This is a genomic window from Pseudomonas sp. NPDC087639 (assembly GCF_044743385.1).
Classification (GTDB): domain Bacteria; phylum Pseudomonadota; class Gammaproteobacteria; order Pseudomonadales; family Pseudomonadaceae; genus Aquipseudomonas.
Genome location: NZ_JBIUWI010000025.1, coordinates 1 through 56078 on the forward strand (window position 1 = coordinate 1; position 56078 = coordinate 56078).

At 59.8% G+C, this 56078-nt stretch carries 53 protein-coding genes (1 of these 53 running past the window's edge); 29 read left to right on the plus strand and 24 right to left on the minus strand.

What is annotated here, in order from left to right; translation table 11 throughout:
* Window positions 1-41: 41 nt before the first annotated feature.
* From ACIOVB_RS12950 to ACIOVB_RS12960, 3 genes are all read left to right on the plus strand, one after another.
* Window positions 42-599, plus strand: coding sequence for a DNA-3-methyladenine glycosylase I (locus ACIOVB_RS12950; protein WP_034152197.1), 558 nt, complete (start codon window positions 42-44; stop codon window positions 597-599).
* 41 nt (window positions 600-640) lie between these two features.
* Window positions 641-1528 (plus strand): lysophospholipid acyltransferase, encoded by an 888-nt coding sequence (locus ACIOVB_RS12955; protein ID WP_401268218.1) that lies wholly within the window; start codon window positions 641-643, stop codon window positions 1526-1528.
* A gap of 83 nt (window positions 1529-1611) precedes the next feature.
* Entirely contained in the window at window positions 1612-1851 is a 240-nt protein-coding gene (locus ACIOVB_RS12960) for a PilZ domain-containing protein (RefSeq protein WP_401268220.1), read from the plus strand.
* Window position 1852: 1 nt separating this feature from the next.
* On the opposite strand, the gene ACIOVB_RS12965 is transcribed toward ACIOVB_RS12960, so the two are convergent.
* The 5 genes from ACIOVB_RS12965 to def form a co-directional block, all read right to left on the minus strand.
* Window positions 1853-2167, minus strand: a complete 315-nt coding sequence (locus ACIOVB_RS12965) for a tetratricopeptide repeat protein (RefSeq protein ID WP_401268222.1) — start codon at window positions 2165-2167, stop codon at window positions 1853-1855.
* 146 nt (window positions 2168-2313) lie between these two features.
* Window positions 2314-3690, minus strand: a complete 1377-nt coding sequence (gene trkA / locus ACIOVB_RS12970; RefSeq protein ID WP_187677246.1) for a Trk system potassium transporter TrkA — start codon at window positions 3688-3690, stop codon at window positions 2314-2316.
* A 22-nt stretch (window positions 3691-3712) separates the two neighbouring features.
* Window positions 3713-5023, minus strand: coding sequence for a 16S rRNA (cytosine(967)-C(5))-methyltransferase RsmB (gene rsmB, locus ACIOVB_RS12975; protein ID WP_401268223.1), 1311 nt, complete (start codon window positions 5021-5023; stop codon window positions 3713-3715).
* Complete coding sequence (gene fmt / locus ACIOVB_RS12980) at window positions 5020-5979, minus strand: methionyl-tRNA formyltransferase (protein WP_401268225.1); 960 nt, start codon at window positions 5977-5979, stop codon at window positions 5020-5022. Before fmt ends, rsmB begins: the two co-directional genes overlap by 4 nt.
* Before the next feature lie 56 nt (window positions 5980-6035).
* Window positions 6036-6542: a peptide deformylase gene (gene def, locus ACIOVB_RS12985; RefSeq protein ID WP_187677249.1), complete on the minus strand. Its 507-nt coding sequence runs from the start codon at window positions 6540-6542 to the stop codon at window positions 6036-6038.
* A gap of 159 nt (window positions 6543-6701) precedes the next feature.
* Here def and ACIOVB_RS12990 point away from each other — a divergent pair, with 159 nt between their 5' ends.
* The 8 genes from ACIOVB_RS12990 to ACIOVB_RS13025 all read left to right on the plus strand — a co-directional run bounded on the left by ACIOVB_RS12990 (window position 6702) and on the right by ACIOVB_RS13025 (window position 14864).
* Complete coding sequence (locus ACIOVB_RS12990) at window positions 6702-7727, plus strand: LysM peptidoglycan-binding domain-containing protein (protein ID WP_187677250.1); 1026 nt, start codon at window positions 6702-6704, stop codon at window positions 7725-7727.
* 80 nt (window positions 7728-7807) lie between these two features.
* Window positions 7808-8908 carry a DNA-processing protein DprA gene (gene dprA / locus ACIOVB_RS12995; protein WP_401268229.1) on the plus strand — a complete coding sequence of 367 codons (1101 nt, stop codon included), beginning with the start codon at window positions 7808-7810 and terminating at the stop codon, window positions 8906-8908.
* Between the two features lie 55 nt (window positions 8909-8963).
* Window positions 8964-9521: an L-threonylcarbamoyladenylate synthase gene (locus tag ACIOVB_RS13000; RefSeq protein WP_187677252.1), complete on the plus strand. Its 558-nt coding sequence runs from the start codon at window positions 8964-8966 to the stop codon at window positions 9519-9521.
* Between the two features lie 272 nt (window positions 9522-9793).
* Entirely contained in the window at window positions 9794-10462 is a 669-nt protein-coding gene (locus tag ACIOVB_RS13005; RefSeq protein ID WP_401268232.1) for a hypothetical protein, read from the plus strand.
* On the plus strand, window positions 10440-11174 hold the full coding sequence (locus ACIOVB_RS13010) for an iron-containing redox enzyme family protein (protein ID WP_401268234.1): 735 nt from the start codon (window positions 10440-10442) through the stop codon (window positions 11172-11174). Before ACIOVB_RS13005 ends, ACIOVB_RS13010 begins: the two co-directional genes overlap by 23 nt.
* A gap of 42 nt (window positions 11175-11216) precedes the next feature.
* Window positions 11217-12311: a DUF3419 family protein gene (locus ACIOVB_RS13015; RefSeq protein WP_401268236.1), complete on the plus strand. Its 1095-nt coding sequence runs from the start codon at window positions 11217-11219 to the stop codon at window positions 12309-12311.
* Window positions 12308-13576: an aminotransferase class I/II-fold pyridoxal phosphate-dependent enzyme gene (locus ACIOVB_RS13020; protein WP_401268237.1), complete on the plus strand. Its 1269-nt coding sequence runs from the start codon at window positions 12308-12310 to the stop codon at window positions 13574-13576. The genes ACIOVB_RS13015 and ACIOVB_RS13020 overlap by 4 nt, the downstream gene beginning before the upstream one ends.
* Window positions 13533-14864, plus strand: coding sequence for a phenylacetate--CoA ligase family protein (locus ACIOVB_RS13025; RefSeq protein WP_401268238.1), 1332 nt, complete (start codon window positions 13533-13535; stop codon window positions 14862-14864). Before ACIOVB_RS13020 ends, ACIOVB_RS13025 begins: the two co-directional genes overlap by 44 nt.
* A gap of 7 nt (window positions 14865-14871) precedes the next feature.
* Here ACIOVB_RS13025 and ACIOVB_RS13030 read toward each other — a convergent pair whose 3' ends face one another.
* Complete coding sequence (locus ACIOVB_RS13030; RefSeq protein WP_187677257.1) at window positions 14872-15849, minus strand: NADPH:quinone reductase; 978 nt, start codon at window positions 15847-15849, stop codon at window positions 14872-14874.
* A 162-nt stretch (window positions 15850-16011) separates the two neighbouring features.
* Here ACIOVB_RS13030 and hemF point away from each other — a divergent pair, with 162 nt between their 5' ends.
* Both hemF and aroE read left to right on the plus strand, forming a co-directional pair.
* Complete coding sequence (gene hemF / locus ACIOVB_RS13035) at window positions 16012-16926, plus strand: oxygen-dependent coproporphyrinogen oxidase (protein WP_401268241.1); 915 nt, start codon at window positions 16012-16014, stop codon at window positions 16924-16926.
* Window positions 16927-16939: 13 nt separating this feature from the next.
* Window positions 16940-17758, plus strand: a complete 819-nt coding sequence (gene aroE / locus ACIOVB_RS13040) for a shikimate dehydrogenase (RefSeq protein WP_401268244.1) — start codon at window positions 16940-16942, stop codon at window positions 17756-17758.
* An 81-nt stretch (window positions 17759-17839) separates the two neighbouring features.
* On the opposite strand, the gene ACIOVB_RS13045 is transcribed toward aroE, so the two are convergent.
* The 3 genes from ACIOVB_RS13045 to betC all read right to left on the minus strand — a co-directional run bounded on the left by ACIOVB_RS13045 (window position 17840) and on the right by betC (window position 22058).
* Complete coding sequence (locus ACIOVB_RS13045) at window positions 17840-19408, minus strand: SulP family inorganic anion transporter (protein WP_187677260.1); 1569 nt, start codon at window positions 19406-19408, stop codon at window positions 17840-17842.
* Between the two features lie 198 nt (window positions 19409-19606).
* Window positions 19607-20527, minus strand: coding sequence for a choline ABC transporter substrate-binding protein (gene choX / locus ACIOVB_RS13050; protein ID WP_401268247.1), 921 nt, complete (start codon window positions 20525-20527; stop codon window positions 19607-19609).
* Between the two features lie 16 nt (window positions 20528-20543).
* Window positions 20544-22058 carry a choline-sulfatase gene (betC, locus tag ACIOVB_RS13055; protein ID WP_401268250.1) on the minus strand — a complete coding sequence of 505 codons (1515 nt, stop codon included), beginning with the start codon at window positions 22056-22058 and terminating at the stop codon, window positions 20544-20546.
* Window positions 22059-22172: 114 nt separating this feature from the next.
* Between betC and ACIOVB_RS13060 the strand changes: the two genes are divergently transcribed.
* Window positions 22173-23123 (plus strand): choline sulfate utilization transcriptional regulator, encoded by a 951-nt coding sequence (locus ACIOVB_RS13060; RefSeq protein WP_401268251.1) that lies wholly within the window; start codon window positions 22173-22175, stop codon window positions 23121-23123.
* Window positions 23124-23127: 4 nt separating this feature from the next.
* Here ACIOVB_RS13060 and ACIOVB_RS13065 read toward each other — a convergent pair whose 3' ends face one another.
* Window positions 23128-23790, minus strand: a complete 663-nt coding sequence (locus ACIOVB_RS13065) for an NAD(P)-dependent oxidoreductase (RefSeq protein ID WP_187677264.1) — start codon at window positions 23788-23790, stop codon at window positions 23128-23130.
* A gap of 83 nt (window positions 23791-23873) precedes the next feature.
* Here ACIOVB_RS13065 and ACIOVB_RS13070 point away from each other — a divergent pair, with 83 nt between their 5' ends.
* From ACIOVB_RS13070 to ACIOVB_RS13115, 10 genes are all read left to right on the plus strand, one after another.
* Window positions 23874-24200, plus strand: coding sequence for a DOPA 4,5-dioxygenase family protein (locus ACIOVB_RS13070; RefSeq protein WP_401268253.1), 327 nt, complete (start codon window positions 23874-23876; stop codon window positions 24198-24200).
* 402 nt (window positions 24201-24602) lie between these two features.
* Window positions 24603-25910 (plus strand): CitMHS family transporter, encoded by a 1308-nt coding sequence (locus tag ACIOVB_RS13075; RefSeq protein ID WP_401268255.1) that lies wholly within the window; start codon window positions 24603-24605, stop codon window positions 25908-25910.
* Window positions 25911-25995: 85 nt separating this feature from the next.
* Window positions 25996-26763 carry a TerC family protein gene (locus ACIOVB_RS13080; protein ID WP_187677270.1) on the plus strand — a complete coding sequence of 256 codons (768 nt, stop codon included), beginning with the start codon at window positions 25996-25998 and terminating at the stop codon, window positions 26761-26763.
* 327 nt (window positions 26764-27090) lie between these two features.
* Window positions 27091-28749: a Na/Pi cotransporter family protein gene (locus tag ACIOVB_RS13085; RefSeq protein ID WP_187677271.1), complete on the plus strand. Its 1659-nt coding sequence runs from the start codon at window positions 27091-27093 to the stop codon at window positions 28747-28749.
* Between the two features lie 181 nt (window positions 28750-28930).
* Entirely contained in the window at window positions 28931-30325 is a 1395-nt protein-coding gene (locus tag ACIOVB_RS13090) for a M16 family metallopeptidase (RefSeq protein ID WP_401268258.1), read from the plus strand.
* A 194-nt stretch (window positions 30326-30519) separates the two neighbouring features.
* Window positions 30520-31548 carry a DUF5924 family protein gene (locus ACIOVB_RS13095; RefSeq protein WP_401268261.1) on the plus strand — a complete coding sequence of 343 codons (1029 nt, stop codon included), beginning with the start codon at window positions 30520-30522 and terminating at the stop codon, window positions 31546-31548.
* Between the two features lie 54 nt (window positions 31549-31602).
* A complete protein-coding gene (locus tag ACIOVB_RS13100; RefSeq protein WP_187677274.1) occupies window positions 31603-32751 on the plus strand; it encodes an ABC transporter permease in 1149 nt (382 codons plus the stop codon).
* A complete protein-coding gene (locus ACIOVB_RS13105; protein WP_187677275.1) occupies window positions 32748-33551 on the plus strand; it encodes an ABC transporter ATP-binding protein in 804 nt (267 codons plus the stop codon). The genes ACIOVB_RS13100 and ACIOVB_RS13105 overlap by 4 nt, the downstream gene beginning before the upstream one ends.
* A 1-nt stretch (window position 33552) precedes the next feature.
* Window positions 33553-34491, plus strand: coding sequence for an MlaD family protein (locus ACIOVB_RS13110; protein ID WP_401268263.1), 939 nt, complete (start codon window positions 33553-33555; stop codon window positions 34489-34491).
* Window positions 34488-35117, plus strand: a complete 630-nt coding sequence (locus ACIOVB_RS13115; protein ID WP_401268265.1) for an ABC-type transport auxiliary lipoprotein family protein — start codon at window positions 34488-34490, stop codon at window positions 35115-35117. The genes ACIOVB_RS13110 and ACIOVB_RS13115 overlap by 4 nt, the downstream gene beginning before the upstream one ends.
* A gap of 121 nt (window positions 35118-35238) precedes the next feature.
* On the opposite strand, the gene ACIOVB_RS13120 is transcribed toward ACIOVB_RS13115, so the two are convergent.
* The 5 genes from ACIOVB_RS13120 to ACIOVB_RS13140 all read right to left on the minus strand — a co-directional run bounded on the left by ACIOVB_RS13120 (window position 35239) and on the right by ACIOVB_RS13140 (window position 39700).
* Complete coding sequence (locus ACIOVB_RS13120; protein ID WP_401268267.1) at window positions 35239-36468, minus strand: nucleoside recognition domain-containing protein; 1230 nt, start codon at window positions 36466-36468, stop codon at window positions 35239-35241.
* 204 nt (window positions 36469-36672) lie between these two features.
* Window positions 36673-38004 (minus strand): glutamate/aspartate:proton symporter GltP, encoded by a 1332-nt coding sequence (gltP, locus tag ACIOVB_RS13125; protein ID WP_187677279.1) that lies wholly within the window; start codon window positions 38002-38004, stop codon window positions 36673-36675.
* A gap of 707 nt (window positions 38005-38711) precedes the next feature.
* Complete coding sequence (locus ACIOVB_RS13130) at window positions 38712-39176, minus strand: inhibitor of vertebrate lysozyme family protein (RefSeq protein WP_187677280.1); 465 nt, start codon at window positions 39174-39176, stop codon at window positions 38712-38714.
* A gap of 2 nt (window positions 39177-39178) precedes the next feature.
* Window positions 39179-39343 (minus strand): DUF1328 domain-containing protein, encoded by a 165-nt coding sequence (locus ACIOVB_RS13135; protein WP_003177151.1) that lies wholly within the window; start codon window positions 39341-39343, stop codon window positions 39179-39181.
* A gap of 72 nt (window positions 39344-39415) precedes the next feature.
* Entirely contained in the window at window positions 39416-39700 is a 285-nt protein-coding gene (locus tag ACIOVB_RS13140) for a hypothetical protein (RefSeq protein WP_401268269.1), read from the minus strand.
* A gap of 427 nt (window positions 39701-40127) precedes the next feature.
* Between ACIOVB_RS13140 and algB the strand changes: the two genes are divergently transcribed.
* A complete protein-coding gene (algB, locus tag ACIOVB_RS13145) occupies window positions 40128-41474 on the plus strand; it encodes a sigma-54-dependent response regulator transcription factor AlgB (protein WP_305440665.1) in 1347 nt (448 codons plus the stop codon).
* Between the two features lie 10 nt (window positions 41475-41484).
* The gene (locus tag ACIOVB_RS13150; protein WP_401268271.1) at window positions 41485-43275 is read left to right on the plus strand and encodes a KinB sensor domain-containing domain; all 1791 of its coding nucleotides are present in this window, start codon (window positions 41485-41487) and stop codon (window positions 43273-43275) included.
* On the opposite strand, the gene ACIOVB_RS13155 is transcribed toward ACIOVB_RS13150, so the two are convergent.
* The 7 genes from ACIOVB_RS13155 to ACIOVB_RS13185 form a co-directional block, all read right to left on the minus strand.
* Window positions 43272-44888 carry an EAL domain-containing protein gene (locus tag ACIOVB_RS13155; RefSeq protein WP_187677284.1) on the minus strand — a complete coding sequence of 539 codons (1617 nt, stop codon included), beginning with the start codon at window positions 44886-44888 and terminating at the stop codon, window positions 43272-43274. The two genes, ACIOVB_RS13150 and ACIOVB_RS13155, sit on opposite strands and share 4 nt — an antisense overlap.
* A 73-nt stretch (window positions 44889-44961) precedes the next feature.
* On the minus strand, window positions 44962-45744 hold the full coding sequence (locus ACIOVB_RS13160; RefSeq protein WP_401268273.1) for an N-acetylmuramoyl-L-alanine amidase: 783 nt from the start codon (window positions 45742-45744) through the stop codon (window positions 44962-44964).
* A 101-nt stretch (window positions 45745-45845) separates the two neighbouring features.
* The gene (locus tag ACIOVB_RS13165; protein ID WP_401268276.1) at window positions 45846-47918 is read right to left on the minus strand and encodes a GGDEF domain-containing protein; all 2073 of its coding nucleotides are present in this window, start codon (window positions 47916-47918) and stop codon (window positions 45846-45848) included.
* The gene (locus ACIOVB_RS13170) at window positions 47915-48793 is read right to left on the minus strand and encodes an endonuclease/exonuclease/phosphatase family protein (protein WP_187677287.1); all 879 of its coding nucleotides are present in this window, start codon (window positions 48791-48793) and stop codon (window positions 47915-47917) included. Before ACIOVB_RS13170 ends, ACIOVB_RS13165 begins: the two co-directional genes overlap by 4 nt.
* Window positions 48794-48807: 14 nt before the next feature.
* Entirely contained in the window at window positions 48808-49449 is a 642-nt protein-coding gene (locus ACIOVB_RS13175; RefSeq protein WP_401268280.1) for a thiol:disulfide interchange protein DsbA/DsbL, read from the minus strand.
* A 200-nt stretch (window positions 49450-49649) separates the two neighbouring features.
* A complete protein-coding gene (locus tag ACIOVB_RS13180) occupies window positions 49650-50261 on the minus strand; it encodes a cytochrome c (RefSeq protein WP_187677289.1) in 612 nt (203 codons plus the stop codon).
* A 32-nt stretch (window positions 50262-50293) separates the two neighbouring features.
* Entirely contained in the window at window positions 50294-50566 is a 273-nt protein-coding gene (locus ACIOVB_RS13185; RefSeq protein WP_187677290.1) for a cytochrome c5 family protein, read from the minus strand.
* Window positions 50567-50783: 217 nt separating this feature from the next.
* On the opposite strand from ACIOVB_RS13185, the gene yihA reads away from it, so the two are divergent.
* Entirely contained in the window at window positions 50784-51440 is a 657-nt protein-coding gene (gene yihA, locus ACIOVB_RS13190; RefSeq protein ID WP_401268283.1) for a ribosome biogenesis GTP-binding protein YihA/YsxC, read from the plus strand.
* A 284-nt stretch (window positions 51441-51724) separates the two neighbouring features.
* Here yihA and polA read toward each other — a convergent pair whose 3' ends face one another.
* The gene (gene polA, locus ACIOVB_RS13195) at window positions 51725-54529 is read right to left on the minus strand and encodes a DNA polymerase I (protein WP_401268285.1); all 2805 of its coding nucleotides are present in this window, start codon (window positions 54527-54529) and stop codon (window positions 51725-51727) included.
* A gap of 74 nt (window positions 54530-54603) precedes the next feature.
* Between polA and ACIOVB_RS13200 the strand changes: the two genes are divergently transcribed.
* Together ACIOVB_RS13200 and ACIOVB_RS13205 are read left to right on the plus strand one after the other, a co-directional pair.
* The gene (locus tag ACIOVB_RS13200; protein ID WP_187677293.1) at window positions 54604-54894 is read left to right on the plus strand and encodes a DUF2782 domain-containing protein; all 291 of its coding nucleotides are present in this window, start codon (window positions 54604-54606) and stop codon (window positions 54892-54894) included.
* Window positions 54895-54954: 60 nt separating this feature from the next.
* Window positions 54955-55908 carry a homoserine kinase gene (locus tag ACIOVB_RS13205; RefSeq protein ID WP_401268287.1) on the plus strand — a complete coding sequence of 318 codons (954 nt, stop codon included), beginning with the start codon at window positions 54955-54957 and terminating at the stop codon, window positions 55906-55908.
* Window positions 55909-55991: 83 nt separating this feature from the next.
* On the opposite strand, the gene ACIOVB_RS13210 is transcribed toward ACIOVB_RS13205, so the two are convergent.
* Window positions 55992-56078 carry the 3' end of a metal ABC transporter solute-binding protein, Zn/Mn family gene (locus tag ACIOVB_RS13210; RefSeq protein ID WP_187677295.1) on the minus strand. It continues 834 nt past the right edge of the window, so the window shows 87 of its 921 coding nt (coding positions 835-921); the start codon falls outside the window, past its right edge; its stop codon occupies window positions 55992-55994.

Consider the following 56078-nt stretch of genomic DNA (forward strand, 5'->3'; position numbering starts at 1 on the left):
AGTATACCCGATTCGTTGCTGCGCACGCCCCCTGGAGCCTTATGCCACGCTGCTTTTGGTGTACCGAAGATCCGTTGTACATGGCTTATCACGATCAGGAGTGGGGCACGCCGCTACGCGATGCGCAGGGTTTGTTCGAGTTGCTTTTGCTCGAAGGGTTCCAGGCCGGGCTGTCCTGGATCACCGTATTGCGCAAACGCGAGCGTTATCGCGAGGTGTTGTTCGGCTTCGACGTGCAGCGCGTGGCGCAGATGAGCGACGCCGAAATCGACGAATTGATGCTTGACCCCGGCATCATCCGTAACCGCCTCAAACTCAATGCCGCCCGGCGCAATGCCCAGGCCTGGCTGGCGCTGGAGGACCCGGTGGCGTTTCTTTGGTCGTTTGTCGGGGACCAACCGATCATCAATCATTTCAAGGATCGCAGCGAAGTCCCGGCGATCACCCCCGAAGCGCTGGCGATGAGCAAAGGCCTGAAAAAGGCCGGGTTTACGTTCGTCGGACCGACCATTTGCTACGCGTTGATGCAGGCCTCGGGCATGGTCATGGATCACACGCAGGATTGCGACCGCTACGCGCAGCTCGCCAACGGCGGTTAGAATGCCCGCCTCGCGCACAGCACAAAGATCAGGAGTGACCTGTGGAAAAGTTTAAAGGCGCCTTGCTGGTAGGCGCTCTGCGGCTGTTTGCCCTGTTGCCATGGCGGGCCGTGCAGGCCGTGGGTTCGGCGATTGGCTGGATCATGTGGAAAACCCCCAACCGTTCCCGCGACGTGGTGCGGATCAATCTCGCCAAATGTTTTCCACAGATGAACCCGGCCGAACGTGAGCGTCTGGTCGGTCAGAGTCTCAAAGACATCGGCAAGTCCCTGACCGAAAGCGCCTGCGCGTGGATCTGGCCGGCGCAGCGTTCCATCGATCTGGTGCGCGAAGTCGAAGGCCTCGACATCCTCAAGGACGCATTGGCTTCGGGCAAAGGCGTTGTCGGCATCACCAGCCACCTGGGCAACTGGGAAGTGCTCAACCACTTCTATTGCAGCCAGTGCAAACCGATCATTTTCTACCGTCCGCCAAAGTTGAAGGCTGTGGATGAATTGCTGCGCAAGCAACGCGTGCAACTGGGCAACAAAGTTGCCGCGTCGACCAAGGAAGGCATCCTCAGTGTCATCAAGGAAGTGCGCAAGGGTGGTGCAGTGGGTATTCCGGCTGACCCGGAACCGGCCGAATCCGCCGGAATCTTCGTGCCGTTCTTCGCCACGCAGGCGCTGACGAGCAAGTTCGTACCTAACATGCTGGCCGGTGGCAAAGCCGTCGGCGTGTTTCTGCATGCGCTGCGCCTGCCCGACGGTTCCGGCTATAAAGTCATCCTCGAAGCCGCGCCGGAAGCGATGTACAGCACCGATACCGAGACGTCCTGCGCCGCCATGAGCAAAGTCGTCGAGCGATATGTCGCGGCGTATCCGAGCCAGTACATGTGGAGCATGAAGCGCTTCAAGAAACGTCCGCCGGGTGAAGCTCGCTGGTACTGAGGCGTTAGAGATGTGATTGGCATGATCTGTGGATAACCTCATCGTCGAGGTTATCCACAACCGTTCATTCAAGGGCGCAGCAGATGTCCGAACACCGCAAATCGTTTCGCATCAAGATCACCCACGACAGCTTCGGCGAATGCCTCGGGCAGACGCGCAATTTGACGCCCACCGGTGTGTATGTGCAGCATCCGGGTCTGACGTCATTGCCCAAAGGCGCAGTGGTTTACGGGCAGGTGCAGGGTTTACCCACAGGCGCGCCGCGAGTGCGGATGGAAGTGGTGACGGTGGATGCCGAAGGTATCGGCCTGCGTTACCTGTAGATTATTGCGCCTGACGATCGAGCTTCTTCAGAAACACCGCCATTTCCTTTTCGGCCTGCTTGTCGCCATGGGCGCGGGCCGCTTCCAGACCCTGCTCCCATGCCTGCCGCGCAGCGGCGTGATCACCCTGCGCCAGTTGCGCCTTGCCCAACAGCTTCCACGCTGCCGAATACTTCGGATCGAAACCGACACAGCGCTGAAAATGCTCGGCCGCCTTGGCGTTTTCGCCCAAATCCAGATAACCCTTGCCGAGGCCGAAGCGCAGCAGGGAGTTATCCACACCCTTGGCGAGCATTTTTTCCAGGGATTCGAGCATCGGTGGATTCCTTTCTTGGAAGCGTCAGGTGTTGATGGGGTTTATTGAGACCGCCTTCGCGAGCAGGCTCGCTCCAACAGGGGAAACGCATTCCAAATGTGGGAGCGAGCCTGCTCGCGAAGGGGCCAGTGCCATCAGCGCAAACCTCAGAAGAAGCTCAACCCCACATGAAACAGCTTCTCCACATCACGAATATGCTTTTTATCCACAAGGAACAGAATCACATGGTCACCCGCTTCGATCACTGTGTCGTCGTGGGCGATGATCACCTGTTCATTGCGAATCACCGCGCCGATGGTGGTGCCCGGTGGCAGGCCGATCTTCTCGATGGGCTTGCCGATCACCTTGCTCGACTTCGCATCACCGTGGGCAATCGCCTCAATGGCTTCCGCCGCCCCGCGGCGCAGTGAGTGCACGCTGACGATATCGCCACGGCGCACGTGCGCCAGCAAGGTGCCGATGGTAGCCAGCTGCGGGCTGATGGCGATGTCGATGTCGCCGCCCTGAATCAGGTCGACGTAAGCCGGATTGTTGATGATGGTCATCACCTTCTTCGCCCCCAGCCGTTTGGCCAGCAGCGACGACATGATGTTGGCTTCGTCATCGTTGGTCAGCGCAAGGAAGATATCGGCGTCGGCGATGTTCTCTTCCAGCAGCAAGTCGCGGTCCGACGCACTGCCCTGCAACACCACGGTGCTGTCGAGGGTGTCGGAGAGATAGCGGCAGCGCGCCGGGTTCATCTCGATGATCTTCACCTGATAACGGCTTTCGATAGCCTCGGCCAGACGCTCGCCGATCTGCCCGCCGCCAGCGATGACGATGCGTTTGTAGGTTTCGTCGAGACGGCGCATTTCGCTCATCACCGCACGAATATCCTCACGGGCGGCGATGAAGAAGACTTCGTCATCGGCCTCGATCACCGTATCGCCCTGAGGCAGGATCGGCCGGTCACGGCGGAAAATCGCCGCGACGCGGGTTTCGACGTTCGGCATGTGCTCGCGCAACTGACGCAGTTGCTGGCCCACCAGCGGCCCGCCGTAATAGGCGCGCACGGCCACCAGTTGTGCCTTGCCTTCGGCGAAGTCGATCACCTGCAAGGCACCGGGATGCTGGATCAGGCGCTTGATGTAGTTGGTGACCACCTGCTCGGGGCTGATCAGCACGTCGACCGGAATCGCTTCGTTCTGGAACAGCTGCTCTTCGCGGTTGAGATAGGAGGCTTCGCGCACCCGGGCGATCTTGGTCGGGGTATGGAACAGCGTGTGCGCAACCTGACAGGCGACCATGTTGGTTTCGTCGCTGTTGGTCACCGCCACCAGCATGTCGGCGTCGTCGGCGCCGGCCTGACGCAGCACCGACGGCAGCGAGCCACGGCCCTGCACGGTGCGGATGTCGAGGCGGTCGCCGAGGTCGCGCAAGCGCTCGCTGTCAGTGTCGACCACCGTGATGTCGTTGGCTTCGCTGGCCAAGTGTTCGGCCAGCGAACCGCCGACCTGACCTGCACCGAGGATGATGATTTTCATCCAGTCACTCCGTTGAATCCGTTTAGCCGCGCGCGGCAGCGATCTTGATCAGCTTGGCGTAGTAGAACCCGTCGTGCCCGCCCTGCTGGGCCAGCAATTGGCGACCATGGGGCTGCTTGATCCCGGCGGTGATCGCCAAGTCCAGCTCCCGTGCGCCCGGCGTGCGCTCAAGGAACGCGGCAATCACTTCGGTGTTCTCGGTCGGCAAAGTCGAGCAAGTGGCGTAAAGCAGGATGCCGCCCACTTCGAGGGTTTTCCACATCGCGTCGAGCAACTCGCCTTGCAGCTGCGCGAGGGCGGCGATGTCGTCGGCCTGGCGGGTCAGCTTGATGTCCGGGTGGCGGCGGATTACGCCGGTGGCCGAGCATGGCGCGTCGAGCAGGATGCGCTGGAACGGCTTGCCGTCCCACCATTTGTCGATGTCACGACCGTCGGCGGCGATCAGTTCGGCGTTCAGGCCCAGACGCTCGAGGTTTTCTTTCACTCGCACCAGACGCTTGGCTTCCAGATCCACGGCAACCACGCCGGCCAGCGCCGGTTCGGCTTCGAGGATGTGGCAGGTCTTGCCGCCCGGTGCGCAGCAGGCGTCGAGCACCCGCTGCCCAGGTGCCAGATCCAGCAGATCGGCGGCCAGTTGCGCGGCTTCGTCCTGCACGCTGATCCAGCCCTCGGCGAACCCCGGCAGGCTGCGCACATCGGTGGCGGCTTCGAGGATGATGCCGTCGCGGCTATAGACGCACGGAGTTGCTGCGATGCCGGCCTCGGTCAGCAGACCGAGGTAGGCGTCGCGGCTGTGATGGCGGCGGTTGACCCGCAGGATCATCGGCGGATGCGCGTTGTTGGCTGCGCAGATGGCTTCCCATTGCTCAGGCCAGAAGGCCTTGAGGGATTTTTGCAGCCAGCGCGGGTGAGCGGTGCGTACCACCGGATCGCGTTCCAGCTCGGCGAAAATCGTTTCGCTTTCGCGCTGGGCATTGCGCAGCACGGCGTTGAGCAGACCCTTGGCCCAAGGCTTTTTCAGCTTGTCGGCGCAACCCACGGTTTCGCCGATGGCGGCGTGGGCCGGCACGCGGGTGTAGAGCAATTGGTAGAGTCCGACCAACAGCAGCGCCTCGACATCGGCGTCGGCTGCCTTGAACGGCTTCTGCAGGAGCTTTTCCGCTAGCGCCGACAGACGTGGCTGCCAGCGTGCGGTGCCGAACGCCAGATCCTGAGTGAAGCCGCGATCGCGATCCTCGACCTTGTCCAGTTGTGTCGGCAGAGAGCTGTTGAGCGAGGCTTTGCCGCTGAGTACGGCGGCGAGTGCCTTGGCGGCGGCCAGACGCGGGTTCATTGTGCGTCCACCACTGCGCCGAGCACGGTGCCGACGGCGAATTTCTCACGACGGCTGTTGAACAGGTCACTGAAGTTCAGCGCCTTGCCGCCGGGCAATTGCAGGCGTGTCAGGCACAGCGCCTGCTCGCCGCACGCTACGATCAGGCCGTCCTTGCTGGCGCTGAGGATGGTACCGGGTGCGCCGTTGCCTTCGGCGAGATTGGCCGCCAGCACTTTCAGCGCTTCGCCATTGAGCGTGCTGTGGGTGATCGGCCATGGATTGAAGGCGCGAACCAGACGTTCCAGCTCAACGGCTGGGCGGCTCCAGTCGATGCGCGCCTCATCCTTGTTCAGTTTGTGCGCGTAGGTGGCGAGTTCGTCGTTCTGCACTTCGCCCTCCAGCGTTCCGGCAGCCAGACCGGCAATCGCCTGCACCACGGCTGGCGGGCCCATTTCGGCGAGACGGTCGTGGAGACTGCCGCCGGTGTCGTCGGCGCTGATCGGCGTAACGACTTTGAGCAGCATCGGCCCGGTGTCGAGGCCCGCTTCCATGCGCATCACGGTCACGCCGCTTTCGGCATCGCCCGCTTCGACAGCACGCTGGATCGGCGCCGCACCGCGCCAGCGTGGCAGCAACGAGGCATGGCTGTTGATGCAGCCCAGACGCGGAATATCCAGCACCACTTGCGGCAGGATCAGGCCGTAGGCGACCACCACCATCAAGTCCGGCTTCAGTGCGGCGAGTTCAGCCTGAGCGTCAGCGTTGCGCAAAGTCGGCGGCTGCAACACCTGGATATTATTTTCCAGCGCCAGCTGTTTAACCGGGCTCGGCATCAGTTTTTGTCCGCGACCGGCCGGACGATCCGGTTGGGTGTAGACCGCAACGATCTCGTAAGGGCTGCTCAGCAGGGCCTTGAGGTGTTCGGCAGCGAATTCCGGGGTGCCGGCAAAAACGATGCGCAGTGGCTCAGTCATGAAGGAGTCTCATAAAAAGAAAAAGGCTTGCCGCGGCAAGCCTTTGAAGGAGGGCATCAAGCGTTCTGGCGATGCAGCTTTTCCAGTTTCTTCTTGATCCGGTCGCGTTTGAGCGTGGACAGGTAGTCGACGAACAATTTGCCGTTGAGGTGGTCGCATTCGTGCTGGATGCACACCGCGAGCAGGCCTTCGGCGATCAGTTCATAGGGCTTGCCGTCGCGGTCCAGCGCCTTGATCTTGACCTTTTGCGGGCGGTCGACGTTTTCGTAGAAACCCGGCACCGAGAGGCAACCTTCCTGGTACTGATCCATTTCGTCAGTCAGCGATTCGAACTCGGGGTTGATGAACACCCGTGGCTCGGTGCGGTCTTCGGAAAGGTCCATCACGACGATACGTTTGTGCACGTTGACCTGGGTCGCGGCGAGGCCGATGCCCGGCGCTTCATACATTGTTTCAAACATGTCATCGACCAACTGACGCACTTCGGCGTCCACTACAGCCACAGGCTTGGCGATAGTACGCAGACGCGGGTCCGGAAATTCGAGGATGTTTAAAATGGCCATAGGCTGATTGCTGCACGTATTGAGTAAAGTCGGATCGATGGCCTGGCAGGTCCGAAGATGCAGGCTACCGTTGTGAAGCGTAGCTTCTGCATTTGGCAGAAGCGAGCCACGGGGGCTCTGACGGTTCACGCGAACGCACATGATAAAGGGATTCACTGCATGAGGAAAACACTACTCGCCCTGCTGCTGTTGGCCTCGGCCGGCGCGGTGCAAGGGCAAGTGCAACTCAGGGATGGTTTTCCGCAGCAATACACGGTGGTTTCGGGGGATACACTCTGGGATATTTCCGGAAAATACCTGCGCGAGCCTTGGCAATGGCCACAACTGTGGCGGGCCAACCCGCAGATCGAAAACCCCAATCTGATCTATCCCGGCGACACGCTGACGCTCAGTTACGTCAACGGCCAGCCGCGCCTGACCCTCAATCGCGGCGAGTCGCGCGGCACCATCAAGCTCTCGCCACGCATTCGTACCAGCCCGGTGGCTGAGGCGATTCCGAGTATTCCGCTGAAATCGATCAACAGCTTTCTGCTGAGCAACCGCATCGTCGACAAGGTCGAGGATTTCGACAAGGCGCCCTACATCGTCGCTGGTGACGCGGAACGCGTGCTCAGCGGCACCGGCGACCGGATCTTTGCCCGTGGCCATTTCGATCCGAATCAACCGGTCTACGGGATCTTCCGTCAGGGCAAGGTCTATACCGATCCGCAAACCAAGGAATTTCTGGGGATCAACGCCGACGACATTGGCGGCGGTGAAATCGTTGCCACCGAAGACGACGTCGCCACCCTCGCCCTGCAGCGCACCACCCAGGAAGTGCGCCTCGGCGACCGCTTGTTCAGCGGCGAAGAGCGCTCGATCAATTCGACCTTCATGCCCAGTGCTCCGACCACCGACATCAATGGCCTGATCATCGATGTCCCACGCGGCGTCACGCAGATCGGTGCGATGGACGTGGTTACGTTGAACAAGGGCAAACGCGACGGCCTGGCCGAAGGCAATGTGTTGGTGGTGATGAAAACCGGTGAAACCGTGCGCGACCGGGTGACCGGTCAACCACTTAAAATCCCCGACGAACGGGCCGGGCTGCTGATGGTTTTTCGCACCTACGACAAACTCAGCTACGGCTTGGTCCTCAACGCTTCACGCTCGCTGGCGGTGCTCGACAAGGTGCGAAATCCGTAAGCGTGCTTAACAAGTTACCAACAGAGTTATCCACAGCTTGTTCCGAATGGTTCGGGGCTTATAACGATCAAGGATGATCCATGACGCTGTCTGTCTATACGCCGGTTTCCCCTGCGGAACTGGAAGCGCGCCTGCGCCTGCATCGCTTGCCGGACATCGGCCCGAAGCGGTTTCTGAAATTGCTCGAAGCCTTTGGCTCGGCATCCAAAGCCATCAGCGCGCCGGCCAGCGCCTGGCGCTCGCTGGGTTTACCAGCGGCGTGTGCCGAAGCACGGCGCTGTCCCGACGTTCGCGACGGCGCCAGCCACGCAATGCGCTGGCTAGAGCGTCCGGGTCAGCATTTGTTGATGTGGGATCAAGCGGACTATCCGGCATTGTTGGCGCAGATTCCCGACCCTCCGCCGCTGTTATTCGTGGCGGGTGACCCCCTGATTCTCGAGAGGCCGCAGCTGGCGATGGTCGGCAGCCGTCGTGCTTCACGTCCGGGAATGGACACCGCCGCCGCATTTTCTCGTAGCCTGGCCGGGGCCGGTTTTGTCATCAACAGTGGCTTGGCGCTGGGCATTGATGCGGCTGCGCATCAAGCGGCGCTGGATGTTGGCGGGCTGACGGTCGGAGTGCTGGGCACGGGCCTGGAAAACTTTTATCCACAGCGCAATCGGCGGCTGGCCGACGCGATGATTGCCTCCGGCAGTGCGGTGCTTTCGGAGTTTCCGCTGGATGCCGGCCCCAGCGCCAGCAACTTCCCGCGACGCAACCGGATCATCAGCGGTTTATCCCTTGGCGTGCTGGTGGTCGAGGCCAGCGTCGCCAGTGGTTCGCTGATCACTGCACGGCTGGCGGCGGAACAAGGGCGCGAGGTGTATGCAATCCCTGGCTCGATCCATCATCCCGGTGCGCGTGGTTGTCACCAGTTGATTCGCGACGGCGCGGTGTTGGTAGAAACCATCGAACACATTCTCGAAGCCCTGCGTGGCTGGCAGCAGGTGCCGTTATCCACAGGCACACCGCAAGCGGATCATCCCTTACTTGCCTTGCTCCACGCTGCGCCGCATACCAGTGAAGCCTTGGCCGACAGCTGCGGCTGGGCGTTGCCCAAAGTGCTGGCGGCGCTGACCGAACTGGAAATGGACGGCCGTGCGGTGTGCGAAAACGGCCGCTGGTTTGCGCGTGTGAGCTAGGTTTTACAAGGAAGATCGGTAAACTGCGCGAAACCTGTTTGCGGAGAGTTTTTTCATGGTCAACAGTTGGCGTGTGCAACAAGCCGCGCGAGAGATTCGCGCCGGGGCGGTGATTGCCTATCCAACCGAAGCCGTCTGGGGGCTGGGTTGCGACCCGTGGAATGAAGAAGCGGTGGATCGGTTGCTGGCGATCAAGAATCGCTCGGTCGACAAGGGCCTGATTCTGGTTGCCGACAACATTCGCCAGTTCGATTTCTTGTTCGAAGACTTCCCGCAAGAGTGGATCGACCGTATGGCCAGCACCTGGCCTGGGCCGAATACCTGGCTGGTGCCGCATCAGAATCTGCTGCCGGAGTGGGTCACTGGGGTGCATGACACGGTTGCGCTGCGCGTCAGCGATCATCCTCAGGTGCGTGACTTGTGCTCGATGGTCGGTCCGTTGATTTCGACCTCAGCCAATCCACAAGGCCGTCCGGCAGCGCGCACACGGTTGCGGGTCGAGCAGTATTTCCGCGGGCAGATCGATCTGGTGCTGGGTGGGGAGTTGGGTGGGCGCAAGAACCCCAGCGTCATCCGTGATCTGGCCTCCGGCAACGTTATTCGTCCCGACTGACGTCACACCTGACTTCATGTATTGAGTACTTCTCGGCTTTTATGGCGAGAAGTACTACTTTTGCCTGCGATTTGTCATTCAAACAACGATCAACTTACAACATTCAACTGTTTGTATTTTTCCTTCGCGTGTCAGACCAATCAGTAAGTACACAGATTCAGTAACTTTTCCCACGTAATTATCAGAAGTCGCGCAGTGGCGATATTTCCAAAAGCATCCATCATTTCAATGCGCTCAGAAAACTTCGATAAGTTAACGTCTGCGGAGAAAGAATGGATACTACGGATTTACAAATAACGGATTATCTGCAGGCACTTCAGGCAACGTTCAAAAGTCGCCATGAAGATTGCCGGGTCGTTATTCTTGAAGCGGGATCAGATACGCGGGAATTCGAACGGTTTATTGGTCGGCAGTTTCGTCTTCGACTGCAACATTACATGCTGACATCCAGAGCCAGATTGCTTGAAACGAGGCTGGCGGTGACGGCGCGAAGTACCCACTTTCTGCTGTATCAACACGAGCAGCTGGTGGCGGTATTAAGAGTGACGCCATCGCCGTTCGAATGGGCCTCACTGGCGCACCAGCATGTTTCTCCCACCGTGATGCTGTCGCGCCACGTCGAGTTCAGTCGGTTGATCACTCTCTCGCGAAGCCACCTGGCTGTTCCGATCAACAGCCTGCTGGCGGCGGCCACCGAGTGGGCGATCAGGCATGGATATCAAGGCGTCACCGCCCTCTGCCGATCGCCACAACGGCGACTGTTCCAGCGATTCGGCCTGACCCCTATCACCTCCGACGCCCTTCATATCGAACAACGCGCTCGCGGCGACTACTGGCTGCTGTCAGCGCAGTGGCAGCAAATCCTTGCCGCTGTTCAACACCCTGATCACACCCCCTTCAACACCCCGGAGAACCACGATGAATACGCTTATCAGCTTTGACCAACAGTTGATCCTGCTTGATAAACGCATCGAACAATTGTGGGCCGATATCCTGGATAACTCGCGATTGGTAAAAGCCATACGCGAGGGTAGTGTTACCAAGGCGTTATATGCGATCTACATGATAGAAACCTTTCACTACACTGCCCACAATGCGCGAAATCAGGGATTGGTGGGTGTGCGCCATGCCGATAATCCGGTTTATGCAAAGTTCTGTTTTGAACATGCGGCGCAAGAAGTTGGCCATGAGAAAATGGCACTGCATGATGTCATGAGTCTTGGCCTGAAAAATGAAAAGTTCGAGATCCCGTCTGCGCTTCCGGCAACAGAAGTACTGATTGCTTATTTGTATTGGATATCCTTTACCGGTAATCCACTACAGCGCCTGGGATACAGTTATTGGGCAGAAAATGCCTATCAATTCATCACCCCGTTGATCAATAACCTGAGCGAAATCCTGGCGCTAAAACCGGCTCAGTTGACGTTCTTCGTTGCGCATTCCGACATCGATGTCGAGCACTTCAATGAAATCAAACTCATCCTGCAGCGTACTTGCAAAAATCAGCACGACTGGGACGCCATTGCCACCGTAATGGAAACCAGCTTGCGGCTGACCGGCAACATGCTCGAAGCCGTTTATGAGCAGTATGAGGCCTGGCAAAACGGCCATGCGCCCCGTTATGACTTCCTCCATGCCCTGGATAACTCATGAAGACTTCACGTCGAGTGTCAGAACCGAGGGAAGGAGGCAGGCATGGCTGACTATTTCCAGCGGTTGAACTATGCGCTGGGGGATGAAGACACAGCGCTCGAATACGCAATCCTCCCCAAGCACGCCAGACATGTGGTGGGTATCGCCGGGAGTGGCGGGCGGCTTTTACCGTTGCTGGCCCGCAGTCCGGCGCGTATGACCTGCACCGATATCAGCGCGCCGCAACTGGCATTTACCCGGCTGCGATTCGCCTTGCTGGAACAGACCGATCACGCGTCGTTCATGGCATTCATGGGTTACCGGACAGACAGTTCGACCAAGCGACGCCAGTCCATATTTCGGCATCTGGATTTGCCGCAGGCCGATCGCCACTGGTTGACCGAGTTGTTCCAGTCCCGTCACTGGCAAGCGCCGATCTACATGGGAGCCTTCGAGCAGACCCTGCAGCGATTGGCGAAGGTCAACCGACTGTTTACCGGCAAGGCAGGTCGTGAAGTTTTCCACTGTCGCGACCTTGGCGAGCAAATCGAGTATTACCAGACCCGCTTTCCCCTCAAACGCTGGAAGGCTGTGATCGCGCTGTTGGGCAACGCAGCGGTACTCAATTCCCTGCTCTACAAAGGCTCGTTCCCGCCCAACAACCTGGGCATCAGTTCCCGCGCGGCGTACCTGGAGATTTTTCACGCCTTGTTCACCACTCAGGTGGTGCGCGAGAGCTTCTTTCTGCAAATGCTGTTTTTCGGTGAACTGCGCTACCCACAAGGTTTTCCGCTGGAGTGCGCCCCGAAGATTTTCAAGCGTGCCCGTGAGGCGCTTCAACAGTGCGAGCTGCGGGTGGTACAGGCCTACATTCTCGACTGTGTTGCCACGCTTTCGGAGGTCGACTTCGTCTCGCTCTCGGACGTCCCTTCTTTCATGCCCGAAGCTGACGGTGCGAGTGTCTTGCAGCGGTTACGCCCGTCCCTGGCCGAAGAGGCGCTGACGGTCATACGTGGCCATTTGCACGTCGTCCAGCCCGATTGTTCAGGCTTCGGCGATATCACCGCCGACTACCAGAAAGCGATTGCACGAGAAAGAACCCAGCTCTGGCGTGTGCAGGTCTATCGCCGGACATCACCTTTGCAGGTATCTCGATGAGCACTCAGCAACCCACCGTCAATTGGCTCAAAAACCGTATTCGGCAGGCGCGTGAAGATCAGCAACAGTTGTTCGATGCCGGGCTCAACGGCCTGAAGCTGGCACAACGCGAAGGCAAGGAGATCGAGTTGAGCAGCGGCGAGCGGCTCACCGAGTTTCTCTCATGCTCCTATCTGGGGCTTGAGTGCGATCCCCGCCTGATTCAAGGCGCCGTGGACGCCGTCGAAACCTTCGGCGTGCAGTTCGCCGCCGCACGAACCCGGGCACTGTTGCCGCCAATGCGTGAACTAGACGAACAGTTGAACCGGATATTCCAGGGGCACGCGGTCACCTTCAACTCGGTGGGCAGTGCACATCTGGGCTGTCTGCCCTTATTGGGATCCGGTGAGTTGCCGTCCTATCCGTTGCGCCGTGGCCCAAGCTGGATCGTCGACCGGGCGGCCCACGCTTCAATGCAAGTGCTGCAAGGGATTCTTTGGCAGTTTGGCCCCGTACAGCGGTGCGATTGCAGGGATATGGAGCAAGTCGAGCAGGCGTGTTCGGCGGCAGTAGCGGCTGGCAATACACCGATCATCCTGACCGACAGCATCGGTTCGATGCGCGGCGTGTATCCGATCAATCGACTGTTGCAACTGGCGGAGCGCTTTGAAGGGTATCTGTATGCGGATGACGCCCACGGCACTTCGATCTACGGTGTGGCGGGGGGTGGTTATGCCCTTGCCAGTGGCGATGAGCGCTTGCGCGGACGCTTGATCCTTCTGTCCTCGCTGTCCAAGGCGTTTGGGGCAACCGGTGGGGCGATCACCGTGCTTACGGCGGACGATGCCGAGATGATAAGGCGCCATGCGTCGACCTATACGTTCGGAGGGCCATTGTCGATGGGCGGGGTTGGTGCGGCAGTCGCCTCCGGAAAAATCCATCTTTCGCCAGAGCTGGGCGAGCTGCAAGCCGCCCTGTGGCGAAATGTTGCCCTGATCGACGATTTGCTCGGACCGGTTCTTGGCAACCATGAAGTCGCCTCGCCCATCCGTTTCGTGCGTGTCGGTGCCGAGCGTGACGCGATCAGTCTGGCGCTGTACCTGCGGCGGCAAGCGATTGCCGTCACCACCGCGTTGTTTCCGGTGGTGGCCAAGGGCGAGGCGATTCTGCGTCTGGCGATCAGTGCCAATCATAGTCAGGCCCAGTTGGCGTGCCTGGCCAATGCCGTTAATGGCGGTTTCGATGAGTTGGGTATTCGTCAAAGAGGAAGTGGCGATGGGCGATGATCCGATGAGCCATGCAAACCAGGCTTTTACACGCAAATTGGCCCATGCACGGTCACTGCCGTGGTTCTGTGCGCTGTGTCCGCAGATCCTGCACGTGCAGAGCCCGGAGGATTTGCATCGGCTGCCGATTCAAGCCGTCGAGGACGAGCACGGTGGTGTGCTGTTCTCCGTGCTTGGTGAGGCTTCGCATCGTGCACCGGGTGGCGGACTGACCCTGACGTCGGGAGGCAGCACCGGCAACCGCAAACACATCACCCATTCCTGGGCATTCAACGCCAGTATCGTGCTGCTGGGGGCGCGGATGTTTGGGGGCGCGAACGAACATCCAGCTGTTGTCGTTAACTGCCTGACTGCCGGTGAAATGCAAGGCGCTTTTCAGTACGCCGCGGCCATCGTCCAGCACATCGGTGCTCGGTTGTTGCCCGCCGGATCGCTGATGGGCGTTACGCGGATTGCCGGGCTGATTCAGTCACAAGCGGCCGATGCGCTGATTTGCACTCCCTCCTTCGCGGCGGCGCTGTTCGACCATGACGATATCGATGCCACACAGTTGGCCAGTCTGAGATGGCTCTATTACATCGGGGAACCCTGCAGCAAACCGCTGCGCGAGCAATTGGCTCGGGACTGGCCTGAAATCAGAGTGCGGTCGCTGGGCTACAGCTCTACAGAGACCGGCCCCATCGGCTTTCAGTGCGCACACCTGGAGCATGGTTTTTATCATCTGCACGCCGATGCGATGCTGACCGAAGTCGTTGACCCATTGACCCTGCAAGCAGTGGCCGAAGGCGAAAGCGGGGAGTTTCTGCTGACGTCGCTGCTGCCCGATCATGTGCCGCTGTTGCGTTATCGGATTGGTGATCGTGGGCGAATTCTGCTTCAGGAATCGAATTGCGCATGTGGTAGTAATTTGCCGGTGCTGGAGCTTGAGGGGCGGGTCGAGACGTCGATCAAACTGGGTGGCGCGATCATCACGCAGCGACAGGTCATGAGCGTACTCGCCCAAGCGTTGCCCGACCTGGACGCTAACGATGTTCAGGTACAAATCGATCGACAGGCCAACGGTGCCCGCATGCGTCTGGTCATTGCTCAGGACAAACTGCCAGCCAGTGCAGAAGCCGTCATCGAACAGGCGTTGCATAACGAAGCGCAAGCGAGCGCTTTGCTCAGGCTGCCCGGAGTACTGGGATTGAGGGGGCAGCGTCTTGCCCGCAGCGGCTTCGAAACAACCTCCGCCGGCAAGACGCTTTTTTTTTTTGATGTGGACGCTACCCCGGATTCACCGGAGTAGCGTGGTATCACGGCAGCAGGATGGTGGATCCGGTGGTGCGCCGTGCCGACAGCTCGGTTTGCGCCTTCGCCGCTTCAGCCAGCGGATAACGCTGGCTGATATCGACCTTGAGCTTGCCGCTGATGATCATCTCGAACAGCTCATCGGCCATGCGCTGCAGGTTTTCGGCGTTGTTGGCGTAGGTCGCCAGGGTCGGTCGGGTCACGTACAACGAGCCTTTGGCCGAGAGAATCCCCAGATTGACGCCATCCACGGCGCCGGAGGCATTGCCGAAACTCACCACCAGACCACGCGGCGACACGCTGTCGAGCGAAGTCAGCCAAGTGTCCTTGCCGACACCGTCATATACCACCGGGACCTTCTTGCCGTCGGTCAGCTCCAGTACGCGTTGCGCGACGTTTTCGTGGCTGTAATCGATGGTGGCCCAAGCACCGTTGGCTTTCGCCAACTCGGCTTTTTCCTTCGAGCTGACGGTGCCGATCAGCTTTACACCCAAGGCCTTGGCCCATTGGCAGGCCAGCGAACCGACGCCGCCGGCAGCGGCGTGGAACAGAATGGTTTCGCCACCCTTGAGCTCATAAGTCTGGCGCAGCAGGTACTGCACGGTCAGACCCTTGAGCATCACTCCGGCAGCGGTTTCGAAACTGATTTGGTCGGGCAAGTGCACCAGATTTGCCTCGGGCAAAACGTGCAGTTCACTGTAGGCGCCCAACGGGCCGCTACCGTAAGCGACGCGATCCCCGACCTTGAACCGGGTTACTTCGCTGCCAACGGCGTCAACGATGCCCGCGCCTTCTGCGCCCAAGCCGGACGGCAAGGCTGGCGGTGCATAGAGGCCGCTGCGGTAATAGGTGTCGATGAAATTCAAGCCGATCGCTTTGTTGCTCACCCGAACCTGCTGTGGGCCTGGCTCCGCAGGTTGGTAGTCAACATATTCGAGCACTTCGGGGCCGCCGTGGGCGCGGAACTGGATACGCTTTGCCATCTGCCTGCTCTCCTTGGGTCTTTTGTAAGCCCCCTATCCAACTCCCATGCTTGATCTTCGTCAACTGCGGCGCGCGGGTCTGCGGTGGTATGCTACGCGCCCATTTGCGCCGCCCCCCGCCTGCGGGGCGCCGCGTAGTGATGCCCCGATCAAGGTGAAGCCATGACGACCCGCACCGACGCCGTAAAGGCCTATCTGCTCGACCTGCAAGACCGCATCTGCACCGCGCTCGAAAACGAGGACGGCGGCACGCGCTTCGTCGAAGACGCCTGGGCCCGGCCGGCGGGCGGTGGCGGTCGCACCCGCGTGATCGAGAACGGCACGCTGATCGAAAAGGGCGGCGTCAACTTTTCCCACGTCTTCGGTAGCGGTCTGCCGCCGTCAGCCAGCGCCCATCGCCCGGAACTGGCGGGTCGCGGCTTCGAAGCCCTTGGCGTGTCGCTGGTGATCCACCCGCACAACCCGCATGTGCCGACGTCCCACGCCAACGTGCGCTTTTTCATCGCCGAGAAGGAAGGTGAAGAGCCGGTCTGGTGGTTCGGTGGTGGCTTCGACCTGACCCCGTATTACGGCAACGAAGAAGACTGCATCCATTGGCACCGCGTCGCCGAGCAGGCTTGTGCGCCGTTCGGGCCGGACGTCTACTCGCGCTACAAAGCCTGGTGCGACAACTATTTCCACATCAAACATCGGCACGAACCGCGCGGCATCGGCGGGCTGTTCTTCGACGACCTGAACGAGTGGGACTTCGACACCAGCTTCGCTTTCATGCGCGCCATTGGCGATGCGTACATCGACGCTTACCTGCCGATCGTGCAGCGGCGCAAGAACGATGCGTTCACCGCCAAACAGCGTGAGTTCCAGGAATTCCGCCGTGGCCGTTACGTCGAGTTCAACCTGGTTTACGATCGTGGCACGCTGTTCGGCCTGCAATCGGGCGGGCGTACCGAGTCGATCCTCATGTCGCTGCCGCCGCAAGTGCGCTGGGCCTACGACTGGAAAGCCGAGCCTGGCAGCGAAGAGGCACGCCTGACCGAGTACTTCCTGCAAGACCGCGACTGGCTGGCCCAGGCCTGAACGAGGAGTTGTGATGGATCGTTACGTTGTTTTCGGTAACCCGATCGGCCACAGCAAGTCGCCGATGATTCACAAACTTTTTGCCGAACAGACCGGGCAGAGTCTCGACTACAGCACCCTGCTGGCGCCGCTCGACGATTTCACCGATTGCGCCACGGCGTTTTTCCAGCAAGGTCGCGGCGCCAATGTCACCGTGCCGTTCAAAGAAGATGCCTATCGCCTGGCCAACAGCCTGACCGCCCGCGCACAGCGTGCCGGTGCAGTGAATACCTTGAGCAAACTGGCCGATGGTTTGCTGCTCGGTGACAACACCGACGGCGCCGGGCTGGTGCGCGATCTTACGGTGAATGCCGGGTTCAACCTGACCGGCAAGCGCATTCTGCTGCTCGGCGCCGGTGGCGCGGTGCGTGGGGTGTTGGAGCCTTTGCTGGCAGAGAAACCGGCATCGGTGATCATCGCCAACCGCACGGTGGAAAAAGCTGAGTTGCTGGCCGAATTGTTCTGCGATCTGGGGCCGGTGTCAGCCAGTGGTTTCGACTGGTTACGCGAGCCGGTGGACGTGATCATCAACGCCACTTCCGCCAGCCTTACCGGTGAAGTGCCGCCGATTGCGCCAAGCCTGATCGAGCCGGGCAAAACCCTGTGCTACGACATGATGTACGGCAAGGAGCCGACCGCGTTCTGCCGCTGGGCCACCGAGCATGGCGCGGCGGTGTCGATGGATGGCTTGGGGATGTTGGCGGAGCAGGCGGCCGAGGCGTTCTTTTTGTGGCGTGGGGTGCGCCCGGATACGGCGCCCGTCCTGGCTGAGTTGCGTCGGCAGTTAGCCTGAAAGCAAAAGATCGCAGCCTGCGGCAGCTCCTACAGAGTGAACACAAATCCCATGTAGGAGCTGCCGCAGGCTGCGATCTTTTCAATCCTCAAACCGGATCGGACACTTCTCCGGCCCCTCAAGCTTTCTCAACTCTTCTACCACTTGCGGCCGCGCCCCACGCAAGGTCAGGCTACGATCCTGGCGCAACAAGCGCCGCGCCTCCTGATGCAGCATCTCCACCCCTGAATAGTCGATGAAGTTGATCTGCTGCGCCTCGATCACCACCCGCGCGCCGTGCATGCGTTGCAAACGCACTTGCAGGTAATGGCTGGCGCCGAAGAAGATCGAGCCGCCGACCCGCAGCACATCGTCTTCGCCATCACGCCAATGCTGCACCCGCGGTTGCGAGGTGCGTTTGAGGTAGAAGAACAGCGACGCCAGCACCCCGGCGTAGATCGCCGTCTGTAATTCCAGTAATAGCGTGGCCAGACAGGTCAGCGCCATGACCACGAATTCGGCGCGGCTGACGCGCAGCAACGCGCGAATGCCGCGATGATCCACCAGCCCCCATGCGATCAGCAGAATGCTCCCAGCCATGGCCGGGATCGGAATGTGCGCAATCAGCCCGGCACCAAAAATCGCGAAAAGCGCGACCCAGATCGCCGAAAACACCCCAGCCAGCGGTGAACACGCGCCTGCCTCGTAACTCAGGCCCGAGCGGGTAAACGAGCCGGCGGACAACGATCCGGAAAAGAATGCCCCGACCATATTCGACAAGCCCTGCGCGCGGACTTCCTGATTGGCATCGAGCAACTGCTGCGAACGCGCGGCAATCGAACGGGCAATCGACAGGCTGGTGACCAGCCCGAGCATGCCCACCGCCACCGCACTGGGCAGTAGGCGCAGGATCAAATCCAGATCCAGTGGTAGTCCGCTGAACGGCGGCAAGCGCCCGACAAATGCACTGACCAGATGCACATGGCCGAACATTGCCGGCCACAGCCAAACCAGCAGACTCGCCAGCACGAGAGTTATCAACAGCGTCGGCCAGCGTGGCAGCAACTGTTTCAGCACCACGCCAACCACGACCGTGGCAACGCCGAGCAGCACGGAGGGTTTATCCACAGCCCCGAGGTGCTGCAACAGATCCATAAGACTGTCCAGCGCTGTGGCTTTTGCCGGCAGATCCAGGCCCAACAGATTGGGTAACTGCCCAATGGCAATGACCACCGCTGCGCCCAAGGTGAAACCGAGCACCACCGAATGCGAGACGAAATTCACCAGCGCGCCGAAGCGCAGCAAGCCCAGCAGCCACTGGAAAATCCCTGCAAGGAATGTCAGCAACAGAATCAGGGTGATGTAGTCCTGTGAAGCTGGAACGGCCAGCGGACTCACGCTGGCGTACAACACGATCGAAATCGCCGCCGTCGGCCCGCAGATCAGATGCCACGACGAGCCCCACAGGCAGGCGATCAATACCGGAATGATCGCGGCGTAGAGGCCGTATTCGGGCGGGAGACCGGCGATCAGCGCGTAGGCAATCGACTGGGGTAACGCGAGAATCGCACCGCTAAGCCCAACGATCAGATCCCGTCCGACGCTGGCGCGGGTTTGCCGAGGGAGCCAGTTCAGGAAAGGGAAAAGTGAGCGGCGACTGGGGAAAGCCATGGGGCCTCGCGGGTGATGAGTTTTTGCAAGGTTATCAGTACCATCCGACAATTGTGGCAAGGGGATTTATCCCCGACCGGCTGCGCAGCAGTCGTGAGACCGGTATTCACGATGGGATCTGACATACCGTGAGTTCGCGTTTTGGGCCGCTGCGCGACCCATCGGGGATAAATCCCCTCGCCACAGGTAAGTGGTGAGTCAGAGCTTGGCTTTCACGGCGGTCAGCGCTTCCTTCCCATCCACCGTTTTCACCCCATCCAGCCACTTGTCCAACACCGCCGGATTCGCCTTGATCCACGCCTTCGCCGCCTCGGCATTGCTGACCTTCTTGTTCACCACCTCGGCCATGATGCTGTTCTCCATCTCCTGAGTGAACGAAAGATTGGTCAACAATTTACCCACGTTCGGACACGCCTCGGCGTAGCCCTTGCGGGTCAAGGTGAAGACGCTACCGGTATCGCCAAAGTACTTCTCGCCGCCCTTGAGGTAATGCATTTTCAACTGCACGTTCATCGGGTGCGGCGTCCAGCCAAGGAAGGTGACGAATTTCTGCTTCTTCACCGCCCGCGAGACTTCGGCGAGCATCGCCTGTTCACTGGATTCGATCAGCTTCCACTGGCCGAGGTCGAAGTCGTTTTTCTTGATGATGTCTTGCAGCGAGATGTTCGCTGGCGCGCCGGAACCAATGCCGTAAATCTTCTTGTCGAATTTATCGGCGTATTTGTTCAGGTCGGCAAAGTTATGCACACCCGCGTCCCACACGTAATCCGGCACGGCGAGGGTGAACTCGGTGCCGTCGAGGTTTTTCGCCAATTGCGTGACATCGCCAGTGGCGACGAATTTATCGTAGAAGCCCTGCTGCGCCGGCATCCAGTTGCCGAGGAACACATCCACCTGGCCATCTTTCAGCCCGCCAAAGGTGATCGGCACCGCAAGGGTATCGACCTTGGCCTTGTAGCCCATGCCATCCAGCAGAAACCCGGTAATGGCGTTGGTCGCGGCGATGTCGCTCCAGCCGGGGTCGGCCATCTTCACCGTTTCGCAGCTTTGCTCGGCAAATACCGAGGCGCTGCCCAGAGCCAGCAGGCTGACCGTCAGTACTGTGGATAACTTGCGCATGGACTTCCCCTTAACATTATTGGTTTTGGCAGGGTTGTGGATAACGGGCCTTGCGTTCCAGATCGTCGAGATCGATGTGGTTGCGCATGTACTGCTGACTGGCGTCCACCAGCGGCTGGTGATCCCAGCTCTTCAGCTTGCCGATGGTCAACGCATCGGCAACAAAACGACGGCGGCGCTGGCTGGCGAGCACTTCCCGATGAATAGACGGGATGTCCCATTTGGCCCGCGCCTCGGCGAGAAAATCGTCGAACAGCTGGCGATGTTGCGGCGATTGGCTGAGTTCTTCCAGTTCTCGCGGGTCGTTGGCTACGTCAAAGAGTAGGCAAGGGTCGCTTTCACTGTAGATAAATTTGTACGCGCCACGACGGATCATCATCAACGGGCTGATCGTACCTTCGGCCATGTACTCGCCGAACACTTCGTCATGGCCGCCCTGCCCTTGCAGATGCGATACCAGTGACCGGCCGTCCAGCGGCAAACCCGGTTCCAGCGTGCCGCCGGCCAGTTCAACGAAGGTCGGCAACAGGTCGGCGGTGGATACGGCGGCGCTGACGCGGCCCGCACTGAACTGGCCCGGAGCACTTATCAACAGGGGCACGCGGGCAGCCATCTCGTACCAGTGCATTTTGTACCAGAGGCCTTTCTCGCCGAGCATGTCGCCGTGATCGCCGGAGAAAACGATGATGGTGTCATCGATGAGTCCGGTTTCTTCGAGGGTTTGCAGAAGTTTGCCGACGTTGGCATCGATATAGCTACACGCTCCGAAGTAGGCGCGGCGCGCATCGCGAATCTTATCCACAGGCAGCGGTTTATCCCACAGGTCGTAGACCTTGAGCAGGCGCTGGGAGTGTGGATCGAGTTCGTGTTGATCCGGCGTTGTAGGCAACGGGATATCACCATCGTCGTACAAATCCCAGAACGCCTTGGGAATCGTGTACGGGTCGTGTGGGTGAGTCATCGATACGGTCAGGCAGAACGGCTGGTCGCCGTCCTCGCGCATGTGGTCGAACAGGTATTGCTGCGCCTTGAACACCACTTCTTCATCGAAATCGAGTTGGTTGGTACGCACGCACGGCCCGGCTTGCAGCACCGAGGACATGTTGTGATACCAGGTCGGCCGCACGTCCGGCTCATCCCAGTTCACCGCCCAGCCATAGTCGGCCGGATAAATGTCGCTGGTTAGGCGTTCTTCATAGCCGTGCAACTGATCGGGGCCGCAGAAATGCATCTTCCCCGACAGCGCGGTGCGGTAGCCGAGACGGCGCAGGTAGTGGGCATAGGTCGGAACATCGGCAGGGAAATCGGCGGCGTTGTCGTAGGCGCCGATCTTGCTCGGCAACTGGCCACTGACCAGGGTGAAGCGCGACGGTGCACATAACGGGCTGTTGCAGTAAGCGGCATCGAACACCACGCCTTGGGCGGCGAGGCGCGAAAGATTCGGCAGTTTGATCGGCGACGGGCCATAGATAGGCAACATTGGCGCGGCCATCTGATCGGCCATGATGAAAAGAATATTCTTGCGCTTCATGTGATCGCGGCATTCCATAGTGAATATTTATGCGACATTGCTGCGACCGAGCATGGAGTCCATGCTCTAACCGGTAAAGCCCGCGCCGGGCAATGACTAGGATAAGCACAGCTTATGTATGAAGCCCTGGGTGATCTGTCGCTCGACCTGCTGCGTGCCTTTGAAGCGGCAGCCCGGCATCGCAGTTTCACCGCTGCTGCGGTAGAGCTTGGCACCACGCAACCGGCGATCAGTCAGCAGATCAAACGGCTGGAAGATCAACTCGGCACGCGGTTGTTTGACCGCATCTATCGCGGCATCGAATTGACCGAGGTCGGCACGATCCTGTTTGAGCAGGTTCAGCTCGGTTTGCAGAATATCGACGCCGGATTGAGCGCGATCAGCGCACAACAGCAACACGAAGTGCTGCAAGTCGCCACCGACTTCGCCTTCGCTGCCTACTGGCTGATGCCGCGTTTGCACCGCTTCCACGAAGCCAATCCGCAGGTCGACGTCAGCCTGGTCACCAGCGAGCGTAATCACAACATGCTGCGCACCGACATCGATGTGGCGATCCTGTTTGGCGACGGGCGTTTTAAACAGGGCGAAAGTCATTGGCTGTTCAGCGAGGAAGTGTTTCCGGTTTGCAGCCCGCAGTTGCTCAAGGAGCGGGCCCTGCCCTTGCCGGCTCAATCGCTGCTGGAGTTTCCGTTACTGCATCTGCGCGGTGAAAACAGCAGTAACTGGTTTGACTGGAGCGGGCTGTTCCGTGAACTTGGCATCAGTACACCGCCAGCGCCGGGGCAGTTGCGGTTCGACAATTACACATTGTTGATTCAAGCGGCGATTGGCGGCCAAGGTGTGGCTATCGGTTGGCGTCACCTTGTGGATAACTTGCTGACTCAGGGTTTGCTGTGCCGCCCGATTGCCGAAACCACCCTGTCGCGGCTGGGTTACTACGTGGTGCTGCCCCAGCGCAAACGTCGTGGTGCGTTGATTCAACAGTTTGTCGACTGGTTGATGGCGGAGCAGGCCGGCAGCGCTGAGTCGCTAGCCGGACTGACCCTCCCATCGATTGCCGTTTAAGTATTCATTCGGTCGTCGCGACAAAATTCACATGCTGGCCCACATGCAGATTCAGCCGCAGCTCATCGGCAATCCCCACCGCCACGCGATTCAAGCGTTCCAGCGGTTCGGCCAGACCGGGCTCGAGATTGCCGCCGACCTGGCTGAAATGCTCGATCGTCAATCCGGCCACGCCGTGGGGCGCATTGACCAGCGTCCAGTGCAGCGGGCTGCTTTGCAGGGCTTCGCGGATTTCTTCGGCGGCGTGACGTTGCAGGCGATCGTCCAGCTCCGGCTCGTCGAGGACGGCGAAATCACCCACCAGAAACAATCGCGCGACATTGGCCAATTGCAGCCCATCAACCAGTGCGTCGACGGCCAGCACCTGTTCAACCGGCCCCAATACAACGGACTTTTCCACGTGATCACTGCTGAACGGCAAACCCGGCGCATCCAGCAGGCAGATCACCGCTGAACTCCCCGCTACGCTTTGATTGACCCGTTCGATATCAAACAGATCACCGCTCTTGGTGCGCAAGCCCGGACGTGGCGCGAGCGCCGTGAGGTCGTCGAGAATGGCGATGACTTCGTGCTGGCGGCGCAGCAACTCAGCCATCAACGCGCCGCCCAGGCTACTCATGGCACCATAGAGCACCACTTTTACCACCGGGGTTTCGGCATTTTTCATGGCTGATCCCTTTTGTTTTCCCTTGTAAGGTGTGTGACATACGCGCAACGCCGAGGGTTCGAACCGATTTGCGAGGCTTTCCGATGCAAGCGATCAAGGGCTACCACGCCCACGTCTATTTCGACGCCGGCACGATTGATCAGGCGCGAGCCTTGTGCGAGCAAGCCGCGCAGTTGTTTCCATTGAAAATGGGCCGCGTCCACGAACGCCCGGTCGGCCCGCACCCGGACTGGAGCTGTCAGTTGGCCTTCGGCCCGGAGCTGATCAGCGACGTGCTGCCGTGGCTGGCACTCAATCGCAAGGGGTTGGTGGTGTTCCTGCACCCGGACACCGGTGATGACTTGCTCGACCACACCGAGCATGCGATCTGGATGGGCGCACTGCGACCGCTGAATCTGGCTGTTTTTTGATCAGTAGCTCTTGTTCGTGACCCTGGGCGGGGCCGCGCCGAACTGAAAGCGTATGTGTCTGCGATCACAGCGTCTTCGCCTGATTTTTCGTTCCGCTCCCCGTTTTCATTGACTCCAGCCGCTTCCGACGGCCGGTTGACCGTTCATTCAAAGCTTTCATCAGCGAAAGGTAGCTGAAAGGTTGCCCCATTAGGATCGCCTTACTTCCGGCAACAGACCGGTTGGCCAACGCGTGTGATTGCTCGCTCGCCCGGCCCAATTAACAACAACAATGGTGATTCTGATGTCCTCTGTAGCCCGCCTCCGCGCTGTCACTCCGCCCGTACGTCTCGTGCTTCCCGTTCTGCGCTGATCCCCACGATCCGCTCAATCAACTAGCCGCGCTACGCCTGGAGTATTCCCATGCTGACTTTCCTTGGCTTCGCCATGGTCATCACGTTCATGTTCCTGATCATGACCAAGCGCCTGTCCGCGCTGATCGCTTTGATCATCATCCCGATCCTGTTTGCCCTGTTCGGTGGTTTCGCGCCGAAGATCGGCCCGATGATGCTCGAAGGCATCACCAAGCTTGCGCCAACTGGCGTGATGCTGATGTTCGCCATTCTCTACTTCGCCCTGATGATCGACTCCGGCCTGTTCGACCCGGCCGTGCGCAAGATCCTCAAACTGGTCAAGGGCGATCCGCTGAAAGTTTCGGTCGGCACCGCCGTGCTGGCGCTCGTCGTTTCCCTCGATGGTGACGGCGCGACCACTTACATGATCTGCGTGGCCGCCATGCTGCCGCTATACAGCCGCATCGGCATGAGCCCGCGAATCATGGCCGGTCTGATCATCCTCGCCGGTGGCGTGATGAACATGACCCCGTGGGGTGGCCCGACCGCCCGTGCCGCCAGTGCGCTGCATGTCGATCCGTCGGACATCTTCGTGCCGATGATCCCGGCCATGGGCGCCGGTGTGGTGGCGATCCTGATCATTGCCTACTTCTACGGCAAGCGTGAACGTGCGCGTCTGGGTGAGTTGCACCTAGTGGGCGACGATATCGATCACAGCGAAATCAGCGTTTCGCAGTTCCCGGATGCCCGTCGTCCTAAATTGATCTGGTTCAACGGCGCGCTGACCTTCGGTCTCATGTGCACCTTGATCGCCGGCCTGTTGCCGCTGCCGGTGTTGTTCATGGTGGCGTTCAGTATTGCAATGATCGTCAACTATCCTTGCCTGCAAATGCAGAAGGATCGCGTCGCGGCTCACGCCGGTAGTGTGCTGGCAGTGGTCGGGCTGATCTTTGCGGCGGGTATCTTCACCGGTATCCTGTCGGGCACCGGCATGGTCGATGCGATGTCGAAGAGCCTGTTGGCGGTGATCCCTGATTTCCTTGGCCCGTACCTGGCCGTAATCACGGCGCTGGTGAGCATGCCGTTCACCTTCTTCATGTCCAACGATGCGTTCTACTATGGCGTGTTGCCGGTGTTGGCCGAGGCTGCCAGCCACTACGGGATCACCGCGGTGGAAATGGCTCGTGCCTCGATCGTCGGTCAACCCGTGCACTTGCTGAGCCCGTTGGTGCCATCGACCTATCTGTTGGTGGCTCTGGCCGGTATTGATTTTGGTGACCACCAGCGTTTCACCCTGAAATGGGCGATCCTGGTTTGTATATGCATTCTGATTGCTGCGCTGCTGTTGGGGACTTTCCCGGTGTTCAGCACTCTATAAGCCCAAGACTCACCGTTGCGGGTCCTGGCTTCGCTGTTTGAAGCCCGGACCTTTTTCGGTTTAACAATCGCTCAAAGGAATACACATGGAATGGCTGACCAACCCTGAAATCTGGGTTGCCTTCTTTACCCTGACCGCCCTGGAAATCGTCCTCGGCATCGATAACATCATCATGATTTCGATCCTGGTCAGCCGCATGCCTAAACACATGCAGCAGCGCACCCGGATTTTCGGTCTGGCGCTGGCCATGATCACGCGGATCCTGTTGCTGCTGTCGATCACCTGGGTCATGCGCCTCACCGCGGACCTGTTCGTGGTCTTCGGCCAAGGCATCTCCGGCCGCGACCTGATCCTGTTCTTCGGTGGTCTGTTCCTGTTGTGGAAGAGCTCGCAAGAGATGTACCACGCACTGGAAGGCGAAGACGAAAGCGAAGAAACGCCAGGCGGCAAGGGCGGCAACTTCCTCTACACCATCATCCAGATCGCGATCATCGACATCGTGTTCTCGCTGGACTCGGTGATCACCGCTGTCGGCATGGTCTCGCACGTACCGGTCATGGTTGCAGCGATCATCGTTGCGGTGCTGGTGATGATGCTCGCGGCGGGTACGATCAGCGAATTCATCGACAAGCACCCGTCGCTGAAAATGCTGGCGCTGTCGTTCCTGCTGGTGGTCGGTACCGTGCTGATTGCCGAGTCGTTCGACGTGCATGTGCCAAAAGGCTACGTCTACTTCGCGATGGCGTTCTCGCTGGCGGTTGAAGCGATCAACATCAAACTGCGTGGGGCGATGGCGAAGAAGAAACAGCAGCAGGATCCGGTGAAACTGCGCAAGGACATTCCGGGGCAGTAATCCGGTAATCCAGGCGCACGCAATACCCCCTGTGGGAGCGAGCCTGCTCGCGAAAACGGAGTGTCAGTCGACAACAATGTTGGCTGATCCACCGCTTTCGCGAGCAGGCTCGCTCCCACATTTGTTTTGGGCAAATTTCGGGAAATATGTTGGATTCAAGTGGGTGCATGAACCCTTTTTCATGACACTTTTGTTTCAATCAGCACTTTAGCTGTGCAATGCTGGCGCCCAGACCGTTAGCCAACTACAGCTTAAGTATCAGAACGTAGAAACCGCGCGGTACCGTCAACTTGCTCCTCTGGGGCGCTGCTATTACAGGGGGTCTGCATGCTCACCCTGCTCAATCTTCTTTCTGCCGTCGCCCTGCTGATCTGGGGCACGCACATCGTCCGAACCGGCATCCTGCGGGTGTACGGCACCAATCTGCGCCATGTGATCGGCCAGAATATGTCCAAGCGCTGGCTCGCGTTCGTCGCCGGTATCGTCGTGACCGCGATGGTGCAGAGCAGCAACGCCACCGCCATGCTCGTCACCTCCTTCGTCGGCCAAGGCTTGATGGCACTGACCCCGGCACTGGCGACCATGCTCGGTGCCGACGTCGGTACGGCGCTGATGGCGCGAGTGCTGACGTTCGATTTGTCGTGGCTGTCGCCACTGCTGATTTTCCTCGGGGTGATTTTCTTTCTGTCGCGCAAACAGACGCGGCTCGGGCAGATGGGCCGGGTCAGCATCGGTTTGGGGCTGATCATTCTCGCGCTGCAATTGATCGTCGAAGCGGCTGCACCAATCACCCACGCTCAAGGCGTGAAAGTGATTTTTGCTTCTCTGACAGGCGACATCCTCCTCGACGCCCTGGTCGGTGCGTTGTTCGCGATGATTTCCTATTCCAGCCTCGCCGCCGTGCTGCTCACCGCGACGCTGGCCGGGGCTGCGGTGATCAGCCTGCCGGTGGCGATCGGTCTGGTGATCGGCGCGAATATCGGCAGCGGCATTCTGGCGTTCATGAGCACCAGCATGCAGAACGCGGCGGGCCGGCAAGTGGCGCTGGGCAGTCTGTTGTACAAGCTGATCGGCCTCTTGTTGATCATCCCGGTGCTCGATCCGCTGGTGCACTGGATCGACAGCCTCGATTTCAGTCCGCAGGAAATGGTCATCGGCTTCCACCTGCTCTACAACACCGCGCGCTGCCTGATCCTGCTGCCGAGTGTCGGGCCGATGGCGCGGCTTTGCGCCTGGCTGCTGCCGGAGCGCCCGGAGGTCAACGGCACGGCCAAGCCCCGCCATCTCGACGCGACCGCGCTGGTCACGCCCAGCCTGGCCTTGGCCAATGCCGCGCGGGAAACCCTACGCGTGGGCGATCTGCTCGACAACATGCTCGACGCCACCCTCGACGTACTGCGCGGCAAACAAACTGCCGTCACCCAGGAAATCCGTCGGCTGACCGATGACATCGAGTCGCTGTGCAGCGCGATCAAGCTGTATCTGGCACAGATGCCCCGCGAGGACCTCGGCGAGCACGACAGCCGGCGCTGGGCGGAAATCATCGAACTGGTGATCAACCTGAAACTGGCCAGTGATCTGATCGAACGCATGCTGCGCAAGATTCAGCAGCAGAAGACTTCGCAGCGTCGTTCGTTTTCCGAAGAGGGGCTGGAGGATTTGGCCGTCCTGCATCAGCAACTCATCGCCAACCTGCGTTTGGGCCTGTCGGTATTTCTCAGCAGCGACCGCGAAAGCGCTCGCCAGTTGCTGCGCGAGAAACGGCGCTTTCGCGCGCAGGAACGGCGTTTGGCCCATGCGCATGTCAGTCGGTTGCAACGCAAGATCGTGCAGAGTATTGAAACCAGTTCGCTGCATCTGGAGTTGATTGCAGACATGAGACGGCTCAATTCGCTGTTTTGCGGCAGCGCGTATGTGGTGTTGGAAACGGCGGATACCGGGGCGCTGGCGGCGGATGATATGAGCGACATTACGCATTCGCCTTGAACGTCTGGGGCTGGGTTTAGTCAGTAACTTTGATTCAGCCTTAAGACCTTCGCGAGCAGGCTCGCTCCCACCTTTGAAACACGTTCCCTTGTGGGAGCGACGGTGCGACGATTCGACCTGCTCGCGAAGGGCGGCCTGAATAGCGACACGGATCTCCAAATCAGCCGTATGGAAGCCTGTTATGCGTTGCCTGTTGTTCGCCTGTCTGTTGCTCGGTTCACTCCCCTCTTTTGCCCTGGATCGTTTTCAGGTCGAAGGCTATGCATTGCCCAACGGTTTGCAGTTGCTACTCAAGCCCGGCACCGAACGCGGGCATGTGGCGATCCGGCTGGTGGTGGGCGTCGGCCTCGACGACTTTGACTGTGATGAAAAAGAGCTGCCGCATCTGCTTGAGCATCTGCTGTTCAGCGGCATCGACGCCACGGGCGAAGGCGGCCTCGAAGAACGCATGCAAGCGCTCGGCGGCGAGTGGAACGCCTTCACCAGCAACGCCGACACCACGTTCGTCATCGAAGCCCCGGCGAAGAACCAGCGCAAAGTGCTCGACCTGCTGCTCGATCTGCTGACCCAGACCCGCATCGACGACAACGCAATCAACGCCGCCAAACGTGTGGTCGAGCGTGAGGACGGCGGTCACTACACCAAGCTGCAACGCTTTCTCGACCGTCAGGATCTGGGCCACACCGCGAGCAATCAACTGGCGGTCGAACTGGGCCTGAAATGTCCGCAACGCGCGGAGGTTGATCACCTGACCCAAGAGCAATTGGAGAAGGTGCGCAAGGCCTGGTACGCGCCGAACAACATGAGCCTGATCGTCGTCGGCGAACTCGACAAATTGCTGCCGGCCTATCTGGAACGCACTTGGGGCGCGCTCGACGCGGTTGAACCGAGCGAACATCGCCCGTTGCCGGACATCCGCTCCAGCGCTGCCCATGAACGCACCCTCACCCGTGGTTTTATCGGCGACAGCGCCAAGCTGCACTGGCTGGTGCCGGAACCGGTGCTGGACGATCAGTACGACCAGACCTTCGACATCCTCAAGGACTACCTCGACTGGGCGCTGTATCGACAGATACGCCTGAACCACGGTTTGTCTTATGGGCCGTGGGCCGAGCGCGAAGTGTTTGGTGGCGTCGGCTTCATGAGCTTGAATGCTGATCTGGATCGCGATGACGTTGACGAAGCCATCCAGGTGCTGGAAACCCTCAAGGCCGATCTGCTGAAAAACGGCCTCGATCCGGACACCTTCGCCCGCATCAAACAAGCCGCCATCGCTCATCAGGCCTGGGCGGTGCAAGGCAACAGCGCGCTGGCCGATTACTACTGGAGCGCGCTGGGTGACTATGAGGACGGCCGTTTCGCCAACCCCGCCCGCGAGCTGCAGGGCGTGACGCTGGACGCGGCGAACAAGGCCATGCGCGAGTTGTTGCTGCAACCGGGGTATCTGCGGATCGAGAAGCCGTTGATCAGTGATGATCAGGTGTTGTGGCTGAGTGCGGGTGGGCTGGGCGTGTTGCTGCTGATTCTGACTGGCTGGCGTTTGCACCACCGCCGAAAATCTGTGGGCAACCAATAACCCTGTGGTGAGGGGATTTATCCTCGATGGGCTGCGCAGCAGCCCCAAACACAGGAACCCCGTTCATTGAGGCAAACCGCATTCACCGGATTTGCGACGGCTGCGCCGCCGATCGGGGATAAATCCCCTCGCCACAGGGGTTATGTGGCGGTAACCTTTCCGGGTTTTTTCCTACAGTGTCGTGACTCCCCAAAATGCCAAAACTGACCCTGCTGATCCAGCGCATTCTCGAACTGATGAAGCGCTATCCCGGGGTCATTGCGCTTGGTGGTTTCATCTCCGGGGTCGGCAGTTTCATTCTGGTCGACCGGCAACAGGGCCTGGCGAGCTGGATCACCACGATCATGCTGCTGAGCTGGATCTGGCTGATGCTGGAAAACAGCCTGACCAAGCTGTTCACGCGGATTTTCAAACGGGAAATTCCCCAGCCGCTGCTGCGTTACGCGACGCAGATGATCCATCAGGAAAGCCTGTTTTTTGTCCTGCCGTTCTTCTTCATCACCACGACGTGGAACAGCGGCCAGTTGATTTTCACCGGGCTGTTGAGCATCGCCGCACTGATTTCGGTGATCGATCCGCTCTACTACAAATGGCTGGCGCCGCGACGCTGGGCGTTTCTCGCGCTGCATACCCTGACCCTGTTCGCCGCCCTGCTCACTGCATTGCCGGTGATCATGCACCTGACCACTTCGCAGAGTTTCAAATGGGCGCTGGGCACCGCAGTGGTGTTGTCGTTCCCGAGCCTGGCCTCCATCTTCCCGATCCGCACGGTGCGCAACGCGCTGGCGATTCTCTGCATCACGGTGGGCATCGGCGGCGTCGGCTGGGTGCTGCGTTCTTGGGTGCCGCCAGCGACGCTGTGGATGAGCGACGTGGCGATCAGTACGCAGATGCAGGATCGCACCCCCGGCGCCAGCCTCGACGAGGTCAGTGCCGAACAGATCCGCAACGGCGGGCTCTACGCCTACACCGCGATCAACGCGCCGCGCGGCCTGGATGAGCGGATTTATCACGTCTGGCAGTTCAACGGCAAAGAGGTCGATCGCATCGCTCTCGACATCCATGGCGGGCGCAAGGAAGGCTACCGGGCGTGGACGCACAAGCAGAATTTCCCCGGCAATCCGGCAGGCAAGTGGCAGGTTCGAGTACTGACCGAGGATGGCCAAGTGATCGGCGTGCTGCGGTTTGAAGTGACGGACAGCACAGCGGTCAAAGAAAAGTAGTCAGGTTCGTGCTATTACGTATGCCAGCGTATTTAGCCGAAAAGCACGGAGCTTATGACCAGCCGTTCAATGACAGGCAGTGCCCAACTGGACACGTCGATCACCCCTGCCCGCCTGCGGGTTACCGGGGACTGGACGCTCGCCCATTACGCCGACCTCAAGCAACTGAGCGAAAAGCTCCACGGCCAATACGACGCCAGCACGCCGATTGATCTGAACGGCCTCGGTGCCCTCGATACCGCTGGCGCCTCGTTGCTGGTGGAACTGCTCGGTTCCGAACGCCTCGGCAAATCCGCCGAACATCCCGATTGCACGATTTCCTCTGCTGATCGCGCGCTGCTGCAAACCGTGTATCAGTCGCTGACCGATTTCTGCGTGCCGATCAAGGAACCGGAAGTCAGCGTCAGCGTGCAGTTGCTGACGCGCATCGGCCGCGCCGTCGACACGATCTGGCAAGACACCCTGCAACTGCTCGGCTTCGTCGGGCTGATTCTGGAAACCATCGCCCGCAACCTGTTCCGGCCGAAGCGCTGGCGGATAACGCCAATGATCGCGCACATCGAACAGACCGGTCTCGACGCCGCGCCCATCGTGGCGTTGCTGACCTTTCTGGTCGGCGCGGTGGTGGCGTTTCTCGGCGCGACGGTGCTGGCCAGTTTCGGCGCGACGATTTTTACCGTGGATCTGGTGGGCTTCTCGTTCCTGCGTGAGTTCGGCGTGTTGCTGACGGCGATCCTGATGGCCGGGCGCACCGCCAGTGCGTTCACCGCGCAGATCGGCTCGATGAAGGCCAACGAAGAAATCGACGCGATCCGCACCCTCGGCCTCGACCCCATGGAGTTGCTGGTAGTGCCACGGGTGCTGGCGATGCTGGTGGCGTTGCCGATGTTGACGTTTCTGGCGATGCTCTCGGGCATCGTCGGTGGCGGCGTGGTCTGCGCGGTGTCGCTGGATATTTCGCCGGCGATGTTTCTGTCGCTGCTGCAATCGGACATCGGCATTCAGCATTTCCTGGTCGGGCTGGTCAAAGCGCCGATCTTCGCCTTCCTGATCGCCGCGATCGGTTGCCTGGAAGGCTTCAAGGTCAGCGGCAGCGCCGAATCGGTCGGCGCCCACACCACCTCCGCCGTGGTGCAGTCGATTTTTGTGGTGATCGTGCTCGACGCGGTGGCCGCGCTGTTCTTCATGGAGATGGGCTGGTGAGTCGTCTACCCCGCGCGCCCGCCGAGGCAGTAATCGAAGTCCGTGGTCTGTGCAATCGCTTTGGCAGCCAGAGCGTGCACGAAAACCTCGATCTGGATTTGTACAAAGGCGAAATCCTCGCCGTGGTCGGCGGTTCCGGCAGCGGCAAATCGGTGCTGTTGCGCAGCATCGTCGGCCTGCGCCGGCCCAGCGAAGGCAACGTCAAAGTATTCGGCCAGAACCTGCCAAGCCTGTCCGAGCACGAGCGCTCACTGGTCGAGCGGCGCTTTGGCGTGCTGTTCCAGAAAGGCGCGCTGTTTTCCTCGCTGACGGTGACCGAGAACGTCGCCCTGCCCCTGATCGAGCACGCCGGCCTGAGCCGTCACGATGCCGAGCATCTGGCCGCGGTCAAACTGGCGCTGGCCGGGTTGCCGCTGTCGGCGGCGGACAAATACCCGTCGTCGCTGTCCGGCGGCATGATCAAGCGCGCCGCATTGGCGCGGGCCTTGGCGCTGGATCCGGACATCCTGTTTCTCGACGAACCCACCGCCGGCCTCGATCCGATCGGCGCGGCGCAGTTCGATCAATTGATCCTGACCCTGCGCGACGCGCTGGGCCTGAGCGTGTTTCTGGTGACCCACGACCTCGACACGCTCTACACCATCACCGACCGCGTGGCGGTGCTGGCGCAGAAGAAAGTGCTGGTCGCGGGTCCCATCGACGTCGTTTCGGAAACGGATGACGCGTGGATTCACGAATACTTCCACGGCCCGCGCGGCCGCTCGGCGCTGGACGCCGCCAAATTGCTTAACGAGGTCTGACATGGAAACCCGAGCCCATCATGTGTTGATTGGCCTGTTCACCGTCATCGTGGTGGCCGGCGCCCTGCTCTTCGGTCTGTTCCTGGCCAAGTCGAGCGTCGACACCGAGTTCAAGGATTACGAAATCGTCTTCAATGAGGCGGTCAGCGGTCTGTCCAAAGGCAGTTCGGTGCAGTACAGCGGGATCAAGGTCGGCGACGTGGTCAGCCTGCGCCTCGATCCACAGGACCCGCGCCGGGTGCTGGCGCGGATTCGTCTGGGTGGCGACACCCCGATCAAGGAAGACACCCTGGCGAAACTGGCGCTGACCGGGATCACCGGTACGTCGATCATCCAGCTCAGCGGCGGTACGCCAGAAAGCCCGAAACTCAGAGGGCATGACGGCAACCTGCCGACCATCGTTGCCTCGCCTTCGCCGATTTCGCGCCTGCTCAATGACAGCAACGACTTGATGACCGGCATCAGTACGTTGCTGGGTAATGCCAACCACATGTTCTCCGCCGAAAACGTCGAACGCGTCAGCAACACCCTCGCCCACTTGGAACAAACCACCGGCTCGATCAACGATCAGCGCGGCGACTTGCGTCAGGCCATGCAGCAACTGGCGACGGTCGGCAAACAGGCCGGCAACATGCTCGAACAGACCTCGCTGTTGATGCGCAACGCCAACGGCCTGCTCAACGATCAGGGCAAACAGGCGCTAGGCAGTGCCGAACAGGCGATGAAGTCGCTGGAACAAAGCAGCGCGACCATCAACGGCCTGCTGAGCAAGAACCAGAACTCCCTCGACAACGGCATGCAGGGCCTCAATGGCCTCGCCCCGGCGATCCGCGAACTGCGCGAAACCCTGACGTCGCTGCGCGCCATTTCCCAACGCCTGGAGGCCAACCCCAGCGGTTACCTGCTGGGCAGTGACAAGAACAAGGAGTTCACGCCATGAAGCTGACTCGCCTCGCCCTCCTCGCCGCCAGCATTACCCTGATCAGCGCGTGCTCGATCTTGCCCAAGTCGGAGCCATCGGACGTTTACCGTCTGCCGAGCGCACAAGCACCCGCCTCGGCCAGTTCGGCGGCGTCGCAGCAGTGGTCGCTGCGCCTGAACAAGTTGCAGGCCAGCGAAGCGTTGAACCGGCCGAGTATTGCGGTGATTCCACAGGGCGACGTGATCAGCAGCTACAAGGCTTCGCGCTGGAGCGATCCGGCGCCGGTGCTGGTGCGTAATCGGTTGCTGGACGGCTTCGCGCGTGATGGCCGGGTGACGTTGCTGAGTACCGATGACAGCAACTTTGCCGCGGATCTGGAGCTGGGCGGGAATTTGCAGGCGTTTCAGACTGAATATCAGGGGACGCAGGCCAGCGTCGTGGTGCGAGTCGATGCGTTGCTGGTGCGTGGCTATGACCAGCGGATTCTGGCCAGCCGCCGCTTTGAAGAGCGTCAACCGTTGAGCGATGTGCAGGTGCCAGCGGTGGTCGCAGGCTTCGGTCAGGCCAGTGATCGCCTGACCGCGAAGGTCGTGGCGTGGGCGGTAGATCAAGGGCAGAAACTCGCACCACAACCCAGACCTTAAGCCCCACACAAAACCAATGTAGGAGCCAGCCTGCTGGCGATGGCGGTTTGTCAGTCACCATCATTAGTGCCTGTCAGCAAGCTATCGCGAGCAGGCTCACTCCTACAGTTTTGATCTGTGATCAGCCGAAGAACCAGTAGCACACGCCAATCGCGCCAATCACGCCCGCCAACTCCGCCAGCAACGCACACCCCACCGCATGCCGCGCCCGCTGAATCCCCACTGCTCCAAAGTAAACGGCCAGCACATAGAACGTGGTCTCGGTACTGCCCTGAATCGTCGCCGCCACCAGCGCCGGGAAGCTGTCGACGCCGGAGGTTTTCATCGTTTCAATCAGCATCGCCCGCGCAGCGCTGCCGGAGAATGGTTTGACCATCGCCGTCGGCAGCGCATCGACAAACCGCGTGTCCCAACCGGCCCATTCGACCAGATGGCGAATCCCGTCCAGACCAAAATCCAGTGCCCCGGAGGCGCGTAGCACGCCAATGGCACAGAGCATTGCGACCAGATACGGCAGCAGGTTTTTGGCGACGTCGAAGCCCTCTTTCGCACCCTCGACGAATGCTTCGTAAACCTTCACCTTGCGCAAGGCGCCGATCACCAGAAACAGCATGATCAGCCCGAACAACGTGAGATTGCCGAGGATCGACGAAAGACCCGCCAATGCGGTGGCCGACATCGTCGCCAGCAGCGCCATGAAGCCACCGAGGATCAGCGCGCCGGGAATCAGATAGGCCAGCACCACCGGGTCCCAGACCCGCAGACGCTGCATGAATGCCACCGAGAGGAAACCGACGATGGTCGAGCAACTGGTTGCCAGCAGGATCGGCAGAAACACCAGGGTCGGATCCGGCGCCCCTTGCTGGGCGCGGTACATGAAGATCGTCACCGGCAGCAGGGTCAGGGAGGAGGCGTTGAGTACCAGAAACAGGATCTGCGCGTTGCTGGCGATGGTGGCGCTGGGGTTGAGTTCCTGCAACGCCTTCATGGCTTTCAGGCCGATCGGCGTGGCGGCGTTGTCCAGGCCAAGTCCGTTGGCGGCGAAGTTCAGGGTGATCAGGCCAAGGGCAGGGTGACCGGGTGGGACTTCCGGCATCAGGCGAAGAAACAGCGGGCCCAACACCTTGGCCAGCCAGTCGACGATCCCGGCCTTCTCGGCAATGCGCAGAAAGCCCAGCCACAAGGTGAGGGTGCCGAACAGCAGCACCATGACCTCGACCGACAGCTTGGCCATGGCAAAAATGCTTTCCACCATCGCCGCAAAAATCCCGGCGTTACCGCCGATCAGCCACTGCACCAGCGCAGAAATTGCTGCCACGACAAAGAAGCCAAGCCACAGGCCATTAAGCATCAGTCAAATCCCCCGGAAGATGCGGCGAATGATAGCGGGGTCGCCAGAAACGACAAACCCCGGATTTTGTCCGGGGTTTGTTTATAACGGCTGGCGGTGATCCCTGTGGGAGCGGGCTTGCCCGCGATGGCGGTGTGTCAGTCAACAAAGATGTTGAATGTGCTGGCCTCATCGCTGGCAAGCCAGCTCCCACAGGGTCTTGGATTACTGCTTGGAAATTTCGCCGGCCGGCAGTTTTTCCTTGCTGCGCCAGTGCGGCAGGGAGTTCCAGTAGCGCTCGCCCTTGGCGTCGTCGTACATGCCTTCCCAGCGCGCGATAACCAGTACGGCCAAGGCGTTACCGATCACGTTCAGGGCGGTACGCGCCATGTCCATGATGCGGTCGACACCGGCGATGAATGCCAGACCTTCCAGCGGGATACCAACGCTGCCCAGAGTGGCCAGCAGCACCACGAAGGACACGCCCGGTACACCGGCGATGCCTTTGGAGGTGACCATCAGGGTCAGCACCAGCAGCAGTTGCTGGCTGATCGACAGGTCGATGCCGTACAGCTGGGCAATGAAGATGGCGGCGATGGACTGGTACAGGGTCGAACCGTCAAGGTTGAACGAGTAACCGGTCGGCACCACGAAGCTACAGATGGCTTTCGGCGCACCGTAGGCTTCCATCTTCTCGATCACGCGCGGCAGCACGGTTTCCGAGGAAGCGGTGGAGTAAGCCAGCACCAGCTCATCCTTGAAGATGCGCATCAGCTTGATCACCGAGAAACCGAACAGCTTGGCGATCAGGCCCAGCACCACAAAGGCGAAGAAGGCGATGGCGACGTAAACCAGGATCACCAGTTTGGCCAGCGGCAGCAGCGAGGCGAAGCCGAAGTTGGCGACAGTCACCGCGATCAGTGCGAATACGCCGATCGGGGCGTAGTTCATGATCATGTGGGTGACTTTGAACATGCTTTCCGAGACGCCCTGGAACATCTTCACCAGCGGCTCGCGCAGATCCGACTGCAGGCTCGACAGACCGAGACCGAACAGCACGGAGAAGAAGATGATCGGCAGCATTTCGCCGCGAGCCATGGCCGCGAAGATGTTCGACGGGATCAGGTTGAGGATGGTCTCGATGAACGCGTGTTCATGCTGCACTTCGGCGGCGGTCGCCTGGTACTTGGAAATATCCACTGTACCCAGCGTGCTCATGTCGATGCCGGCACCCGGATGGAACACGTTCGCCAGAACCAGGCCAACAATAATGGCGATGGTGGTGACGATTTCGAAATAGATGATCGTCTTCAGGCCGATACGCCCGAGCTTCTTGGCGTCGCCCACGCCAGCGATGCCGACGATCAGGGAGGAGATGACGATCGGGATCACGATCATCTTGATCAGACGGATAAAGATATCGCCTGCCGGTTGCAGGACGTTGCTGATCCACCAGGCCTTCTCGGCACTGAAATGGTTGAGCAACGCACCAATTGCAATCCCTAGAACCAGACCGATGAGGATCTGCCAGGCGAGGCTGAGTTTTGCCTTCTTCATTATCTTTACCCTTACTTGCGTTTGACTCAGGCAGATGCAGGAACTGGAACGCTTTTTAGCGGAAAAGTCTGTGCATCTGCCTCCGTATAAGGTGCCCCAAAGCGCGTGTTTACGGCTCTTCGGCAGGCGAAAAAAGGCGCAACTATTCCGATGCAAGGTTGCGCCGTCTAATGCCGTAAACGCCTACCCTATGCCGAATCGGCATGAGCTTTTTTTAACGAAACTGGCGTCCCAACCGGTTCGATTGCGACATTTCAGCCGGCATAAGTGCCGTGAACCGGCCATCACAGCGCAGATTGGTTGTTTTTTGAACGAGTAATTTCGACGGAAATTTTCGGAAAAAGCCTACATTTCGAGACTAGAAGTCCTACTGGTTGGAAACATGTTTTCGCGATATACGGTCGCCAGGAAACACCGCGAAATGTTTTCGCGCGCAGTGTGAGCGATAAAAGGATGAGCAGGACGCTCTAGATCAATGTTCTGCCTGATTGAAAGCTCAGCGCAAGTCCGTCGAGCCACTGTGGATCGGCGAACCTGCGACGCAGCTTTTACCCTGACCCGGCCCTTGCGCAGGCACTCCCTGTACCCGTAGGTCACTCCGACCCTGTAACAGTCAGAACGTCCCGGCCCCTTGGTCATGCGCCGGCCTTCCTCGGGTGGGCACAATGGAGGGCAGCGGGGGGGCTGCCCTCATGTTCAAACTCGCATCAATACCACTTCGGATCTTTCTTCAGCGTTTCCATCAAAAGATCCTGCATGCCCTGGTCGGGTTTGCCGAGGAAGCGGTAGGTGGCATGTCGCGTTGGCGACTTGTCAGCCGGCAGACCTTCGGGCACATCGACGAGCATGGCGTAGGCATCTTTCTTGTCGAAACTGAAAGCTACGATCAAGCGGTGGTTCAGGCATTTGTCTGCATTTTCACAGAGCGGCCCAACCAGATACTGGTCGCCATCTTCAGTCACGGCATTCATTTGCTGGTCAGGCGTGCCGGACAGGTTCATCACCCATTCCGGCAGGCGTTCTTCCTTCTTTACCACGCCTTCCCAGGTTTCCCGGTATTGCGGGTCGGAACTCAAGAGTTCGTTGACTCGCGTCTGGCCGTCGTTGGCCGCCATCGCCATGGCACTACCGCCCAGAAGCAGGGCGGCTGCCAATGTCTTTAACGCAATCATCGTTAACCTCGGCCGCGACGGCCAAAGAAGAAGGAAGCGATGAACATCACCAGGAACACGACAAAGAGAATCTTGGCGATACCCGTGGCGGTGCCCGCGATACCACCGAAGCCCAGTACTGCAGCGATGATGGCAATGATCAAGAATGTAATTGCCCAGCTCAACATGGTGATTCTCCTTACTTCTCTATTTAGGGGTGTGGCGTGTTCCGGCGCATCGCGCCCGAATCTGTTTAACAGTTAGAAAACCCAGCGCTCTTCACGTGGCATCTGATCCATTGGCTGCGCCTGATCAACATCCATCATGCGCATCGAGGCGCTCTCTGCCTGGCTATTGCTGACGGCACTGAAGTGCTTCTGCGTGCTGTGTTGCATCGAGATCAGCGGCTCAGCCTTCTGGCTGTTTTCCCAGCTCAGGTATTGCTGGCAAGCGATCAGGGTGATCAACAGGGCAAGAACGCCGAACAGGCCTTGCTGGATATGCAGTGGCGAGATACGCACTTGGGCGGCACGTTGGCGAGTCATCCTGGGTTCCTCACTCTTATTCGGTTGGGGCAGTTCTGATCTGCCCGGGCTAAAAGATATATTGCAGGCTGCATGCCAATTTTTTATTTGGAAAATATTCAATAAAATCAATTGGTTGTGAGTGCTATAAAAATGAATTACGACGCATCCTGCACGATGGGGCTCCTAGGATCGTGCGCAATGCACGATTATTTCGTAGGAGATTTCATTCTTATGGAATTGAGAGCAGGGCGCGGATGTCAGAAAAGTACGCAGGGAATCCCCTGCAAATCGATGATTGTTTAAAAAATCAACAAAATCAGTGTATTAGCCGTAAAGGCAGGAGAGAGCTACCCTCCTATGGCTGGCATCGTTCAGAATCAACCATGCAACTTGCCCGATTTTTCCGGGACTAACCCAAGACCAATCACTATGGAGCGTAGGAAAAATGGAATCTGCCACTGAGCATCAAGGCCGCATTCTGCTGGTGGACGACGAATCCGCCATCCTGCGAACCTTCCGTTATTGCCTCGAAGATGAAGGCTATACGGTCGCCACTGCCAACAGCGCGGCCCAGGCCGACGCACTGCTGCAACGCCAGGTCTTTGATCTGTGCTTCCTTGATTTGCGCTTGGGCGAAGACAACGGCCTCGATGTGCTGGCGCAAATGCGCATTCAGGCGCCGTGGATGCGCGTGGTGATCGTCACCGCGCATTCGGCTGTCGATACCGCGGTGGATGCCATTCAGGCTGGCGCCGCCGACTATCTGGTCAAGCCGTGCAGCCCGGATCAATTGCGCCTGGCGACCGCCAAGCAACTGGAAGTGCGCCAACTCTCGGCACGTCTTGAAGCCCTCGAAGGCGAAATCCGCAAGCCGAAGGACGGCCTCGATTCTCACAGCCCGGCGATGAAAGTCGTGCTGGAGACTGCGCGGCAGGTGGCGAGCACTGACGCCAACATTCTTATTCTCGGCGAGTCCGGCACCGGTAAAGGTGAACTGGCCCGGGCGATTCACGGCTGGAGCAAGCGCGAGAAGAAATCCTGCGTGACCATCAATTGCCCGTCGCTGACCGCCGAACTGATGGAAAGTGAGCTGTTCGGTCACAGTCGCGGTGCGTTTACCGGTGCCAGCGAAAGTACTTTGGGGCGCGTCAATCAGGCCGACGGCGGTACGCTGTTTCTCGACGAGATCGGCGATTTTCCCCTGACGTTGCAACCCAAGTTGCTGCGCTTCATTCAGGACAAGGAATACGAGCGGGTAGGCGACCCGGTGACCCGCCGCGCCGACGTGCGGATTTTGGCGGCGACCAACCTCAATCTAGAGGACATGGTGCGCGACGGGCGTTTCCGTGAAGACCTGCTCTATCGCCTCAACGTCATCACCTTGCACTTGCCGCCGTTGCGCGAGCGCAGCGAAGACATTTTGACCCTGGCCGACCGCTTTCTTGCCCGCTTCGTTAAAGAGTACGCACGTCCGGCGCGGGGGTTCAGCGACGAAGCCCGTGAGGCGCTGCTCGGTTATCGCTGGCCGGGCAACATCCGCGAGTTGCGCAACGTGGTTGAGCGCGCAAGCATCATCTGCCCGCAGGAGCGCGTGGAAATCAGCCATTTGGGCATGGCCGAGCAACCAGCCAGCAATGCGCCAAGGGTCGGCGCGGCGCTGAGCCTGGACGAGTTGGAAAAAGCGCATATCGGCGCCGTTCTGGCCACCGCTGGCACGCTGGATCAAGCGGCGAAAACCCTCGGCATTGATGCCTCGACCCTGTATCGCAAGCGCAAGCAGTACAACCTGTGAGCGCCCGACGATGAAACTGGCGATGAAGTTGCGGACCCGCTTGTTCCTGAGCATTTCCGCACTGATCACCGTGGCTTTGCTCGGGCTGTTGCTCGGGCTGGTCAGCGTGATGCAGATGGCTGGAACTCAGGAAGAGCGGGTGCGCAGTAACTTCGCCACCCTTGATCTGGGCCTCAAGCTGCGGCAGACGCTGGGTGATCAACTGATCATCATGCTGGCGGAAAAGCCTGATCCCGTGGCGTTCGAAGCGTCCAGGCAGCATTATTTCCAGTTGCTTGACGAAGGCATCGCCCAGGAAAAGGAGGGCGATGGTCAGTTGTATGGTTTCAGTCAGGCCAAAAAAGATTATCTGAATTTCCTGCAGGCGTTCGACCTGTCCCGTGACCCTGCCAAGACGATGATGAGCAATGCGGACTTCCGCGAGCGCTTCAATACCTTGCGCAACGGACTGATCGCCGAGCACAAGCATGCGCTCGACAATATCAACGCCGTCCAGCGAGATGCCCGCGAGCGGGCGCTGTTGGTCGCCGGCCTGCTTGGGCTTGTGGGGCTGGCGGTGTTGATCATCGGTTTCGTCACGGCCCAAGGCATTGCCCGGCGTTTCGGCGCACCGATCGAGGCGCTGGCGCGGGCGGCGGACAATATCGGCCAAGGCAACTTTGAAGTGACCCTGCCGATTTCCTCAGCGATGGAAATGAATCTGCTGACCAAGCGGTTCGGGCTGATGGCCGAAGCGTTGCGTGAGCATCAGGCGACTAACGTCGATGAGTTGATGGCCGGTCAACAACGCTTACAGGCCGTGCTCGACAGCATCGATGACGGCTTGCTGATGATCGACCGCGATGGCCACTTGGAGCATCTCAACCCGGTCGCCCAGCGCCAGTTGGGCTGGGACGATGACCGTCTCGGGCAAGGCCTGGGCAGCGCACTTGGGCGACCTGAGCTGGATGCGCAACTGCAACTGGTGTTGCGCGGCGGCACCCTCGAACGAGCGCCGGAAGATTTGAGCATTGAGGTCGACGGCGAATCTCGCCTGCTGACTTACAGCCTGACCCCGGTGAGCCATACCCAGGGTCATATTCTGGGGGCGGTGATGGTGCTGCACGATGTCACTGAGCAGCGTGCCTTCGAGCGGGTGCGCAGCGAATTCGTATTACGTGCCTCCCATGAGCTGCGCACGCCCGTCACGGGTATGCACATGGCGTTCGGCCTGTTCCGTGAGCGGGCGAAGTTTGCGGCGGATTCTCGTGAGGCGGACCTGCTCGACACCGTCAACGAAGAGATGCAGCGCTTGATGCAGTTGATCAACGACTTGCTCAACTTCTCGCGCTACCAGAATGGCTTGCAGAAACTGACACTGGCACCGTGCTCCATCGAAGATTTGCTGGAGCAGGCGCAACTGCGCTTTGCCGACACGGCCGCGGAAAAAGGCATCGCATTGATGGTAGAGGTACAGGGCCCGCTGCCGCGCTTGCAGGCGGATCAAGCGCAACTGGATCGAGTGCTCGACAACCTGATCGATAACGCCCTGCGCCACACCGCCCGCGACGGTCAGATTCGCTTGCAGGCGCGTCGCCACGGCGAGCGGGTGATCATCAGCGTCGAAGACAACGGCGAAGGCATTGCCTATGGCCAGCAAGGACGAATTTTCGAGCCGTTCGTCCAGGTTGGACGCAAGAAGGGTGGCGCCGGGCTTGGGCTGGCGCTGTGCAAGGAAATCGTCCAGCTGCATGGCGGACGGATGGGGGTTTATTCGCGGCCGGGGCAGGGGACTCAGTTCTATATGGCGTTGGCCGTTTAAGCTTCGTCATCCATTCGGCGACCGGCGAGCCGTCGCCCACGGGTGATCAGTTCAATGAACTGTACCGCGCTCAGGGCGTGCGCAAACAGCCAGCCCTGACCGAACTTCACGCCCTCGCTGCTGAGCAATTGGGCTTGTGATTCGAGTTCGATTCCTTCGGCAATCACCTTCAAATCCAGCGCCTGCGCCATATGAATGATGTGTGGCGCGACGCCGCTGCTGGCAGCGTCATGGCCGAGTGCGTCGATGAACGCCTTGTCGATTTTCAGGCAGTCCACCGGCAGTGTTTGCAGGTAGGCGAGGCTGCAATATCCCGTGCCGAAGTCGTCGATCAATACCTGATGGCCGACATCTCGCAATGCTTGCAGGTTTTCCTTCGCCACCACCACATCAATCAGGCCACGTTCGGTGACTTCGAACGCAATCTGCTTGGCCGCCACTCTGTGCAGGGTCAGCAGACGCGCCATGACCTGGCCGATGCGCGGCACCATCACGTCACAGGCAGCGAGGTTGACCGAGATATACAACTGCGGGTTGGCACGCAGCACCGGCCCCAATTGCTCCAGCAAGCGTTGGAGAACGAAGTCGGTCATCTGCCGGATCTGCCCGGTGTTTTCTGCCAGTGGAATGAACAGGTCGGGGCTGGTCAGCGTGCCGTCCGGACGGCGCCAGCGCAGCAGGGCCTCGGCACCTACGCAGTTGCGAGTGTCGAGGTCGAAGATCGGTTGATAGAGCACCTGCAATTCGCCACGGCGGATGGCGCCGTGCAGCTCGGCGTCCAATGACTGACGCTGGCGCACCAGTAAAAACACGAAGAAGCCGACGAACGCGCCGAGCAACAGACAGGCCGGAATCATCCACCACCAGATAGCGGGAATGTGCATGCCGGTGCGCGGCGTGATCAGTACCAGTTGGTATTCCGGGGTGGCGGTGGGCATGCGATAGATCAGTCGCGTCTGGGTGACTTGCAAGGCGTCCTGGCTTTTCGGCGGCCAGTGTTCGGTCGGTGGCCATGCCTGCGCCTTGCCCAGCACCGGAATCGCGCGGGTGCCATGATCCAGCACCACTAACAGGCTGCTGCCGGGTGACAGGTCGACCATGTCGGTCAAATGCCCGCGCGAGGTGGCCACGCGAAAATTGCCGCGGCCGAGCATCAGCGCGGCGCGGTTTTCATCGGGTTCGGTGGTGGTGTTCAGCCAATAGCTGTAGGTCGGGCCTCTGATGTCCGGTGCGCGGACCACCGACAAGCCTTCCTGACGAGGGCGGTTGGAACAGATCCGCGAGGCGTCCATGTAGGCCGCTTCATAGACAAAGCGATAGTTAAAGGTGACCTGCTGCAGCGTGGCGATCATTTCGTCATCGCAACTGCGCAAAGGCTGGGCTTCGAGGTCATCAAGACTTTCGCGCAATTGGCCGAACAGCTGCTCGAGACGGGCGAGGAAACGCTCGCCCTGAGCGTTCATTTCCTGGCTTTCACTTTGCTCGACCTGACGCATTGCCAAGAACATCCCGCCGGCGATCAACAGGCTGGTACTGAGGACAGCCGCGATCATCGCCAAAAACCAAGGGCGATAAAACCAGCTACGCAGCGTCTCTCGGGTAGCAACCATCATGGAATATCCGAAGAATTACCAATGAGTTATAGCTGCTGATTGCAATTTCGCCCTGACCGTCGGGCGGGCGTCATTATTTTGTCTGATTGAGTACCAGCAGCAGCGCTGCCGTTTGCGCGTCCGGCGTACCGTCGAAGCGCGAAGGGCGGAAGTGCATCTGAAAGGCCGCGAGGACGTGGCGCGTTGCGACGTCCAGTTCGCCGGTCTGCGGCGTGTCGTAACCAAGACGCGCCAATTGCCCCTGGAACCAACTGATACTCGGCAGTTCGCTGTTGTTGAACAGCGTTTGCTGGCGTGCCACGGCTTGCTCGTTGGGCCATATGCCCAAGCCTTCGGCGGCGAGACGCTTCCACGGGAACAGCGGGCCCGGATCAAGCTTGCGCAATGGAGCGATGTCGCTGTGACCAATGATGTGCCGTGGGCTGATGCCGTTGCGCTTGCTGATGTCCTTGAGCAGGACGATCAGCGATTGAATCTGCGCCTCGCTGTACGGATACCAAAGGCGCCCGGTCGGGGTGTCCTTGAAGCCGGGGTTGACGATTTCGATGCCGATCGAGCTTGAGTTCAGCCACGTGCGGCCCTGCCACTGGCTTTCACCGGCATGCCAGGCGCGCTGGTTTTCGTCCATCAACTTGTAGACGGTGGCGCTCTTGTCGTCGCCGATCAGGTAATGGCTGCTGACTTCACCATGGGTCAACAGTTGCAGCGAACGCTCCAGCGAAGTCGAGGTGTAATGCACGACCACGAACTGGATGCGGCTGTCGTAATTGACTGAGGGATGGCTGGTGTCATAACGCGGACCGCTGGCGCAACCGGCCAGAACAAGAAGAGACGCGAGGAGGGCAAAGAATTTCATGGCAGAAGGCAGTACACACAAGACAGTAATGCAACAGTGTAACGTACTGCCTTGCGTGAAGACGGTCAGCGGGCGGATTTAAACAAAATGGAACAATTTGCTCAGCCTAGCTCGACGCGATTGCGCCCTGCATTTTTTGCGCGATAAAGCGCCTGATCGGCTCTTTTCAACACCAGATCACTGTGTTCTCCCGATCTGAACGTCGCCAGGCCCATGGAAATCGTGATCGTCACCCGTTCGCCTTTGAAGTGGAACGGGCAGGCTTCGATCGCCGCACGCAGGGTTTCCAGCAGTTTCGCTCCGACCGCTGGCGGGGTTGCCGGTAGCAGCAGGACGAACTCTTCGCCGCCGAAACGGGCAATGAAATCTGACCCGCGCAGGCGTTTGCGCAGCACGGTGGCGATGATCTTCAGCACTTTGTCGCCAGCCAGGTGGCCATAGTTGTCATTGATCCGTTTGAAGTGATCAAGGTCGAGCATCGCCAGGCTCAGGGTGTTGCCGTGTTGCTGCCATTGCTTGATCTCATGCTCAAGCCGTTCGCTCCAGGCCGCGCGGTTTGGCAGGCCGGTGAGCGGGTCGATGAGGGCCTTCTGGCGCTGTTCTTCAAGGTGCTCGCGGAAGCCCTGTGCCTCTTGCTCCATGTGCGCCACGCGTTCGGACAGACCTTTGAGCCGCGCCGCCACTTCCTGCTCACGGGCGTCGCGCTGTTTCTGGTGTTGATCCATGGTGCCGAGCAAGCCTTCCAGATGGTTCTCCAGCACCTGCTTGAGGTCATCCAGATCCGCTGCTTCCTGCACGCTGGTCTGCAAACCGTCGACTTGCTCGCGGATCTGCGTGTCCATCGCCCGCGCTGCCGAGCTGTTGTCGGCATGGCCTTCGCTGGCGGCTTGCAGGTTGCTCTGAAACGCTTCGAGGCGTTCGTTTAGTTGCTGCAAGTAGGCTTCGAATTCGTGCTGGCCGCTGTCGGTGATGGCCAGCATCAATGTTGCGAGATCGTCGAGGATCGGGATCAGTTCGTACCAGTTCAAGCCGTGTTTCAGCCGTTCGCGCATGGCCTCTGCTTGCGGACGGTGGCGTTCTGGCAGCGTCAGGTCGTCGAGCAGACCGATCAGCGTGTCCTCGATGTGTTTGGCCACGGAGCTATAGGACGGCTCCGGGGAATCCGGCAAGGCGAAAAGAATGTCGTGCTCGGCTTGCTCCGGGTCGATGGCAGCCAGTGCCTGAGCAATAGGTTCGGGCAGGGGCAGGCTGTCGAGGATCAGCGGTGCTGGATCGCCAGGATGAATCAACTCGTCGGGGTTGAAGGCGGCGGGTGGCACTGGAGCCGGTGCCGGAACGGGAGCTGGTGCTGTAACCGCTGGCTCGATGGCTTCTGCTTCCGTCGGAGCGATGACCGATTCGGAGAAGACCTTGGGCGGAACGAAAGCGACTACGTCGGGTTCGGCTTGAAGCTGCGCCGCAGCGTTTGTCGCCTCGATGGCTGCAACGGGCGCAGCTTCCTTGATCGCCGGAGCGACCACTGCTGGCGTAGCGATGGTGGCAGGGGCGGCTTGCACCGGTTCGGATTCAGGTTCAGGCGCGGCGTGCGGTTGCTCGACGGGGGCGGCCGGCTCAGGCGCAGGAGCAACCGGAGTCGTCGCCTCCTCACTTTCACGAGTGCCAAACAGCCGCTGCAACAACCCCGGGCGTCCTGGCTCTGCCGGCGTCTCCAACTGACTCAACGCCTTGCCCTGCAAACCGCTCAGTTCACTCAGCAATAGCGGCATTTCCCGCGCTTGTCCGACGCGACCATCCAGTTGCTTGGCAAACTTCTTCAGTGGCTGGGCGACCTCCCGCGGCAGTGGCAACGCCTGCAATTGTGCCACCAGCGAAGTCAGCGCAGTGCTGACCTGATCAATGCGGGTCTCGCGGCGCTGCTCGGAATCGAGCACGGCTTTTTCCAGGCGTGGCAACAGGGCGGCGAGGCCGGCGTCCATGTCGTCGGTGCGCACTACTTCGCGCATCTCTTTCATGCATTGATCAACCACGCGGTCGGTGCCTTCGGCCGCCAGCGTGCTGCGCACCAGGCCTCGGCGAAGCAAGTCGAGCCGTGCGGCCCAGCGACGTTCGAGCTTGTCCTGTTGTTCGATGCTTTTGAGGTACTTCTCTTTCCAGCGCTGGGCGTCGTCGCTCATTCAGGGGTTCCGCGAGGGGCAGTGCTCAACGCGGGTAATGCATCGGCCGTGAGCGAACCCGGCAGACGAATCTCTACCGCGACCGGCAGGTGATCGGAAATGGGTTGGGCCAGCACTTCGACCTTTTCCAGTGTCAGGGTCGGGCTGAGCAAAATATGATCAAGGCAGCGCTGAGGGCGCCAGCTGGGGAATGTCGCTTCCACTTGCGGGGCCAGCAAGCCGAGATCGCGTAACGGAGAATGCTGTAGCAGATCGCTGGCATGGGTGTTCATGTCGCCCATCAACACTTGATGTTTATAGCCACTGATCAGGTCACGAATATAAGCCAGCTGCAGGCTGCGCACGCGTGCGCCGAGGGCCAGGTGCATCATCACCACCACTAGTGCTTCCGGGCCTTCGCCGAAGCGCAGCAGAATTGCCCCGCGACCTTTCGGGCCGGGCAGCGGGTGATCTTCAATCGCCCACGGGCGCAGACGACTGAGCACGCCGTTGCTGTGCTGGGCCAGTCGACCGAGGTTGCGATTGAGCTGTTGATACCAGTAGGGGAAGGCTCCGAGGTGAGCCAGGTGTTCGACTTGATTGACATAGCCTGAGCGCAGGCTGCCGCCGTCGGCTTCCTGCAGGGCGACCAGATCGAAGTCGCCGAGCAGGTCGCCAATCTTCTGCAAATTGCCTGAGCGCCCGGTGTGCGGCAGCAAATGCTGCCAGCTGCGCGTCAGGTAATGTCGATAACGCTCGGTGCTGATACCGACCTGGATGTTGAAGCTGAGCAAGCGCAGACGCTGGTCTGCTGGCAGGCCCGTAGACGCCAGGTGATGCTCGTTGACCTGCGGATCATGCAGGCCAACGGTGCGTTCGGTCTTCCAGCGGCGCATGGCGGTTGCCGCGCTTAGTTGGCAGCAGCCTTGTTGGTCGCGCGCTCTTTGGCGACCAGTTGGTCGGCCAGTTTCAGAGCCTGTTCGGCACCGCCGGCGGAGCCGATATCGAAGCGGTACTTGCCGTTTACGATCATGGTTGGAACGCCAGTGATTTCATACTTCTTGGCCAGTTCTTTGGCTTTTACAATCTGGCCCTTGATGGCGAAAGAGTTGAACGTGGCCAGGAACTTGTCCTTGTCGACGCCTTGGGTGGCGAGGAAGTCAGCCATCTCTTCTGGAGTAACCAGCTTTTTGTGTTGTTTCTGGATGGCTTCGAACACAGCAGCGTGAACCTTGTGCTCCACACCCATGGCTTCCAGCGTCAGGAACATCTGGCCGTGAGCGTCCCAAGGGCCGCCGAACATGGCAGGAATGCGCACGAAATTCACATCTTTAGGCAGTTTTTCGACCCATGGGTTGATCACCGGCTCAAAGGCGTAGCAGTGCGGGCAGCCGTACCAGAACAGCTCGACCACTTCGATCTTGCCAGGCTCTGCCACTGGCACCGGGTTAGCCAGTTCAACATAAGGTGCGGCAGGGGCTTCAGCGGCCTGGGCGGTCACGCCGAACAGGCTGGCAGCGACGAGGGCGGCGCTGATGATCAGATTACGCATGCTTTACTCCTGGACAATTTTGGTCGCCTCGCGCGACCTGTTTTCAGACAGGTCCTGGCGGGCATGAGTTCTGTAGTGTAACGGCAGCGGCCACAAAAAAGGGCGGCCAAAGCCACCCTTTTTATACTTGCTGCGACGGATTAATCGAGCGTTAACGTTGCAAGAGATGTCCATCGCCTGAAACGCTTGATCCGGGGCCCTTAGTGCAGACCTTGAATGTAACTGGAGACCGCTGCAATGTCTTCGTCGCTCAGGCGTTTGGCGATGGTCTGCATGGTCATGGTGTCGCCGTCGTTGGTGCGGCCGCCTTCTTCCTTGCGGAAATCGGTCAGCTGTTTGGCGATGTATTGAGCGTGTTGGCCACCCAGATGCGGGAAACCGGCGGCGGCGTTGCCGGTACCGTTCGGCGAATGGCAACCTGTACAGGCTGGCAGACCCTTGGTCAGGTTGCCGCCCCGGAACAGCGCTTCACCGCGTGCGACCAGCTTCGGATCGGCGGCGCCGACGCTGCCTTTCTGGCTGGCGAAGTACGCGGCCATGTCAGCCAGATCCTGATCGCTCAGGTTGGTCAACAGCCCGGTCATTTCCAGAACGACGCGTTTGCCCGACTTGATATCGTGCAGTTGCTTGGTCAGGTAGCGTTCACCCTGGCCGGCCAGTTTTGGAAAATTTGGCGCCATGCTGTTCCCGTCCGGGCCATGACAGGCTCCGCATACGGCAACTTTTGCCTGGCCGGCTGCTGCATCACCTGCAGCATGGGCGAAACCTGAGATTCCCACGGTCAACAGCAGACTCACGATCAATTTGTTCATCAGCTAATCCAACTACGGCTAAGGGTTAAGAGTTATGGACCGGGCTTACTCGCGCTCATCCAAAGGATGATGGCCTGGTAATCCTCGGCACTGCAGTCCATGCACAAACCACGCGGCGGCATCGCCTTGAAACCCTGGGTCACGTGTCGTACCAGCGTCCCCATACCCTTCGCCAACCTCGGCGTCCAGGCTGCCTCATCGCCTCTTTCGGGCGCCATGGGCAGTTGGCCGGAATGACAGGCACTACAAACACGGTTGTACACGGCTTCCGGATCCTGTGTAGCCTGTGCGCTGTAAAGCGGCATCAAGACTCCGGTAGCCAGCAGCCATTGAAACGACCTTTTCAGGGTTGAGAGCGTTTTGCGTTCTAATGCGCAATCAAGGTCTGTCGCTCTCGTGTACTTCATCCTTCGCTGGGACAAAGCACACACAAAATCTGCGGCATTATATACTGGCGTCACTGAAACGGAAGCGACACCGCGTTCCGCGCCCATTCCCGGCGCCGCCCACATCGGAAATCCCATGCAGCTCAAAAATCCCATCCTCGGCCTGTGCCAACAGTCCACGTTTATGCTCAGCGCGGCCAAAGTCGATCAGTGTCCCGACGACGAAGGCTTTGAAGTGGCCTTCGCCGGTCGTTCCAACGCCGGCAAATCCAGCGCCCTGAACACCCTGACTCACGCCAGCCTGGCGCGGACCTCGAAAACCCCGGGTCGCACACAGCTGTTGAACTTCTTCAAGCTAGACGATGATCGGCGTCTGGTCGACCTGCCGGGCTACGGTTATGCAAAAGTACCGATCCCGCTGAAGATGCACTGGCAGCGTCACCTTGAGGCTTACCTCGGTGGCCGCGAGAGTTTGAAGGGGTTGATTCTGATGATGGACATCCGTCATCCAATGACCGACTTCGACCTGCTGATGCTCGACTGGGCCGTTGCGGCCGGCATGCCGATGCACATCCTGCTGACCAAAGCGGACAAGCTGACTTATGGCGCAGCCAAGAACACGCTGCTCAAAGTGCAGTCGGAAATTCGCAAGGGGTGGGGTGATCTGGTGACGATCCAGCTGTTCTCCGCGCCGAAACGCATGGGGCTGGAAGACGCCTACACTGTATTGGCAGGCTGGATGGAACTGGCTGACAAGGGCTCAGAATTGCCTGGAGAGCTGCCTGCTGAGTAAATCGCAGGCAAAAAAAGCCCCGGACTTCATATGGGGAGGGAGAAGTTCCGGGGTTCAAGTTCCGAACCGCTAGGGCGGGGTTCAGATATCTGCCAACACTTAACACAACATAGGAGCATCGAAGGGCTTCACCAGCCATTCAGTAACTCTGAGTAGTGGTCTGCAAGATTAGTTCAGATTTTTTTCAAAAAGCTTTGGAATAACCCCAAGAGCTTTTCTGACTAAGCGCTTTTCGAGGTTTTTTGCCGCGACGCCACGCCGCGGCAAAACCGCCTTCAAATGGCTCAGTGAGCCTCATCCCAGTTGTTGCCCACGCCGACTTCCACCAGCAGCGGCACATCCAGCTTGGCTGCTTCGCTCATGTGCTGACGAATCTCGACGCTGACCTGCTCGACCAGATCCTCGCGAACCTCCAGCACCAGTTCATCGTGCACCTGCAGGATGACTTTGGCGTCCAGCCCGGACGTCGCCAGCCAGTTATCCACCGCCACCATGGCTTTCTTGATGATGTCTGCTGCGGTGCCCTGCATCGGCGCGTTGATCGCCGTGCGTTCGGCGGCGGCGCGTTCCTGCGGCTTGTTGGAGTTGATCTCCGGCAGGTACAGGCGACGACCGAAGAACGTTTCTACGTAGCCCTGATCCGCCGCCTGGGCGCGGGTGCGATCCATGTACTCGCGCACGCCCGGGTAACGAGCGAAGTAGGTATCGATGTAGGCCTTGGCCGTTTTGGTGTCGACGCCGATGTCCTTGCCGAGCTTCTGCGCGCCCATGCCATAGATCAGGCCGAAGTTGATCGCCTTGGCGCCACGGCGCTGGTCGGAGGTCACCTCGTTGAGTTCGACCTTGAATACTTCAGCGGCGGTCGCGGTGTGTACATCCAGATTGTTGCGGAAGGCATTCATCAGGCCTTCGTCCTTGGACAGGTGCGCCATGATCCGCAGTTCGATCTGCGAATAGTCCGCCGCCAGCAGTTTGTAACCCTTTGGCGCGACGAAGGCCTGACGGATGCGCCGACCTTCAGCGGTACGCACCGGAATGTTCTGCAGGTTTGGATCGCTGGAGGACAAGCGACCAGTCGATGCCACGGCCTGATGATACGAGGTGTGAATGCGCCCGGTACGCGGGTTGATCTGCTCCGGCAGGCGATCGGTGTAAGTGCTTTTCAGCTTGCTCATCGACCGGTGCTCCATCAGCACTTTCGGCAAGCGATGATCGTCTTCGGCCAGTTTCGCCAGCACTTCTTCGGCGGTGGACGGCTGGCCCTTGGCAGTTTTTTTCAAAACCGGCAGGCCGAGTTTCTCGTAGAGAATCACGCCCAGTTGCTTGGGCGAGCCAAGGTTGAATTCTTCGCCGGCGATCTCGAACGCTTCGCGCTCCAGTGCCACCATCTTGTTGCCCAGTTCGATGCTCTGGATGCCCAGCAGCTCGGCGTCGACGAACGCGCCCTGACGCTCTATCCGCGCCAGCACTGGCACCAGCGGGATTTCGATGTCGGTGAGCACTCTGGCCAGGCTCGGGATCGCGCTGAGTTTTTCGAACAGGGTTTGATGCAGACGCAAAGTGATGTCGGCATCTTCAGCTGCATATGGCCCGGCCTGTTCCAGAGCGATCTGGTCGAAAGTCAGCTGCTTGGCGCCTTTGCCGGCAATGTCCTGGAAACTCACGGTGGTGTGATCCAGGTACTTCTGCGCGAGGCTGTCCATGTCGTGGCGGGTGGCGGTGGAGTTGAGCACGTAGGACTCAAGCATGGTGTCGAAAGCGATGCCGCGCACGGTGATGCCTTCGTTCTGATCGCCGCCGATGGCGCAGTTGGCCAGAATGTTCATGTCGAACTTGGCGTGCTGGCCGACCTTGAGCTTGGTCGGGTCTTCCAGAATCGGCTTGAGCGCGCGCAGCACGGTGTCGCGATCCAGTTGCTCCGGCACGCCGATGTAGGAGTGAGTCAGCGGAATGTAGGCTGCTTCGTTGGCCTGCACGGCGAACGACAGACCGACCAGTTGCGCCTGCTGCGCGTCGATGCCGGTGGTTTCGGTGTCGAAGGCGAACAACTTGGCGTTCTTGAGCTTTTCCAGCCAGACATCGAAGCGGGCCTGATCGAGGATGGTTTCATAGGCGGCTTCAGCGGGGGCGGCTGGCGCTTCGGCTTCTGGCGCGCTGAACAGGTCGCCTGCTGGTGCAGGCTCGGCGGCAGCGCTCAGTTCCAGACGTTTGGCGTCGCGATCCAGATCATTGATCCAGCTTTTGAATTCCAGCAGGGTGTACAACTCGTAGAGCTTGGCCGGGTCTTCCGCGCCCATTTGCAGATCGTCGAGTTCTACGTCGAGCGGCACGTCGACCTTGATGGTCGCCAATTGGTACGAGAGGAACGCCATCTCCTTGTGCTCTTCAAGCTTGGCAGGCAGGGTTTTTGCGCCGCGAATCGGCAGGGTCGGGACGATGTCGAGATTCGCGTACAGCTCGGTCAGGCCGCCGTTGACGCCGACCAACAGGCCAGACGCGGTCTTCGGTCCGATGCCGGGAACGCCCGGGATGTTGTCGGAAGAGTCGCCCATCAGGGCCAGATAATCGATGATCTGCTCGGGTGCGACGCCGAATTTCTCCTTCACGCCCTCCACGTCCATCGAGCTACCGGACATGGTGTTGACCAAGGTAATGTGGCCGTCGACCAATTGCGCCATGTCCTTGTCGCCGGTGGAGATGATCACCGGGCGATCAGCAGCCGCGCTGCTGCGCGCCAGTGTGCCGATCACATCGTCGGCCTCGACGCCTTCCACGCACAGCAGCGGGAAGCCGAGAGCTATCACGCTCTGGTGCAGTGGCTCGATCTGCACGCGCATGTCGTCGGGCATGCTTGGGCGGTTGGCCTTGTATTCGGCGTACATCTCATCGCGAAATGTCCCGCCCTTGGCGTCGAAAACCACGGCGAACGGGCTGTCCGGGTACTGCTTGCGCAGACTCTTGAGCATGTTCAGCACGCCCTTGACCGCGCCGGTCGGCAGGCCTTTGGAGGTGGTCAAAGGAGGCAGGGCGTGGAAAGCGCGGTACAGGTAAGACGAACCGTCCACCAGGACGAGGGGGGCTTGGCTCATGAGCAGAATCAACCTTTTCGGCGGGCCCGGCGCTAGAATAGCGGGACCGTTGACGACAAAGGGACAAGGTTATCATGCGTACGTTAAATCGCTTGCTGCTGGTCAGTTTGATTGCTGCCTCACCATTGGCCGCGATGGCGGCGGATGATGCGCCAACGGGGGATCCGGAAGTCACCATTCGCACGGAAGGCGACAAGACGATTCAGGAGTACCGGCAAAACGGTTTCCTGTATGCGATCAAGGTCACGGTAAAGGGCGCGCCGCCTTATTTTCTGGTGCGTGCCGACGGGACGGATGCCAATTTCATCCGTTCGGATCAGCCAGATATGCTGATTCCGTCGTGGAAGATTTTCGAATGGAAGTAGTCTCTTAATTTTAATCGGCGCCGCTTTTATAGCGGCGCCCGAACTGAGCAGTTTTTAACCATGTCTGTGTTCACTCCCCTGGCTCGGCCCGAGCTGGAAACTTTTCTCGCCCCTTACGGGCTTGGCCGTCTGCTTGATTTCCAGGGGATCGCCGCCGGCAGCGAAAACACCAATTTCTTTATCAGTCTGGAGCAGGGCGAGTTCGTCCTGACCCTGGTCGAACGCGGTCCGGTGCAGGAGATGCCGTTCTTCATCGACCTGCTCGACGTCTTGCACGAGGCCGATCTGCCTGTGCCTTATGCACTGCGCACCACCGACGGCGTGGCGTTGCGTGAACTGAAAGGCAAACCGGCGCTGCTGCAGCCACGTTTGGCCGGCAAGCACATCAAGGTCGCTAACGCCCAGCATTGCGCGCAGGTTGGCGAGTTGCAGGCGCATCTGCATCTGGCGACCCAGGGCGAGCACATGATCAAGCGCAAGACCGATCGTGGCCTGGACTGGATGCTGGAGGAGGGCACGGAGTTTCTCTCGCACCTGAGCGATGAGCCGCGCGGGTTGCTGCAAAAAGCGCTGGATGAAATCACCCGGCAGAAAGAGAAAATTCTCGCGCTGCCACGGGCCAACATCCACGCCGACCTGTTCCGCGACAACGCGATGTTCGAAGGTACGCACCTGACCGGGCTGATCGACTTCTACAACGCCTGCTCGGGGCCGATGCTGTATGACGTGGCGATTGCCTTGAACGACTGGTGCTCGGACGATGACGGCTTGATCGACGGCCCGCGTGCCCGGGCATTCCTCGGTGCCTATGCGGCGCTGCGTCCGTTCACGGCGGTAGAAGCAGAGTTGTGGCCGACCATGCTGCGCGTGGCTTGTGTGCGGTTCTGGCTGTCGCGGTTGATCGCGGCTGAGCAGTTTGCCGGGCAGGACGTGCTGATTCACGAACCGAAGGAGTTTGAGCAGCGGTTGGCGCAGCGGCAGAGCGTTAGCATCCATCTACCGTTCGCCCTTTAAGAGCAAAAGATCGCAGCCTTCGGCAGCTCCTACACAGTGATCCCCCGTAGGAGCTGCCGAAGGCTGCGATCTTTTTTTGGGGGCTACAACGACTCCAGGCACCCCGCCAGATCGTTACCCAGCTTTTCCAGCACTTGTTCATAACCCTGAGCGGTCGCCGGGGTGTAGCC

What these genes read in the sequence shown, in the direction of transcription:
- ACIOVB_RS12950 (WP_034152197.1), top strand. Translation starts at nt 42, where the DNA reads ATGCCACGCTGCTTTTGGTGTACCGAAGATCCGTTGTACATGGCTTAT.
- ACIOVB_RS12960 (WP_401268220.1), top strand. Translation starts at nt 1,612, where the DNA reads ATGTCCGAACACCGCAAATCGTTTCGCATCAAGATCACCCACGACAGC.
- ACIOVB_RS12965 (WP_401268222.1), bottom strand. Translation starts at nt 2,167, where the DNA reads ATGCTCGAATCCCTGGAAAAAATGCTCGCCAAGGGTGTGGATAACTCC.
- trkA (WP_187677246.1), bottom strand. Translation starts at nt 3,690, where the DNA reads ATGAAAATCATCATCCTCGGTGCAGGTCAGGTCGGCGGTTCGCTGGCC.
- rsmB (WP_401268223.1), bottom strand. Translation starts at nt 5,023, where the DNA reads ATGAACCCGCGTCTGGCCGCCGCCAAGGCACTCGCCGCCGTACTCAGC.
- fmt (WP_401268225.1), bottom strand. Translation starts at nt 5,979, where the DNA reads ATGACTGAGCCACTGCGCATCGTTTTTGCCGGCACCCCGGAATTCGCT.
- def (WP_187677249.1), bottom strand. Translation starts at nt 6,542, where the DNA reads ATGGCCATTTTAAACATCCTCGAATTTCCGGACCCGCGTCTGCGTACT.
- ACIOVB_RS12990 (WP_187677250.1), top strand. Translation starts at nt 6,702, where the DNA reads ATGAGGAAAACACTACTCGCCCTGCTGCTGTTGGCCTCGGCCGGCGCG.
- dprA (WP_401268229.1), top strand. Translation starts at nt 7,808, where the DNA reads ATGACGCTGTCTGTCTATACGCCGGTTTCCCCTGCGGAACTGGAAGCG.
- ACIOVB_RS13000 (WP_187677252.1), top strand. Translation starts at nt 8,964, where the DNA reads ATGGTCAACAGTTGGCGTGTGCAACAAGCCGCGCGAGAGATTCGCGCC.
- ACIOVB_RS13005 (WP_401268232.1), top strand. Translation starts at nt 9,794, where the DNA reads ATGGATACTACGGATTTACAAATAACGGATTATCTGCAGGCACTTCAG.
- ACIOVB_RS13010 (WP_401268234.1), top strand. Translation starts at nt 10,440, where the DNA reads ATGAATACGCTTATCAGCTTTGACCAACAGTTGATCCTGCTTGATAAA.
- ACIOVB_RS13015 (WP_401268236.1), top strand. Translation starts at nt 11,217, where the DNA reads ATGGCTGACTATTTCCAGCGGTTGAACTATGCGCTGGGGGATGAAGAC.
- ACIOVB_RS13020 (WP_401268237.1), top strand. Translation starts at nt 12,308, where the DNA reads ATGAGCACTCAGCAACCCACCGTCAATTGGCTCAAAAACCGTATTCGG.
- ACIOVB_RS13025 (WP_401268238.1), top strand. Translation starts at nt 13,533, where the DNA reads ATGAGTTGGGTATTCGTCAAAGAGGAAGTGGCGATGGGCGATGATCCG.
- ACIOVB_RS13030 (WP_187677257.1), bottom strand. Translation starts at nt 15,849, where the DNA reads ATGGCAAAGCGTATCCAGTTCCGCGCCCACGGCGGCCCCGAAGTGCTC.
- hemF (WP_401268241.1), top strand. Translation starts at nt 16,012, where the DNA reads ATGACGACCCGCACCGACGCCGTAAAGGCCTATCTGCTCGACCTGCAA.
- aroE (WP_401268244.1), top strand. Translation starts at nt 16,940, where the DNA reads ATGGATCGTTACGTTGTTTTCGGTAACCCGATCGGCCACAGCAAGTCG.
- ACIOVB_RS13045 (WP_187677260.1), bottom strand. Translation starts at nt 19,408, where the DNA reads ATGGCTTTCCCCAGTCGCCGCTCACTTTTCCCTTTCCTGAACTGGCTC.
- choX (WP_401268247.1), bottom strand. Translation starts at nt 20,527, where the DNA reads ATGCGCAAGTTATCCACAGTACTGACGGTCAGCCTGCTGGCTCTGGGC.
- betC (WP_401268250.1), bottom strand. Translation starts at nt 22,058, where the DNA reads ATGAAGCGCAAGAATATTCTTTTCATCATGGCCGATCAGATGGCCGCG.
- ACIOVB_RS13060 (WP_401268251.1), top strand. Translation starts at nt 22,173, where the DNA reads ATGTATGAAGCCCTGGGTGATCTGTCGCTCGACCTGCTGCGTGCCTTT.
- ACIOVB_RS13065 (WP_187677264.1), bottom strand. Translation starts at nt 23,790, where the DNA reads ATGAAAAATGCCGAAACCCCGGTGGTAAAAGTGGTGCTCTATGGTGCC.
- ACIOVB_RS13070 (WP_401268253.1), top strand. Translation starts at nt 23,874, where the DNA reads ATGCAAGCGATCAAGGGCTACCACGCCCACGTCTATTTCGACGCCGGC.
- ACIOVB_RS13075 (WP_401268255.1), top strand. Translation starts at nt 24,603, where the DNA reads ATGCTGACTTTCCTTGGCTTCGCCATGGTCATCACGTTCATGTTCCTG.
- ACIOVB_RS13080 (WP_187677270.1), top strand. Translation starts at nt 25,996, where the DNA reads ATGGAATGGCTGACCAACCCTGAAATCTGGGTTGCCTTCTTTACCCTG.
- ACIOVB_RS13085 (WP_187677271.1), top strand. Translation starts at nt 27,091, where the DNA reads ATGCTCACCCTGCTCAATCTTCTTTCTGCCGTCGCCCTGCTGATCTGG.
- ACIOVB_RS13090 (WP_401268258.1), top strand. Translation starts at nt 28,931, where the DNA reads ATGCGTTGCCTGTTGTTCGCCTGTCTGTTGCTCGGTTCACTCCCCTCT.
- ACIOVB_RS13095 (WP_401268261.1), top strand. Translation starts at nt 30,520, where the DNA reads ATGCCAAAACTGACCCTGCTGATCCAGCGCATTCTCGAACTGATGAAG.
- ACIOVB_RS13100 (WP_187677274.1), top strand. Translation starts at nt 31,603, where the DNA reads ATGACCAGCCGTTCAATGACAGGCAGTGCCCAACTGGACACGTCGATC.
- ACIOVB_RS13110 (WP_401268263.1), top strand. Translation starts at nt 33,553, where the DNA reads ATGGAAACCCGAGCCCATCATGTGTTGATTGGCCTGTTCACCGTCATC.
- ACIOVB_RS13115 (WP_401268265.1), top strand. Translation starts at nt 34,488, where the DNA reads ATGAAGCTGACTCGCCTCGCCCTCCTCGCCGCCAGCATTACCCTGATC.
- ACIOVB_RS13120 (WP_401268267.1), bottom strand. Translation starts at nt 36,468, where the DNA reads ATGCTTAATGGCCTGTGGCTTGGCTTCTTTGTCGTGGCAGCAATTTCT.
- gltP (WP_187677279.1), bottom strand. Translation starts at nt 38,004, where the DNA reads ATGAAGAAGGCAAAACTCAGCCTCGCCTGGCAGATCCTCATCGGTCTG.
- ACIOVB_RS13130 (WP_187677280.1), bottom strand. Translation starts at nt 39,176, where the DNA reads ATGATTGCGTTAAAGACATTGGCAGCCGCCCTGCTTCTGGGCGGTAGT.
- ACIOVB_RS13135 (WP_003177151.1), bottom strand. Translation starts at nt 39,343, where the DNA reads ATGTTGAGCTGGGCAATTACATTCTTGATCATTGCCATCATCGCTGCA.
- ACIOVB_RS13140 (WP_401268269.1), bottom strand. Translation starts at nt 39,700, where the DNA reads ATGACTCGCCAACGTGCCGCCCAAGTGCGTATCTCGCCACTGCATATC.
- algB (WP_305440665.1), top strand. Translation starts at nt 40,128, where the DNA reads ATGGAATCTGCCACTGAGCATCAAGGCCGCATTCTGCTGGTGGACGAC.
- ACIOVB_RS13150 (WP_401268271.1), top strand. Translation starts at nt 41,485, where the DNA reads ATGAAACTGGCGATGAAGTTGCGGACCCGCTTGTTCCTGAGCATTTCC.
- ACIOVB_RS13155 (WP_187677284.1), bottom strand. Translation starts at nt 44,888, where the DNA reads ATGATGGTTGCTACCCGAGAGACGCTGCGTAGCTGGTTTTATCGCCCT.
- ACIOVB_RS13160 (WP_401268273.1), bottom strand. Translation starts at nt 45,744, where the DNA reads ATGAAATTCTTTGCCCTCCTCGCGTCTCTTCTTGTTCTGGCCGGTTGC.
- ACIOVB_RS13165 (WP_401268276.1), bottom strand. Translation starts at nt 47,918, where the DNA reads ATGAGCGACGACGCCCAGCGCTGGAAAGAGAAGTACCTCAAAAGCATC.
- ACIOVB_RS13170 (WP_187677287.1), bottom strand. Translation starts at nt 48,793, where the DNA reads ATGCGCCGCTGGAAGACCGAACGCACCGTTGGCCTGCATGATCCGCAG.
- ACIOVB_RS13175 (WP_401268280.1), bottom strand. Translation starts at nt 49,449, where the DNA reads ATGCGTAATCTGATCATCAGCGCCGCCCTCGTCGCTGCCAGCCTGTTC.
- ACIOVB_RS13180 (WP_187677289.1), bottom strand. Translation starts at nt 50,261, where the DNA reads ATGAACAAATTGATCGTGAGTCTGCTGTTGACCGTGGGAATCTCAGGT.
- ACIOVB_RS13185 (WP_187677290.1), bottom strand. Translation starts at nt 50,566, where the DNA reads ATGCCGCTTTACAGCGCACAGGCTACACAGGATCCGGAAGCCGTGTAC.
- yihA (WP_401268283.1), top strand. Translation starts at nt 50,784, where the DNA reads ATGCAGCTCAAAAATCCCATCCTCGGCCTGTGCCAACAGTCCACGTTT.
- polA (WP_401268285.1), bottom strand. Translation starts at nt 54,529, where the DNA reads ATGAGCCAAGCCCCCCTCGTCCTGGTGGACGGTTCGTCTTACCTGTAC.
- ACIOVB_RS13200 (WP_187677293.1), top strand. Translation starts at nt 54,604, where the DNA reads ATGCGTACGTTAAATCGCTTGCTGCTGGTCAGTTTGATTGCTGCCTCA.
- ACIOVB_RS13205 (WP_401268287.1), top strand. Translation starts at nt 54,955, where the DNA reads ATGTCTGTGTTCACTCCCCTGGCTCGGCCCGAGCTGGAAACTTTTCTC.